The sequence below is a fragment of the Streptomyces phaeochromogenes genome, from assembly GCF_001418655.1.
GTDB lineage: Bacteria > Actinomycetota > Actinomycetes > Streptomycetales > Streptomycetaceae > Streptomyces > Streptomyces phaeochromogenes.
Genome location: NZ_LIQZ01000003.1, coordinates 55,035 through 112,705, shown reverse-complemented (window position 1 = coordinate 112,705; position 57,671 = coordinate 55,035). Strand labels below are relative to the sequence as shown.

43 protein-coding genes and 1 pseudogene (2 of these 44 cut by a window edge) are annotated in these 57,671 nt (G+C 70.5%); 31 read left to right on the top strand and 13 right to left on the bottom strand.

What is annotated here, in order from left to right; genetic code table 11:
* Window positions 1–6,415, bottom strand: partial view of a hybrid non-ribosomal peptide synthetase/type I polyketide synthase gene (locus tag AOK17_RS00525; RefSeq protein WP_055610215.1) — the 5' portion only. Its footprint begins 5,759 nt before the window's first position; only the first 6,415 of its 12,174 coding nucleotides appear in the window; it begins with the start codon at window positions 6,413–6,415; the stop codon falls past the left edge of the window.
* Window positions 6,416–6,745: 330 nt separating this feature from the next.
* Here AOK17_RS00525 and AOK17_RS00520 point away from each other — a divergent pair, with 330 nt between their 5' ends.
* From AOK17_RS00520 to AOK17_RS00510, 3 genes are all read left to right on the top strand, one after another.
* Window positions 6,746–7,063, top strand: coding sequence for a hypothetical protein (locus AOK17_RS00520; protein WP_055610214.1), 318 nt, complete (start codon window positions 6,746–6,748; stop codon window positions 7,061–7,063).
* A gap of 521 nt (window positions 7,064–7,584) precedes the next feature.
* A complete protein-coding gene (locus AOK17_RS00515; RefSeq protein ID WP_425424582.1) occupies window positions 7,585–9,786 on the top strand; it encodes a M4 family metallopeptidase in 2,202 nt (733 codons plus the stop codon).
* A 187-nt stretch (window positions 9,787–9,973) separates the two neighbouring features.
* On the top strand, window positions 9,974–11,647 hold the full coding sequence (locus AOK17_RS00510; RefSeq protein ID WP_055610212.1) for a tetratricopeptide repeat protein: 1,674 nt from the start codon (window positions 9,974–9,976) through the stop codon (window positions 11,645–11,647).
* 52 nt (window positions 11,648–11,699) lie between these two features.
* Here the strand turns inward: AOK17_RS00510 and AOK17_RS00505 are convergent, their stop codons facing one another.
* Window positions 11,700–14,825: a discoidin domain-containing protein gene (locus AOK17_RS00505; RefSeq protein WP_055610211.1), complete on the bottom strand. Its 3,126-nt coding sequence runs from the start codon at window positions 14,823–14,825 to the stop codon at window positions 11,700–11,702.
* Between the two features lie 426 nt (window positions 14,826–15,251).
* Here AOK17_RS00505 and AOK17_RS00500 point away from each other — a divergent pair.
* Window positions 15,252–15,782, top strand: a pseudogene (locus tag AOK17_RS00500) (zinc-binding dehydrogenase); the annotation flags it as partial.
* Window positions 15,783–15,830: 48 nt separating this feature from the next.
* Here AOK17_RS00500 and icmF read toward each other — a convergent pair.
* Window positions 15,831–19,061, bottom strand: coding sequence for a fused isobutyryl-CoA mutase/GTPase IcmF (gene icmF, locus AOK17_RS00495; RefSeq protein ID WP_055610210.1), 3,231 nt, complete (start codon window positions 19,059–19,061; stop codon window positions 15,831–15,833).
* 334 nt (window positions 19,062–19,395) lie between these two features.
* Here icmF and AOK17_RS00490 point away from each other — a divergent pair, with 334 nt between their 5' ends.
* The 7 genes from AOK17_RS00490 to AOK17_RS00460 all read left to right on the top strand — a co-directional run bounded on the left by AOK17_RS00490 (window position 19,396) and on the right by AOK17_RS00460 (window position 25,095).
* On the top strand, window positions 19,396–20,235 hold the full coding sequence (locus AOK17_RS00490; protein ID WP_055610209.1) for a methyltransferase domain-containing protein: 840 nt from the start codon (window positions 19,396–19,398) through the stop codon (window positions 20,233–20,235).
* A gap of 113 nt (window positions 20,236–20,348) precedes the next feature.
* A complete protein-coding gene (gene rraA, locus AOK17_RS00485) occupies window positions 20,349–20,816 on the top strand; it encodes a ribonuclease E activity regulator RraA (RefSeq protein ID WP_055610208.1) in 468 nt (155 codons plus the stop codon).
* 48 nt (window positions 20,817–20,864) lie between these two features.
* On the top strand, window positions 20,865–21,623 hold the full coding sequence (locus AOK17_RS00480; RefSeq protein WP_055610207.1) for an IclR family transcriptional regulator: 759 nt from the start codon (window positions 20,865–20,867) through the stop codon (window positions 21,621–21,623).
* A gap of 265 nt (window positions 21,624–21,888) precedes the next feature.
* Window positions 21,889–23,013: a PP2C family protein-serine/threonine phosphatase gene (locus tag AOK17_RS00475; protein ID WP_055610248.1), complete on the top strand. Its 1,125-nt coding sequence runs from the start codon at window positions 21,889–21,891 to the stop codon at window positions 23,011–23,013.
* Between the two features lie 155 nt (window positions 23,014–23,168).
* Window positions 23,169–23,957 (top strand): SGNH/GDSL hydrolase family protein, encoded by a 789-nt coding sequence (locus AOK17_RS00470; protein WP_055610206.1) that lies wholly within the window; start codon window positions 23,169–23,171, stop codon window positions 23,955–23,957.
* 64 nt (window positions 23,958–24,021) lie between these two features.
* Window positions 24,022–24,612, top strand: a complete 591-nt coding sequence (locus AOK17_RS00465) for a PadR family transcriptional regulator (RefSeq protein WP_055610205.1) — start codon at window positions 24,022–24,024, stop codon at window positions 24,610–24,612.
* A gap of 99 nt (window positions 24,613–24,711) precedes the next feature.
* A complete protein-coding gene (locus AOK17_RS00460) occupies window positions 24,712–25,095 on the top strand; it encodes a VOC family protein (protein ID WP_055610204.1) in 384 nt (127 codons plus the stop codon).
* A gap of 27 nt (window positions 25,096–25,122) precedes the next feature.
* Here AOK17_RS00460 and AOK17_RS00455 read toward each other — a convergent pair whose 3' ends face one another.
* Window positions 25,123–29,202: a discoidin domain-containing protein gene (locus AOK17_RS00455; protein WP_055610203.1), complete on the bottom strand. Its 4,080-nt coding sequence runs from the start codon at window positions 29,200–29,202 to the stop codon at window positions 25,123–25,125.
* A 382-nt stretch (window positions 29,203–29,584) separates the two neighbouring features.
* Between AOK17_RS00455 and AOK17_RS00450 the strand changes: the two genes are divergently transcribed.
* From AOK17_RS00450 to AOK17_RS00390, 13 genes are all read left to right on the top strand, one after another.
* Entirely contained in the window at window positions 29,585–31,756 is a 2,172-nt protein-coding gene (locus tag AOK17_RS00450) for a DUF8189 domain-containing protein (protein WP_055610202.1), read from the top strand.
* Window positions 31,757–31,869: 113 nt separating this feature from the next.
* Window positions 31,870–33,159, top strand: coding sequence for an ABC transporter substrate-binding protein (locus AOK17_RS00445; protein ID WP_055610201.1), 1,290 nt, complete (start codon window positions 31,870–31,872; stop codon window positions 33,157–33,159).
* A gap of 1 nt (window position 33,160) precedes the next feature.
* Complete coding sequence (locus AOK17_RS00440) at window positions 33,161–34,096, top strand: carbohydrate ABC transporter permease (protein WP_055610200.1); 936 nt, start codon at window positions 33,161–33,163, stop codon at window positions 34,094–34,096.
* Window positions 34,096–34,944: a carbohydrate ABC transporter permease gene (locus AOK17_RS00435; RefSeq protein WP_055610199.1), complete on the top strand. Its 849-nt coding sequence runs from the start codon at window positions 34,096–34,098 to the stop codon at window positions 34,942–34,944. Before AOK17_RS00440 ends, AOK17_RS00435 begins: the two co-directional genes overlap by 1 nt.
* Window positions 34,941–37,004, top strand: a complete 2,064-nt coding sequence (locus AOK17_RS00430) for an alpha-galactosidase (protein WP_055610198.1) — start codon at window positions 34,941–34,943, stop codon at window positions 37,002–37,004. The genes AOK17_RS00435 and AOK17_RS00430 overlap by 4 nt, the downstream gene beginning before the upstream one ends.
* Before the next feature lie 71 nt (window positions 37,005–37,075).
* A complete protein-coding gene (locus tag AOK17_RS00425; RefSeq protein ID WP_055610197.1) occupies window positions 37,076–37,849 on the top strand; it encodes an SDR family NAD(P)-dependent oxidoreductase in 774 nt (257 codons plus the stop codon).
* 34 nt (window positions 37,850–37,883) lie between these two features.
* Window positions 37,884–38,663 carry a FadR/GntR family transcriptional regulator gene (locus AOK17_RS00420; RefSeq protein WP_055610196.1) on the top strand — a complete coding sequence of 260 codons (780 nt, stop codon included), beginning with the start codon at window positions 37,884–37,886 and terminating at the stop codon, window positions 38,661–38,663.
* Window positions 38,660–39,805: a galactonate dehydratase gene (gene dgoD, locus AOK17_RS00415; RefSeq protein WP_055610195.1), complete on the top strand. Its 1,146-nt coding sequence runs from the start codon at window positions 38,660–38,662 to the stop codon at window positions 39,803–39,805. The genes AOK17_RS00420 and dgoD overlap by 4 nt, the downstream gene beginning before the upstream one ends.
* Window positions 39,802–40,620, top strand: a complete 819-nt coding sequence (locus AOK17_RS00410; protein WP_206190631.1) for a hypothetical protein — start codon at window positions 39,802–39,804, stop codon at window positions 40,618–40,620. The genes dgoD and AOK17_RS00410 overlap by 4 nt, the downstream gene beginning before the upstream one ends.
* A gap of 64 nt (window positions 40,621–40,684) precedes the next feature.
* Window positions 40,685–41,317 (top strand): bifunctional 4-hydroxy-2-oxoglutarate aldolase/2-dehydro-3-deoxy-phosphogluconate aldolase, encoded by a 633-nt coding sequence (locus AOK17_RS00405; protein ID WP_055610193.1) that lies wholly within the window; start codon window positions 40,685–40,687, stop codon window positions 41,315–41,317.
* Window positions 41,318–41,445: 128 nt separating this feature from the next.
* The gene (locus AOK17_RS00400) at window positions 41,446–42,297 is read left to right on the top strand and encodes an SMP-30/gluconolactonase/LRE family protein (protein ID WP_055610247.1); all 852 of its coding nucleotides are present in this window, start codon (window positions 41,446–41,448) and stop codon (window positions 42,295–42,297) included.
* Window positions 42,294–43,283 (top strand): sugar kinase, encoded by a 990-nt coding sequence (locus AOK17_RS00395; RefSeq protein ID WP_055610192.1) that lies wholly within the window; start codon window positions 42,294–42,296, stop codon window positions 43,281–43,283. The genes AOK17_RS00400 and AOK17_RS00395 overlap by 4 nt, the downstream gene beginning before the upstream one ends.
* A 93-nt stretch (window positions 43,284–43,376) precedes the next feature.
* Window positions 43,377–43,886: an SRPBCC family protein gene (locus tag AOK17_RS00390; protein ID WP_055610191.1), complete on the top strand. Its 510-nt coding sequence runs from the start codon at window positions 43,377–43,379 to the stop codon at window positions 43,884–43,886.
* A 20-nt stretch (window positions 43,887–43,906) separates the two neighbouring features.
* Here the strand turns inward: AOK17_RS00390 and AOK17_RS00385 are convergent, their stop codons facing one another.
* Window positions 43,907–44,254, bottom strand: a complete 348-nt coding sequence (locus AOK17_RS00385) for a VOC family protein (protein WP_055610190.1) — start codon at window positions 44,252–44,254, stop codon at window positions 43,907–43,909.
* A gap of 141 nt (window positions 44,255–44,395) precedes the next feature.
* Here AOK17_RS00385 and AOK17_RS00380 point away from each other — a divergent pair, with 141 nt between their 5' ends.
* Window positions 44,396–44,869: a carboxymuconolactone decarboxylase family protein gene (locus AOK17_RS00380; protein ID WP_055610189.1), complete on the top strand. Its 474-nt coding sequence runs from the start codon at window positions 44,396–44,398 to the stop codon at window positions 44,867–44,869.
* A gap of 66 nt (window positions 44,870–44,935) precedes the next feature.
* Here the strand turns inward: AOK17_RS00380 and AOK17_RS00375 are convergent, their stop codons facing one another.
* The 4 genes from AOK17_RS00375 to AOK17_RS00360 form a co-directional block, all read right to left on the bottom strand.
* Complete coding sequence (locus AOK17_RS00375; protein WP_055610188.1) at window positions 44,936–45,316, bottom strand: hypothetical protein; 381 nt, start codon at window positions 45,314–45,316, stop codon at window positions 44,936–44,938.
* A 63-nt stretch (window positions 45,317–45,379) separates the two neighbouring features.
* Complete coding sequence (locus AOK17_RS00370) at window positions 45,380–46,399, bottom strand: NAD-dependent epimerase/dehydratase family protein (protein WP_055610187.1); 1,020 nt, start codon at window positions 46,397–46,399, stop codon at window positions 45,380–45,382.
* Between the two features lie 177 nt (window positions 46,400–46,576).
* Window positions 46,577–48,802: an MMPL family transporter gene (locus AOK17_RS00365; protein WP_055610186.1), complete on the bottom strand. Its 2,226-nt coding sequence runs from the start codon at window positions 48,800–48,802 to the stop codon at window positions 46,577–46,579.
* Between the two features lie 51 nt (window positions 48,803–48,853).
* Complete coding sequence (locus tag AOK17_RS00360) at window positions 48,854–49,429, bottom strand: class I SAM-dependent methyltransferase (protein WP_055610185.1); 576 nt, start codon at window positions 49,427–49,429, stop codon at window positions 48,854–48,856.
* 180 nt (window positions 49,430–49,609) lie between these two features.
* Here AOK17_RS00360 and AOK17_RS00355 point away from each other — a divergent pair, with 180 nt between their 5' ends.
* Both AOK17_RS00355 and AOK17_RS00350 read left to right on the top strand, forming a co-directional pair.
* Window positions 49,610–50,785, top strand: a complete 1,176-nt coding sequence (locus AOK17_RS00355) for a sensor histidine kinase (RefSeq protein ID WP_055610184.1) — start codon at window positions 49,610–49,612, stop codon at window positions 50,783–50,785.
* The gene (locus tag AOK17_RS00350) at window positions 50,782–51,468 is read left to right on the top strand and encodes a response regulator (protein WP_055610183.1); all 687 of its coding nucleotides are present in this window, start codon (window positions 50,782–50,784) and stop codon (window positions 51,466–51,468) included. The genes AOK17_RS00355 and AOK17_RS00350 overlap by 4 nt, the downstream gene beginning before the upstream one ends.
* A gap of 38 nt (window positions 51,469–51,506) precedes the next feature.
* On the opposite strand, the gene AOK17_RS00345 is transcribed toward AOK17_RS00350, so the two are convergent.
* A complete protein-coding gene (locus tag AOK17_RS00345; RefSeq protein ID WP_055610182.1) occupies window positions 51,507–52,112 on the bottom strand; it encodes a TetR/AcrR family transcriptional regulator in 606 nt (201 codons plus the stop codon).
* Window positions 52,113–52,247: 135 nt separating this feature from the next.
* Here AOK17_RS00345 and AOK17_RS00340 point away from each other — a divergent pair, with 135 nt between their 5' ends.
* Both AOK17_RS00340 and AOK17_RS00335 read left to right on the top strand, forming a co-directional pair.
* Window positions 52,248–52,706, top strand: a complete 459-nt coding sequence (locus AOK17_RS00340; RefSeq protein WP_055610181.1) for a cupin domain-containing protein — start codon at window positions 52,248–52,250, stop codon at window positions 52,704–52,706.
* Window positions 52,707–52,752: 46 nt separating this feature from the next.
* Complete coding sequence (locus AOK17_RS00335) at window positions 52,753–53,562, top strand: alpha/beta fold hydrolase (protein ID WP_055610180.1); 810 nt, start codon at window positions 52,753–52,755, stop codon at window positions 53,560–53,562.
* 57 nt (window positions 53,563–53,619) lie between these two features.
* On the opposite strand, the gene AOK17_RS00330 is transcribed toward AOK17_RS00335, so the two are convergent.
* The gene (locus tag AOK17_RS00330; RefSeq protein WP_055610179.1) at window positions 53,620–54,099 is read right to left on the bottom strand and encodes a MarR family winged helix-turn-helix transcriptional regulator; all 480 of its coding nucleotides are present in this window, start codon (window positions 54,097–54,099) and stop codon (window positions 53,620–53,622) included.
* Window positions 54,100–54,173: 74 nt separating this feature from the next.
* On the opposite strand from AOK17_RS00330, the gene AOK17_RS00325 reads away from it, so the two are divergent.
* On the top strand, window positions 54,174–55,064 hold the full coding sequence (locus tag AOK17_RS00325; RefSeq protein WP_055610178.1) for an alpha/beta fold hydrolase: 891 nt from the start codon (window positions 54,174–54,176) through the stop codon (window positions 55,062–55,064).
* Between the two features lie 43 nt (window positions 55,065–55,107).
* The gene (locus AOK17_RS00320) at window positions 55,108–56,013 is read left to right on the top strand and encodes an NAD-dependent epimerase/dehydratase family protein (protein ID WP_055610177.1); all 906 of its coding nucleotides are present in this window, start codon (window positions 55,108–55,110) and stop codon (window positions 56,011–56,013) included.
* A 98-nt stretch (window positions 56,014–56,111) separates the two neighbouring features.
* Here AOK17_RS00320 and AOK17_RS00315 read toward each other — a convergent pair whose 3' ends face one another.
* Both AOK17_RS00315 and AOK17_RS00310 read right to left on the bottom strand, forming a co-directional pair.
* Window positions 56,112–57,071, bottom strand: a complete 960-nt coding sequence (locus AOK17_RS00315; RefSeq protein ID WP_206190630.1) for a DUF4184 family protein — start codon at window positions 57,069–57,071, stop codon at window positions 56,112–56,114.
* A 125-nt stretch (window positions 57,072–57,196) separates the two neighbouring features.
* Window positions 57,197–57,671, bottom strand: partial view of a hypothetical protein gene (locus AOK17_RS00310; protein ID WP_055610176.1) — the 3' portion only. The gene runs 404 nt beyond the window's last position; the window shows 475 of its 879 coding nt (coding positions 405–879); its start codon lies beyond the right edge, outside the window; the stop codon is at window positions 57,197–57,199.

Genomic DNA, 57,671 nt, shown 5'->3' with positions numbered 1-57,671 from the left:
GTTCCGCCGCGGTCTGCGCGTCGAGGTGGGCGGCCAGCTCGCGCACGGTCCGGTACTCGAAGAAGAGCGTGGTGGGCCATGGCCGTCCAGTCCTGCGCTCCAGCCGCTTGACGAGGTCGACGGCGCCCAGCGAGTCCAGCCCGACCGACAGGAACGGGGCGTCGTCGTCGACGGCCGACACCGGTACGCCCAGCGACTGCGCGAGCAGCTCCCGGAGCACGGGGGCGGAGCCGGAGACGGGGACGGACGTCGGCCCGTCCGCGGCGGAGGGCCGACGTGCCGCCAGCGAAGCGGCTCGCTGCGGCGGTATTGCCGCAGGCCGCCCCGGCGAGTCGGCAAGGACCGGCCCCCGCACGGACGTCAGATCGGCGAGTACCAGTTGTGCCTCGTCCATGTCGCACGCCGAACGCAGCGCGGCCAGCGCGGGCGCGGTCGCCAGCGGGATGCTTCCGGCGCGCGCAACGGGGCCGGCGCGCAGCGAGGAGGCGAACGACGAGGCGAGTCCCGTCTCGGCGAACGGCCCGAGGTTCACAGACAGCCACGGTCGTCCGGCCCGCCGCTCGGCGGCGGCGAAGGAGTCGAGGAAGGCGTTCGCCGCCGCGTAGACCCCGAGCGCACCGGCGAGTCCGGGCAGCACCGAGGACACGGAGGAGAACGCGACACACACCCCGGGACGCTGACCGTGCCGGTGCAGTGCTTCCGCCAGCAGCCTCGTGCCGAGCGTCTTCGCCCGAAGCGCATCCACCGCTTCCTGTACGTCCGTTGAGCGCAGGCTTCCGGGGCTCACTACTCCGGCCGCGTGGAAGACGCCGTCCAGCGGGGGCAGTTCGGCGACGAGTTTGTCGACATCGTCCTGGGCCGCGAGATCGGCCTGGTGGTAGCGGGCGTCGGCGCCGAGCGCCGCGAGTTCCTCCATCAGGCCCTCGGGCGGCTGCGGGGAGCGGCCCGTGAGGATGACCACCGGCCGGCCCCGGCCGGCGAGGTCCCGGGCCAGAGCGGAACCGATGCCCCCGCAGCCGCCCGTGATCAGGAAGGTGCCGTCGGCGGGCAGCCGCTCCCGGCCGAGGGGCGTCTCGGCCGGTTGCGGGACGACGGTCCGTACCAGCCGCCGCCCGTCCCGCCAGGCGACCACCCCGGCCGCCTGCGGTGCCGCAGCCTCGGTGAGGACGGCCCGGAGCCGTTCCCCGGTGTCGTCGAGGGACGCGAGGTCGACCCAGTTCGCCACTGCTCCGGGAAACTCCTCGGGCACGGCGAGAGCGAGCGCGCCCAGCACGGCCTGCGCCGGGTCCGGTCGCTCGGAGCCGTGTCCGGTGACGTGCACGTTCTCGGTCACGACGAGCAGACGGCGAGCCCCGGTCCGGTCGAACAGCGCAAGCGCCTCCCGGAACGCAGTCACCCACCCGCGCTGCATCCGCTCGAACTCGGCGACCGTGCCGTGCTCGGCCGGCCCGGCGAGCAGGATCACCGTCTGCGCCGAAGCGACTCCGGCGTCCGTGGTCGCCGCCACGCCCCGCCCCGCTAGCTGTGACGCGAGCTCGCGCACCGCCGTCGCGTCCACGCCCGTCACGAGTACGGGTCCGGCGGGAGCGCCGTCGGCCAGGGGCGCCGCCTGCCACGTGACGCGGTGCAGGAGTCCGTGCGCCGAAGCAGCGGGCCAGTACCGGCGCCGCTGATAGGGGTAGGGCGGCAGTGGCACCCGCCGACGGCCCGCGTCGAGCGCCGTACGGTCCAGCGTCACGCCCCGCGCCCATAGGCGGCCCACCGTCGCCAGCAACTCCCGCGCCCCGCCCGGGGTACCGTCCGTGGCGCCGCTGGAACGATCAGGCTTCCCGGGCGCGGACACGGCGAGCACAGGACTGCCGTCCGTGCCGTCGGCCCGGTGATGGGCCGCCGCCGCGCGGATCGGGCCCGCGAGGTTCTCGTCAGGCCCGAGTTCGACGAACGTGTCGTAGCCCTCGTCGAGCAGCCGTGCCACGACCCGGCCGAACAGCACCGGCCGCAGGGCGTGTTCGCGCAGATGGTCCGGGTCCATGCGCGGCTGCCACTCGGCGGTGAGCGTGCTCATCACGGGCAGGTCGTCGGCAGCCGTGGCGTCGAGACCGCGTGCCGCGTCGGCCAGGGCCTGCGCGACCGGCTCCATCAACGGTGAGTGAAAGGCGTGCGACACCCGCAGCGGGCGCACCGCCGCTCCCAGCCCGGCGAGCTTCTCCGCCGCCCGCTCGACCGCGTCGGGGCTGCCGGAGATCACCAGCCGGCCGGGACCGTTGTACGCGGCCACCGCGAGCTCGCCCGGTGCTGCGGCCACCAGGGCCGCCACGTCCTGTTCGTCGGCTCCCCGTACGGCCAGCATCGCGCCCGGTGCGGTCAACGTGCCCATGAGCCGCCCGCGTTCCGCCGCGAACCCCACCGCGTCGGCAAGCGACAGAGCCCCGCCGACACAGGCGGCCGTCAGCTCGCCGACGCTGTGTCCGACGAGCGCGTCGGGCCGTACGCCCCAGGCCATCAACTGCCGGGCGAGGGCCACCCCGTGGGCGACCAGCAGCGGCTGCGCCACCTCGGTGGCGGCCTGCGCTCGCGCATCGACCTCGGCGTCCACGCACCAGGACGTCAACTGCCGTCCGTGCAGGGCGCCGGCGCGGGCCGACGCCTCGTCGAGCGTGTCGCGGTACACCGGTGCCGTCGCGTACAACGCACGGCCCTGGCCCGGCCGCAGCGCGCCCTGGCCGGGGAAGACGAAGACGGTCCGCGGCCGGTTCGCCACCGTCCCGGTGACGACTCCCGGCGCTCGGCCGTCACCCGCTGCCGTCGCCTCGGCGAGCCGTTCCCGGAGGTCTCCGTCGGCCACGACGGCGAGGCGGTGCGGTCCCTCGTCGCGTGCAGTGGCCGCCGTCAGACAGACATCGCCCTCGTCGAGTTCCGGGTGGTCGCGCAGATGGTCCGCGAGACGGGACGTCAAGGCGGCCAGACCGTCCGCACCGCGCGCGGAGAGGGTCAGCAGGTGGGGACCGCCTGCCGCCGCGCGCGGTGCGGGGGCGGAATCCGGGGTCGGCGGTGCCTGCTCCAGGACCGCGTGCGCGTTCGTGCCGCCGAAGCCGAAGGCGTTGACGCCCGCCCTGCGCGGACCGTGCGACTCCCAGTCGGTCAGTTCGGTGACCAGGGCGAACCCGGACCGTTCTACCGCGGGGGAGGGCGACGTGTGGTGCAGAGAGGCCGGCAGCCGACCCTGCCCGAGAGCCAGCACCACCTTGACCAGCGAGGGCAGGGCGGCCGAGTTGAGCAGGTGCCCGACGTTCGTCTTCACCGAACCGAGCAGCCGCGGACGCCCGTCCTGAAGGGCAGGGAAAGCCTGTGCCAGGGACCGCAGTTCGATGGGGTCGCCGACGGCCGTACCCGTCCCGTGGGCCTCGACGTACGTCACCGACCGGGGATCGACGCCGCAGACCTCGTACGCCCGGCCGATCACCTCGTGCTGTCGCAGCGGATTGGGTGCCATCAGGCTCAGGGAGGTGCCGTCGTTGTTGACGGCGGTGCCGCGTACGACGGCCAGGATCTCGTCGTTGACGCGGCGCGCTTCCTCAAGTGGCCGCAGGACGAGGGCAGCTCCGCCCTCACCGGGTACGAACCCGTCGGCCGCGGTGCTGAAGGCGCGGCTGCGGCCGGTCGGTGACAGCGCCTGGGCCGACTCCAGTGCCTGGTAGCCGTCGGGCGTGAGGTGGAGGTTGACGCCGCCGACCACGGCGATGTCGCACTCGCCGTCCGCGAGGCTGCGCCGGGCCAGGTGCAGCGCCACCAGAGCCGAGGAGCACGCGGTGTCCACGGCGAGCGCCGGCCCGTCGAGGTCGAGGCAGTGCGCGACACGGGCGGCGACCAGGTTGGGCAGGTTCCCGGTCAGGGCCGTGGCCGCCGGTGGCGTACCGGCCGGGGCCGCCTCGGCGAGGATCTGCCGGTAGCCGCTGTCTCCGACGGCGGCGAACACGCCAACGCGCAGGCCGCGGCGGCGGGTTCCGGCGTAGCCCGCCCGTTCCAGTGCCTCGTGGGCGAGTTCGAGGAAGATCCGTGCCTGCGGGTCGAGTGTGCGGGCCTCCTCTTCGCCGATGCCGAAGTGCCCGGCGTCGAAGGCGGCCGGTTCGTCGAGGAAGGCCCCCCAGCGTCCGCCGGAGTCGGGCGACATCTGCTCGCCCGCCTGCACCGAGGGCGTGCCGTCCCAGCGTCCCGGCGGCACTGTGGTGACGGCGTCCCGCCCGGTGGCCAGCAGGTCCCAGAACTCCTCCGGCGTGTTCGCGCCGGGGAACCGGCAGGCCATCGCGACGATCGCCGTCCCGGGTGTGCCGGCTCGGGCGGGCACCGACACCTGCCCATCGGCGGCGTACGACCGCCGGTCCGCCGTGTCGTCAACTGCGGCCAGCAGATGGTCGGTCAGTGCGCTGACGGTGTCGTTGCGCATCACGGACGGGGCGAGCGTGGCATCGAGGGCGTGCTCCAGCTCGGCGAGCACTTCCATCGCCTTGAGTGAGGTGCCGCCCAGATCGGTGAACCGGTCCCGGTCCGTGAAGGACGCCTCCGGTCGTGCGAGTACGCGCGCCCATACGTCGCGCACCAGCTGCCGCACGTCGGCGCGCGAACGCGGTGGCGTCGAGCGCCGTACGTCGTCAGGTTGCCGTGGCCCGCGTGCCTCCGCGCCTGACGGGGCCGGAGCCGAGGTCGAGGCGGCGGACGGGACCACAGCCGAGTGGGAGGCCGGGACGCGAGGCGAGGGAGCCATCGGCATGGGCAGCGGGCCGGACGAGGCCGCGGGCCGGTACGAGCCCGCCTCGAAGCGGGCCCGCATCCGCTGCCGCTGCAGCTTGCCGCTCGTGGTGCGGGGGAAGGCGGACGGTGGGAGAGCGAGGACGTGCACGTCGTCGTGGCCCAGTGCCCTACGAACCCGCCGCGCGACCTGGTCCAGTACCTCCGTCGCGGTGCGCGGCGGCCGGCTCCAGGACACGAAGACCACCACGCGCTCGCTTCCGGTCACCGGGTCGGTCGAGCCGACCACGGCCGTGATGCCGGCAGGCAGCCCGGGTGTCGCGGCGGCCACTTCCTCCATGTCCGGGGCGTGGAAGGTACGGCCGTTGAGGAAGAGGACATCCTTGTGGCGGCCACTGACACACAGTCGGCCGTCCCGCAGGAAGCCGAGGTCCCCGGTGCGCAGCCAGCCGTCCGCGAAGGTCTGTGCGGTCGGCTCGGGAAGGCGGTGGTAGCCGCGCGCGATCTGCGGGCCGCCGACCTCGATGTGACCCACGCGCCGGTCACCCAGCGGACGGCCGAGGTCGTCGGTGATCCGCACTGCGCAGCCGGGCACCGGTACGCCGACGTCCATCACTTCCACGGCGTCGCCGCCGGGCGCCTGCTCCACTGCCCTGCCCCGACTGAGAGCGGCCCGGTCCAGTGCCACGGGTGCCGCCACTTCGCCGAGGGGCGGGAAGGTGACGGCCAGCGTCGACTCGGCGAGACCGTAGACGGGCGTGGCCGCCCGGGGGTCCAGTCCGGTCGGCCGCATCTTGGCCGCGAAGTCCCGCCACACCGTCGCCGAGATCGGTTCGGCGCCTACCAGCATCAGCCGTACCGCGCTCAGGTCCACAGCGGCGAGTACCTCGTCGGGGACGCGGCGGACGGTCAGGGCGAGCGCGAAATTGGCGGCCGACAACACCGTGCCCCGGTGCGCGGCGGCCACGTCGAACCACAGGCGCGGTGACTTCGCGAACGACAGAGGACCGATCTTCACCTGCTTGGCCCGCACGGCCAGCGGTGCCAGATGGGTGCCGATGAGACCCATGTCGTGGAAGTAGGGCATCCAACTGACCACGACGTCCTGCTCGTTGAGCCCGGAAGCGGCGGCCATCTGCCCCAGATTCGCCAGGACGGCCGCGTGCGTCAGCTCAACCCCCTTGGGTGATCCGGTGCTTCCGGAGGAGAACTGCAGGAAGGCCAGATCGTCCGGGCGCGGCATGACGGGCGACACCGGTTCGGCGCACTCGCGCAGCGTCTCCAGACGCAACACCCGTACGCCGTCGGGCAGTTCGGCGGCCACCCCCGCACAGGCCGCGTCCACCACGACGGGCGGACGGCCGAGGTGCTCCCACACCGGGGCGACCCGCCGCGCGTCGGGCGCGAGCGGCACCGGCACCAGACCGGCGGCGAGCGCGCCCCAGAACATCGGCTGGAAGTCCTCACTGCGGTCCGCGAGCAGCGGCACGCAGGTGCCGGGCTCGACGCCCGCACCGCGATAGCCACCCGCGACGCGCAGGGACTCGTCGAGCAACTCCCGGAACGTGACCGCCAGTTCGCTGCCGTCCCCACGGACATGTACGACGACCTGATCAGGGGCCTGGCGGGCTGCGTCCAGCAGTACGTCAAACAGCGATGCAGTCTTCATGGGTCCGTTCGTTCGTGCGTGGGTGAAGTGAACCGATACAGCGGTGGGCCGGGCAGGTGGCGAGGCGAAGGCCCTTGACCTCGTACTTTCGTTCATTGGGGAGCCTGCCGGAGCCTGTGTCTCGTTTCATGAGTACGCATACTCAAACGGGGTTCCGTATCGAACCACTGTCCGGGCGCATGATGTGTTCGCATTCCCGGCCGAAGGCGGGGAACGTGGAGTGCATGGGAGTCGGGAGCACCACACACGAGTCGGGCGCACGCGCCATGCCGTCTGCCCGTCCCGCTCGTGATGCCCCCGACGGACCGGGCATCCTCGTAAGGAGTTCCAGTGACCACGTACGTCATCACCGTTCCCGGCACGTTCGTCAGCAGCGTCTCCGACGCCGCGCGCTCCGACATCGAGGACAGGCTCCGGCCTCGTGATCCGCAGAACACGGACCTGGGTGAGAGCGAGGAACTGAGCCTGCTGACCGTCGAGGAGGGCGGCATGTTCTCGGCCAGGATCGAGGTCGAGGCGGCGGACCGCTCCAGCGCCGAGAGCGAGGCGGTAGGGCTGGTGTCGAAGGCTCTGCGCGCCAGCGGATTCTCCGAGGACGACGCCCCGCTGGGGCAGGCGGTCGTGACAGGAATCGACAGCGAGTTCTGAGAGGACACGGCCTCGCGGCCGGGCACGTACCCGCGCCGAAGTCCGTGCTCGTGCCGAAGGCCGAGCCGGTGATCGCCCTGCCCCGAGCGGATCAGCCTTCACGCAGCGGCTGAAACTGTTCGTCGGCGCTGATGAACTCACAGCAAGCAATGGTCAATTCAAGCCGTTGTCTTGTCACTTCCATGACAACCCTGTGCGAGTGGTGTCACTCTGCTGTGGAACATTCACTGTTCGTTCACATCGCCACACCTGTCACACCTCCCACGTCCCCCACTCGTACATCCCCGCACTCTCACGTCGCACGCGTCATCGCGTCCTCGGATGCCTGCGCGTGTCGGCTCGTGCGGTGCTCCTTCCCGCTCCACCCCCCATTCCGGACCGGCCGCACCCAGTCGGTCCGCTCGCCGTCGGCCCTCACCAGGGGCCGGCTGTCGCAGGAGGAGAAGACCTTGTCCGGGTATCACCGTTCCACCCACCGGCGCAGACGCGCCGCGGCCCTGGCCCTCACGACCGCGAGCTCGATGCTCGTCCTCGGAGTCCAGGCCGGACCCGCATCCGCCGCACCCGCGGATCCCGGTTCCTCGAAGATCACCGCCACGCCGCGTGCCGGTGCCGCACAGACCGAGTTGTCACCCGCCAAGCGCACCGCGCTCCTCAAGAGCGCGACCGCCAACGCCGGCGACACGGCCGATCAACTCGGCCTCGGCGCCCGGGAGAAGCTCGTCGTCAAGGACGTCATCAAGGACGCCGACGGCACGACCCACACCCGGTACGAGCGCACCTACGCGGGACTCCCGGTCCTCGGCGGTGACCTGGTGCTGCACCTGAAGAACGGCCGGACCACCACGTCCAAGGCCACCCGCGCCACCATCGCGGTGCCCACCACCACGCCGAAGATCACCGCGGCCCGCGCCGCCACCAAGGCGCTCGCGATCGGCAAGGCGGCCGACGTGGAGCGGTCCGAGGTCGAAGGCAAGCCTCGGCTCGTCGTCTGGGCCGCCGCCGGGTCCAAGCCGGTCCTGGCCTGGGAATCCGTCGTCGAGGGGTTCCAGGAGGACGGCACGCCCAGCGAACTGCACGTCGTCACCGACGCGGCCTCCGGCAAGGTCGCCTCCAAGTACGAGAGCGTGCACACCGGCACGGGCACGGGCCAGTACAACGGCTCGGTCGCGGTCGGCACCACGGCGTCCGGTTCGTCGTACCAGATGGTCGACGGCGATCGCGCGGGCCAGCGCACGTACGACCTGAACCAGGGAACCTCCGGCACCGGCACACTCTTCACAGATGACAACGATGTCTGGGGCGACGGTACCCCGGGCAACCGGCAGACCGCCGGTGTCGACGTCGCCTTCGGGGCGGCGGCGACCTGGGACTACTACAAGAACGTTTACGGCCGCAACGGCATCCGCAACGACGGTGTCGCCGCCTACAGCCGCGCCCACTACGGCAACAACTACGTCAACGCCTTCTGGCAGGACTCCTGCTTCTGCATGACGTACGGCGACGGGTCGGGCAACGCCAAGCCGCTGACCTCGCTGGACGTGGCGGCCCACGAGATGACCCACGGCGTCACCAGCGCCACCGCCAACCTGACGTACTCGGGGGAGTCGGGCGGCCTGAACGAGGCGACCTCCGACATCTTCGCCGCGGCGGTGGAGTTCAACGCCGGTCTGGACGCCGACGTCCCCGACTACCTGGTCGGCGAGAAGATCGACATCAACGGCAACGGCACCCCGCTGCGGTACATGGACAAGCCCTCCAAGGACGGCCAGTCCCGCGACAACTGGGACGCCTCGCTGGGCGGCATCGACGTCCACTACTCCTCAGGTCCCGCGAACCACTTCTTCTACCTGCTGTCCGAGGGCAGCGGAGCGAAGACCGTCAACGGGGTCAACTACGACAGCCCCACCGCCGACGGCGTCCCGGTCGCGGGCATCGGCATCGAGAACGCGGCCCGGATCTGGTACCGCGCGCTGACGACGTACATGACGTCGTCGACCAACTACGCGGCCGCCAGGGTCGCGACCCTTCAGGCCGCGACTGACCTCTTCGGCGCCTACAGCGACACCTACCTCGCCGTCGCCGCCGCCTGGGCGGGCATCAACGTCGGTGACCGCATAGCGCTGGGCGTCAACGTCTCCCCGATCGACGACCAGACCTCCGGCGTCGGCCAGGAGGTGTCCCTGCAGATCGACGCGTACACGACCAACGCGGACGCGACGCTGACCTACGAGGTCACCGGCCTGCCCGACGGCCTGACCGCGAGCGACAGCGGGCTGATCTCCGGGGTCCCGACCACGACCGGCACCAGCGACGTCACCGTGAAGGTGACCGACAGCACGGGTGCGACCGTGTCGGACACCTTCGAGTGGCGGGTGGCGTACGTCTACGGCAACTCGACCCGGGTCGACATCCCCGACGTCGGTGCCGCGGTCGAGTCGCCCATCACCATCACGGGCCGCCCGGGCAACGCCTCGGCGACCACGGAGGTGTACGTCAACATCGTGCACACCTACCGGGGTGACCTGACGGTCGATCTGGTCGGACCCAACGGGACCGTGTACTCGCTGCTGAACCGCAGCGGCGGCTCGGCCGACAACGTGAACCAGACCTTCGTCGTGGACGCCTCGGCGCAGCCCGTCGACGGCACCTGGAAGCTGCGGGTCCGTGACGTGGCGTCGATCGACGTCGGTTACATCCAGCAGTGGAGGATCACTCCCTGACGCACCGCCCGCACTCACGCCCGCCCGGACCGAGCCATGGTCCGGGCGGGCGTTCGCGTCGTACCTTCCAGCCGTACGTGCCGGTCGCCCGCTGTCGCTGTGGCGTGTCAGGTATCGCCTCTAGCCTCGGTGGTAGAGATGTCCCTCCCGGCTTCGGCTACGGAGGCAGTACAGGAGAGGCGGACCGATGGACTACTACGATCTCGGCACCCACAACCGGCCCGTGACGACAACGTCCCCCGAGGCCCAGAAGTGGTTCGACCGCGGCCTGGTCTGGTCGTACGCCTTCCACCACGAGGAAGCCGTCTCCTGCTTCGAGGCCGCCGTGGCGGCGGATCCCGACTGCGCCATGGCCCACTGGGGCATCGCCTACGCCCTGGGCCCCAACTACAACAAGCCCTGGGAGTTCTTCGACGGCGAGGACCTGGCCCGTACCGTCGACCGTACCCACGCCGCCGTGGAACTCGCGCAGGAGAAGGCAGCCGGAGCCACCCCCGTCGAACAGGCGCTGATCGGAGCGCTGCGGGCCCGCTATCCGCAGGCGGAGGCGGTCGAGGACTGCTCGGTGTGGAACGAGCCCTACGCCGACAGCATGCGCGCCGTGTACGAACTCGCCCCCGACGACCTCGACATCGCCACGCTCTACGCCGACGCGCTGATGAACCTCACCCCGTGGCAGCTGTGGGACCTGCGCACCGGTGAGCCGGCCGAGGGCGCGCGCACGCTCGCCGCGAAGGCGGTCCTGGAACGGGCGATCGCCACCGAGGCAGGGGCGCGCCACCCGGGCATCCTGCACATGTACATCCACCTCATGGAGATGTCCTCGGTCCCCGAGACCGCGCTGCCCGTCGCGGACCGGCTCCGCGGCCTTGTTCCCGACGCCGGCCACCTGCAGCACATGCCCACACACCTGGACGTGCTCTGCGGCGACTACCGGCGCGTGGTGTCCGACAACAGCACGGCGATCGTCGCCGACGAGAAGTACCGAGCGCGGGCCGGCGCGATGAACTTCTACACGCTGTACCGGTCGCACAACTACCACTTCAAGATCTACGGTGCGATGTTCCTCGGCCAGTCCAAGACGGCCCTGGAGACCGCGGCCCAGCTCGAAGCCTCCATCCCGGAGGACCTGTTGAGGGTGCAGAGTCCGCCCATGGCGGACTGGCTTGAGGCCTTCCTCGCCATGCGGGTCCACGCGCTGATCCGGTTCGGCCGCTGGTCCGACATCGTGGAACTGCCGCTGCCCGCCGACCTGAAGCTGTACTGCGCGACGACCGCGATGCTGCACTACGCGCGCGGGGTCGCGTTCTCGGCCACCGGCCGGGTGACCGAGGCCGAGGCCGAACGCGAACTGTTCCGTGAGGCGGTCACCCGGGTTCCCGAGACGCGGATGCTGTTCAACAACACCTGCGCCGACATCCTCGCGATCGCGTCGGCGATGCTCGACGGCGAACTGGAGTACCGCAAGGGCAACCACGAAGCCGCCTTCGCCGCCCTGGAACGGTCCATCGAACTGGACGACAACCTCCCCTACGACGAACCGTGGGGCTGGATGCAGCCCACCCGCCACGCGTACGGCGCCCTCCTCCTCGAACAGGGCCGCGTCGAGGAGGCCGAAGCCGTCTACCGGGCCGACCTGGGCCTGGACGACACACTCCCGCGCGCCCTCCAGCACCCCGGCAACGTCTGGGCCCTGCACGGCTTCCACGAATGCCTCGTCCGGCTGGGCAAGGCGAGGGAGGCGCAGATCGTGGCCCAACAACTGAAGATCGCGACGGCGTTGGCGGACGTAGTGGTTGAGGCGTCGTGCTTCTGCCGCCTTGAAGCGGTCAACGGCGGTGCCGACGGCGGGTGTTGCTGAAGGTGGGCGAGGCAACGTCCTCGCCCACCCCCCCCGGAGGTGTTCGGTGCGGTCACTCCTGCGCGACAGTGAGGGCGACGAGTGAGGCAGGGCGCGCGGTTGATGTGATGACCCGCAGTGCCACGTAGCGGGCGGTGCGGTCGGTGCGCAGGACGCCGCGCGCCGACAGTCGCGCCGCGCCACTGTACGTACGCCCGTCCAGGCTGAACTCGACCTGGGATGCGGGGGTATGGCCGCCTCGCCACTGGGTCCGGATCTCGGTGATGTGCTGTTCGGAGCCCAGGTCGACGACCATGCGACCGTCGGGACCGGGCTTCCATGCGGTGCCCGCGTCGCCGTCGACCGCGGCCTTGGGGTCCGTCATGCCAGGTGGCAACGGCGCGGTCGGGAAGGTGGTGCGGCCGAGTGCCAGGTCGGCCAGGGGGTACGCAGTGGCGCGCGGCACGGTGACGGTGGTCGTCCGGCCTGCCCGGACCGTGGCATTGACGCTCTTGCCCTGAGCCGAGACGGTCACGTGGCAGGAGGGGCCGGTGAGTCGTACGGTGCGGCCGTCGCGTACCTCGGCGCGGAGCCCGACAGGAACGCGACCGCCGGAGAGGACGATGCGCGCAGGCGCCAGGACGGCAGTGGCAGCGGCCAGCTCGGCGTGGAAGGCCGTGCCCGATTCGGTGACAGTCTGAAAGCCTTGGTAGAGGCGGATTCCCGCGGCAGGCGAACCCGGGATCGTCACGGTGGTGGTCACGGCGTCCGAGGAGAGGTTGAACAGGCTCAGGTGGTGGTCGGTGAGGGCCGCCTTCACCTGAGCGGACTGCGTCGAGGGGGTCTTGCGGGCGGCGGCGGTACGCAGTTCCTCGGGTGTTGCGCCGGGGAGTGCCTCGATGAGCACGCTCTCGGCCGGTCCGTCGGAGAGGACGACCGTGTCTCCGTACACCGAGATCGGGTTGGCGCCGCCTCGTACGAGGAGCCCCGCGCGGCCGTCGATGTCCAGCCATCCGCCGCGGCTGGTGAGGTCCGGTCGCGGCCAGGCGCCCAGGTCGGTCCACTGCTGCCCGTCGACCGATCCCTGTATCCGGTACGCACGGCCCGCCGCGGCCTCCCAGCGAAGCGTCACCCGGTCCACGTCCCGGGACGCGCCCAGGTCGACCGCTATCCAGCTGTCCGCCCGTGGACGGTCCGCGCGCGACACCGCCCAGCGGCTTGTGGCGACGCCGTCGACGGCGAGCCTGGGCTCCTTGCCCGGGTCGAAGGAGGAGGCGGAGGCTGTCGCCCCGGCCTCGCGCGCCTGGTCGCCGCCCGAGGCTCCGTCACGTATCTCGAAGGCGTACAGCGAATAGCCGTACGACGGGTCGGGGCGCACCCCGAGCATGCGCAGATGACGGAACTGGGCACGCGGAAAGGTGAGTTCGTCGACGCGTGGGCCGGCGGTCGTGCCACCGCTCCCGGCCACGACCGTTGTGCTTCCCTCGGCCGCCCGATAGGTGCGCTTCCCGTCCAGCCCCGGCATGCCAGGCATGGTCAGGTTGCGCACCTCCAAGTGGCCCTCGCCGTACGCCGTTCCGGAGGTCGCGTACACGACGGCGCCGGACGGCAGCGTGGTGAACCCCGCGTACCCCCGGTCCAGGGTGAGCAGGCTCGCGCTGCCGTCGAACCCGTCCCGCGTCCGCGAGTACGTGACGACCGAACGTCCGGTGACCTTGGCGCCGGTGCTGGGCAGGAACATCGGTGTCGGACCGCTGAGTGCGAACAGCCAGTCGTCGTGGGCCGGTTGCCAGGCGAACTTCACGAAGCCGGACTTGCTGACGACACCGGACCAGGCGCCCGGTGACTGATGGGAGACGAGGCCGGGCCCCCGGCCGTAGTCGGTGACGCCACTGGCCTGCTCGAAGAGCTCGCGCTGCGACAGCGGACGCACAGGTGCTTGCCCCGATCGGGCCCGCCACTCGTGCAGCAGGTAGCTGATGGCCAGTTCGGCCCGGGCCTCCGGCTCGTACTTGGACTCGCCCGAGAACTTCGCGAGGCGGTACTGCGGCGGGTACTCCTGATACGCCTCCAGGCGCTCGGCCAGGGCCACTTCACAGCGGGCCGCCGCACGGTCGCCGACGACCTGGGCCAGGAAGGCGAGCGGAATGACGTCCCGCCCGTAGAGGTGCTCGCGATCGGCGACCATCGGCATCAGGGGCTCGCCGGCGTCGCTCATCACGCCGAGCAGGGTGCGCCACAACGGCCCGGCGTTCGGCTGTGCCGTGAACACCTCGGGCAGAGCCCGGCCCGCGGCGAGGAAGTGGGCGCTGTTGCGTCCCGAAGTGCGCCAGAGTTCTTCCTGATAGTGCGGGCCGAACGAACCGTGGTTCTCGACGATGAACGTGTCATAGAGGTTCTGCGCGGTGTTCGCGCTGACGGCGACCCCGTCCACGCGGGCCGGGTTGGCGAGGTCCGCGGCCGGCAGCCCCGCCTCGTTGCGGCTCCAGTGGCCGAAGGCGGCGCGCCACGCCTCGTACCGCGGATCGTCGCTCGCCCAGGCCAGACCGGGAGCCAGTGCCTGGGTGTAGACCCCCATCTCCTCCAACTTGGTGTCGCCTTCGAATCCGCCGCTCAGGCCGTGCGGGGTCCAGCCGCCGGAGTCGGGATCGTCGCCCGTCCCCAACTGCGCGGTGAACTGGGCCTGTTCGCGGGCGATGGTGTCGACGTTCCGGCGTGTCGCCTCATCGAGGTCGTCCCACAACAGGCGGGCCGCGAGCACGAAGTACGACTGGAACGTGGTGTCCCAGAACAGCCGCCGCCCCCACTTTGTGCCGCCGGTCAGCCGGTTGGACGCAGCGAAGTGCTTCACGGTGGCGACGGTCCTGGCACGCAGGGTGTCCTTGTCGACCCCGGCACGCTCGGCGTCGTACGGGCCCCGGGTCAGCAGTACGGCGTTGCCGAGTACGACGGCGAAGCCGAAGTCCTTGTCGGTGTAGTGGCCCTGGGCCGGGTCCCATTGCTGTTCCGACCACCGGGTGTGGGAGAGCAGCACGCGGTAGTACGTGTCGGAGACAGGGTCCCCTCCGGGGGCCACCGCGGTTGTCGCGGCGGAGGCCCGGCCCGAACCCAGGGCGAGCGGGAGGCCGGTCACGATGCCGGAAGCGCCGAGGAGTTGCAGGGATTGACGGCGTGTGAACCCCACGGCGCGCTGCGACATGGACGCAACCTTTCGACAACGTTGTCAGAGTGTGCGGTCATTCTGCGGTCGCCCCCTCCGCGCGTCAAGGCTCTCGGCGCCCCTGGTGATGCCCGGAGGGTCATGCGTGACGATCGGTGCACGCGCACCTCTGGCCCAATCAAGCATTTCCTGCAGCACCGTTGACCGACGGATCGAACGCCACTTAGGTTTCCTGGAGGCGAAAGCGCTTGCTGGGACCCGTCGTTCACGCCAGGCGACCCATTGGGTCGCGCTCCCGCTCCATGTCGGCTGCCCGCCTGATGGAGAGTCCCTGGGCGGCAACGCGTATGGCGCGATCTTCGCTCCTGTATCTCTGTGTGATGGCAACGTTGTCATGACGCTCCGGCCGCTGAACTCCGCACCGCTGAACCCATCGAACCCAGCGACTCCATGAAGAAGTCCATCCTCAAGGCCCGCCCCGGAGCCCGCGTACTCGTCGTCGCCCGCGGCAGCATCGGCCTGTACGTGTGCGACATGGCCCGCGCACTCGGCGCCTCCTCCGTGCTGTACGTCGACCCGGACCCCGAACACCGCACCCTCGCCCGCAGCTACGGCGCCACCACGGCCGAGGCCATCGAGCCCATGCCGCACGCCTTCGACCTCGCCGTCGAGGCCACCGGCCGCGTCGACCAGCTCGCCCTGGCCGTCAAGTCCCTCGCACCCGAAGGCATCTGCGAGTCGGCAGGCAACCACTTCCGCCCCGGCGAACTGCCCCTGCTTGACATGTACCTCACCGGCGTCACCCTGCGCGTAGCCCGCGACAACGTACGCAACCACATCGCCGACGCCCTGGAACTCGCCGCTTCGGGAAAGGTCGCCCCCGAACGCGTCGTCTCACACGTCATCGACTGGGAACAACTGCCCGACGTGCTACCCGGAAAGCACCTCAAGCCCGTCTTCGTACGCGACACCACCCCGCCCTCCACCACAGGCTGACACTCGACCCGGCCGCGTAACGGGGGACTTGACGCGACCGGTGCCGGATCAGACGTTGCGGCGGTACTGGCCCCCCACCTCGAAGAACGCGTCGGTGATCTGCTGGAGGGAGCAGACTCGGGCGGTCTCCATGAGGACGGCGAAGACGTTGTCGCCGCTGACGGCCGCGTCCTTGAGGGCGGTCAGGGCCGCGTGGGCCGGGTCGCGGTGGCGGGACTGGTAGTCGCGTACGCGCTCCAGCTGGGACTGCTTCTCGTCCTCCGTGGCGCGGGCCAGCTCGATGACGACGGGTTCGGCGGTGTCCGCGTGCGGGTTGCGGAAGGTGTTGACACCGATGAGGGGCAGGGTGCCGTCGTGCTTGCGCTGCTCGTAGAGCATCGATTCGTCCTGGATGCGGCCGCGCTGGTAGCCGGTCTCCATGGCGCCGAGCACGCCGCCCCGCTCGCTGATCCGCTCGAACTCCTGGAGGACGGACTCCTCGACCAGATCGGTGAGTTCGTCGATGATGAACGAGCCCTGGAGGGGGTTCTCGTTCATCGCCAGGCCCCATTCCCTGTTGATGATCAACTGGATGGCCAGGGCCCGTCGGACGGAGTCCTCGGTGGGGGTGGTCACGGCCTCGTCGTACGCGTTGGTGTGCAGGCTGTTGCAGTTGTCGTAGATGGCGATGAGCGCCTGCAGAGTGGTGCGGATGTCGTTGAAGTCCATCTCCTGGGCGTGCAGGGAGCGTCCTGAGGTCTGGACGTGGTACTTCAGCTTCTGGCTGCGCTCGTTGGCCCCGTACTTCTCCTTCATCGCGACGGCCCAGATCCGGCGGGCGACGCGGCCCAGGACCGAGTACTCCGGGTCCATGCCGTTGGAGAAGAAGAACGACAGGTTGGGGGCGAAGTCGTCGATGTGCATGCCCCGCGCGAGGTAGGCCTCCACATAGGTGAAGCCGTTGGCGAGGGTGAAGGCGAGCTGGCTGATGGGGTTCGCCCCGGCTTCGGCGATGTGGTAGCCGGAGATGGACACCGAGTAGAAGTTGCGGACCTTGTTGGCGATGAACCACTCCTGGATGTCCGCCATCATCCGCAGGCTGAACTCGGTGGAGAACAGACAGGTGTTCTGCCCCTGGTCCTCCTTGAGGATGTCGGCCTGCACCGTGCCGCGCACGTTCGCCAGAGCGTGCGCACGTAGTACGTCCGTCTCCTCGGGGGAGGGGTCGCGGCCCTCGGCGGTTCGGAACCTGTCGATCTGCTGGTCGATGGCGGTGTTGAGGAAGAACGCGAGCACGGTGGGGGCCGGGCCGTTGATCGTCATCGACACCGAGGTCGTCGGCGCGATCAGGTCGAAGCCGTCGTACAGCGTCTTCATGTCGTCCAGGGTCGCCACCGACACGCCGGAGGTGCCGACCTTGCCGTAGATGTCGGGACGTTCGTCCGGGTCGCGGCCGTAGAGGGTGACCGAGTCGAAGGCGGTGGACAGCCGGGTGGCCGGCTGGCCCTCGGACAGCAGCTTGAAGCGTCGGTTGGTGCGGAACGGATCTCCCTCGCCGGCGAACATCCGCGCCGGGTCCTCACCGTCGCGCTTGAAGGGGAACACCCCGGCGGCGAACGGGAAGTGGCCCGGCAGGTTCTCCCGGCGCCAGAACCGCACCAGCTCCCCGTGGTCGGTGAACCGGGGCAGCGAGACACGCGGGATCTTGTTGCCCGAAAGCGACTCGCGCGTCAGCTGGGTGCGGATCTCCTTGTCCCGCGCCTTCACGACCAGCTCGTCGCCGGAGTACGAGGCCACGACGGCGGGCCAGTTCGCGATCTGCTCCCTGACGTCCTGCGGGAGCTGCTTGCGGGCGCCGTCGAGCAGCGACTGGACGTTTCCCGCCTCGGAGCCGGCCGCGACCAGCTCGCCCTCGACCGCCTCCAGGCGCTGCACCCGCCGGGTGGCCTCGGCCAGCACCTCGGTGGCGGCGTGATACCCGCGGACCGAGTCGGTGATCTCGGCGAGGTAGCGCACCCGGTCGGCCGGAACCACCTGCCGGATGCCGGAGGAGTGGCGCACGTCGACCGGCGCCAGCGTGCCCTCGGACAACGGCAGCCCGTGCTCGGCCAGCGCCGCCTTCACGTACTGGTAGAGCGCGGTGACACCGTCGTCGTTGAACGTGGCCGCCGAGGTGCCGATGACCGGCATGTCCTCGGGCCGCTTCCCGAACGCCTCGCGGTTACGCACCAGTTGGCGGCCCACGTCGCGCAGCGCGTCCTTGGCACCGCGCCGCTCGAACTTGTTGATCGCCACGACGTCGGCGAAGTCGAGCATGTCGATCTTCTCCAGCTGCGAGGCGGCGCCGAACTCCGGCGTCATCACGTACATCGAGGTGTCGACGAACGGCACGATCGCCGCGTCACCCTGGCCGATGCCCGGTGTCTCCACGATCACCAGGTCGAAGCCGGCGGCCTTGACCACGTCGATCACCTCGGACAGGTGCGCGGGCAGCTCGTGGCTGCCGCGGGTGGCAAGGCTCCGGAAGAAGATCCGGTTCCCGTCGAGGGAGTTCATCCGGATCCGGTCACCGAGCAGCGCACCGCCGCCACGGCGCCGCGTCGGGTCGACCGCGATCACCGCGATCCGCAGCTTGTCCTGCTGGTCGAGACGGAACCGGCGCACCAGCTCGTCGGTGAGCGACGACTTGCCCGAGCCGCCGGTGCCGGTGATGCCGACCACCGGCGTGCTGCGTACGGCCCCGGCGGCACGCAGCTGCTCCAGGAGATCCGGGGGCAGCTTGCCGAGTTCCGCACCGGTGATGGCGCGGGCGATCGCGAACCGGTCGCCCGCGAGTACGGCGGCCGTGTCGGCAGGCTTGCCGTCCCAGAGGTCGAAGTCGCAGTCCTTCACCACCGTGTTGACCATCCCGGCGAGGCCCATGCGCTGGCCGTCCTCCGGGGAGAAGATGGTCACCCCGCTGTTGCGGAGCCGGGTGATCTCCTCGGGCACGATGACGCCGCCCCCGCCGCCCACCACACGGACGTGCTCGGCTCCCTGCCGGCGCAGCGAGTCGACCAGGTATTCGAAGTACTCCACGTGCCCGCCCTGGTAGGACGAGACCGCCACGCCGTGTGCGTCCTCCTCAAGGGCCGCGTCCACGACCTCCTGCACCGACCGGTTGTGCCCGAGATGGATCACCTCGGCCCCTTGGGACTGGAAGATCCGCCGCATGATGTTGATCGAGGCGTCATGCCCGTCGAACAGCGCCGAAGCGGTGACCAGACGGATGGGGTGCACGGGGCGGTGCAGGTCGCTCATGGGGGCCTTCCCAGACAGGTCAGGGGAACGCTGACTAACTAGATAGTAGGACGTCCTAGTAAATTACAGGAGGCGACAGTGGTGTGAGCAGAAGCACAGGGAGCGCGCGAGTCGGCTCGGCGTCTTGAGGCTCCCCTGTCGGGTGCCGCGCAGGCTACAGGCTCGCCGACCGCCGACCGCCGACCGCCGACCGCCGACCGCCGACCGCCGACCGCCGACCGCCGACCGCCGACCGCCGACCGCCGACCGGCGGACGGCACGGGGAGGACCCCGACCGATCCGGCCGGCCCGAGGAGTGGGCCACGACTGCCCTGTTCAGGGCTAGCTTTCACCCATGAGCCGCCGCAACGTGCCACACGCCTTCACCGCGGTCGACAGCCAAGCCCGGCCGGCCGAACTCGTCGAGGTCCTGAAGCGGCTGACCGCCGAGCCGTTCTACGAGTCCTACAAACGACGGCTGCGAAGTCTTCTGCGAGCCGGTCCCGGCGGCCGATTCCTCGACGTGGGCGCCGGAGCGGGAGACGGCGCGCTGGCTCTGAGTACGGAATCGGGAGCACAGGTCGTGGGAGCGGACAGTTCCCTGACGATGGCCACCGTGATGAAGGGCGCGGGCCTCGGACACGTCGTCGTGGCGGACGGGCACCGTCTCCCGTTCCGGGACTCGTGCTTCGACGGCGCCTGTGCGGATCGAGTGCTGCAGCACGTGGAGGACCCGGCGCGGGTGGTCGACGAGATGTCCCGGGTGGTCCGTCCCGGCGGCCGGGTCGTGCTGGCCGACCCCGACTACGCCACCCAGGTCCTCGACATCGAGGACCAGCAACTCGCCGCCCAGGTGCTGCGCTTCCGCGCCGAGGTCAACCTGCGAAACGGCACGCTGGCGCATCGACATGCGGGCATGCTCGCCGCCCGCGCCCTGGAAGACGTTGCGGTGGAGGCCCACACCCTCGTCGTCCGCGACCCGACAGCCGTCGACAACGTGATGGGACTCCGGAGCTGGGCCCACACCGCTGCCGCTCGCGGACATCTCGACACCGCTGACGCCGACCGGTTCGTCGTCCAGTTCGATCAGGCGGTCCGCACGGGACACTTCACCTACGCCGTCACCTTCTTCGTGACCTCAGGGACAGTGCCGGTCGCGGGGGTGCCTGCTCATCGCGAGGGTGTTGACCGCTGACGGAATGCCCTGCCCGCAGGCACCCTCACCACGCCCCCTTAGGCTTTGGCCGGCGGATCGCCGAGCGCCGACGAGCCGCCCCAGGGCACCTGAGTCTCAACGAGGGGAATCCGATGAAGCCCACAGCCGACCTCTACGACGAGCACGGGGACGACCTCCAGTCGTGCACCACCCAGTTCCGGCTCTTCGGTGCCCGGACGTCGTTCGAGGGCGTCGTCACGACCGTGCGGTGCCACGAGGACAACGTGATCCTCAAGGCCACCCTCGGTGAGCCCGGTGCGGGCCGGGTGCTCGTCGTCGACGGCGGTGGCTCGCTGGCCGCCGCTCTGATGGGGGATCTCATCGCCGACCTGGGCGCGTCCAGCGGCTGGGAGGGTGTCGTCATCAATGGCGCCGTCCGTGATGTCGAGGCACTGTCCAAGATCAACCTTGGCGTGAAGGCCCTGGGATCCAACCCCCGTAAGAGCCGCAAGGAGGGTGTCGGGGACAGGGACGTCGAGGTCTCGTTCGGCGGAGTGGCGTTTACGCCCGGCTGCCACCTCTACAGCGACATCGACGGGATCCTCGTCACTCGCGCATAGGGCTCTGCTCGCCTTGCTCCCGTCGCCCGTCCGGCGCACGCTGGTGTCATGGGCGAGCACGACGGCCCCACCCTCATCACGTCCGTCCAGCGGGCCTTCCGCCTCCTGGAAGCCGTCAGCGCGCACCAGAACGGGGCGCCGGCGAAGCAGCTGGCACGCGAGACGGGCCTGCCCCTGGCCACCGCCTATCACCTGTTGCGGACGCTGGTCCATGACGGATACCTGCGGAAGCTGGACGACGGCGGCTTCGTCCTCGGCGACAAGCTGCAGATGATGCAGAGCACGGGCCGTGGGCAGGCACTGCTCAGCCGTGTCCGCCCCACGCTCGCCGCGCTGCGCGACGAGCTCACGACCGCCGCGTACCTCACCTTCTACGAGGAGGGCGAGATCCGGGTCGCCGAGATCGTCGACGGCCCCCGGGCGCCCCGCGTCGACCTCTGGGTGGGATTCGAGGACGCGGGCCACGCCACCGCGCTGGGCAAGGCCGTGCTGCGGGAACTGGACGACGAGGACCGCAAGGACTACCTCTCCAGGCACCACCTCGCCGACCTCACACCGCGGACGATCACCAGCAGGCCGGAACTTCTCCGGCGCCTGGACACCTCACCCGTAGCCCCGGCCGTCACGGACCTGGAGGAGTACGCCCTGGGCACGGTCTGCGTCGCCGTGCCCGTCTACAGCGGGGACACGCTCGGCTCGCTCGGTGTCTCGATGCCGGTGGACCGGCTCTCCCGGCTGCAGGACATCCGGGAGCGGCTGATCCCGACAGCGAACCGCGTGACCAGGAGCCTGTCGCTCACTATCTGAAAATCCGCTCCTTGTGACGGCAGGGGCCGACACCGTTTCCTGGATGAAACCGGCATTTCAGGAATGTGCGCCGTGCACAGGTGAGGACAGCGGACGAAGTATGAGTCAGGCCCGTGATCATGGCGGCACCCACTGGTCCATACGGACACTCAAACACTGGCATATACGGACACTCGATCACTGGTCCATACGGAAACTCGGGAACCGCGTGACCGATCCCGGAGCTTCGGGACGCGGCCGGGCCACCGGGCGGCCGGCCGTCGGGATGCCCGTACTGCACGCACTGCCCGTGCTGATCGTCTCCGTCGTCGTGCTCGCCGATTTCGTCGGCGGAGCGGGCATGGTGTGGCTGCCCCTGCTCGCGGCCGGGCCCGCGCTGGCCGCCACCACGAATGGGCCGCGCGGTGTCGTGTGCGTGGGTGTCCTCGCCGCTGTGCTCGGGGCGGCGCTCGGATCCCGGGACGGCGTTCCGGGCCGTGAACTGGCGGCCGTACTGTCCGCCCTGGCCGCCGTCACCGTGGCGAGTGGCCTGGCAAGCGTGCTGCGCGGGCGTCGTGACCGGGTGCTCGCCGCCGTCCGCTCGGTCGCGGAGACCGCCCAGCACGCGCTGCTCAAGCCCGTACCGGCGACCGTCGGCCCGTTCCAGGTGGCCGTCCGCTACAGCGCCGCGGCTGCCGAGGCCCGTATCGGCGGGGATCTCTACGCGCTGATACCCACCCCGTACGGAGTGCGGCTGATCGTCGGCGATGTGCGCGGCAAGGGACTGCCCGCCGTGGGGACGGCCGCGCTGGTGCTCGGTGTCTTCCGCGAGGCCGCCTACGACGAGCCGGATCTCCTCACCGTCATAGACAGGATCGAGCGGAGCCTGGCGCGCAACCTCGGTTGCGACGACTTCGTCACCGCCGTGGTCGCCGGCTACTCACAGGCCGGGCAACTGGAGGTGGTGAACTGCGGGCACGCGCCTCCGCTGCTGATACGCGCCTCCGGAGGCGTCGAGCTGGTGGAGCCCACGCATCCGGCCCCGCCCCTCGGCCTGCGCGCCCTCATGAAACACACCCCCGCCCTGGAGGTCGTGCCGTTCACCGACGGGGATCAGCTGCTGCTCTACACCGACGGGGTCACCGAGGCCCGGGACCGCGGACGTGAGTTCTACCAGCTCGCCGAAGGGCTGGCACGCCACGTGTCCGACGAGCCGGCCCGCACCCTCACCGCACTGCATGACGAACTGCTGGCCCATGTCGGCGGTCGGCTCCACGACGACGCGGCACTGCTCCTGATCCGCAAACCGACGCTCCGGGAAGTGGCGGTTCCCGAACCGACAGATCGCGGAGCGAGCGGAGCAACTGATTCCGAAGCGGCCGTTGCTCACCAGACGGCGCGTTCGGTGTGACGCAGAGGGCCACCGGTGCCGAAATTCGGCGGAGTCTTGCCCCGTACCGGCATGTGCACTTCCTGGGATAGTCAACTATCTTAATAGCCGACTAGTTAGTCATCCGCTCCCGCTCTGCAGGCAGCGGGGGCCGAGCTCGGAGAAGGCGGGCGATCATGGCGAACGGTGGCTACGCGCGGTACGTCGCCCTGGGTGACAGCCAGACCGAGGGACTCGGTGACGACGACGGCACCGGGAACCCGAGAGGGTGGGCGGACCGGCTCGCCGAGCAGATCGCGCGGACCGACCCCGACCTCCTGTACGCCAACCTCGCCGTCCGTGGGCGCCTCGCGGGTGAGGTGCGCTCGCAGCAGCTGGAGCCCGCGCTGGCGCTGCGCCCGGATCTGGCGACGGTCGTCGCCGGTGTCAACGACGTGCTGCGTCCCCGTTTCGACGCCGACGAGGTGGCCGAGCACCTGGAGGCGATGTTCGCCGCGCTCACCGGGAGCGGTGCCCGCGTCGCGACGCTGACCTTCCCCGACTTCGCGCGGATCGTCCCGGCCGCCAGACCCATCGCCCACCGGGTCACCGCACTGAACAGCCGCATTCGCGAGGCGGCCCGACGCCACGGTGTCGTGGTGGCCGACGCGGAGCCCCACCCGGTGGTCACCGACCTCCGGCTGTGGAGTCCCGACCGCCTGCACGCGAGCCCGCGCGGACATGCCCTGATCGCCGCTGCCGTCGCCGAGGCACTCGCCGTACCGGGAAGCGACGACAGCTGGATCCGGCCCCTGTCCGACGACGCACCCAGGCATTCGAGGCTGCGCGCCGTCGGGACCGAGCTGCGCTGGGCGGGCTCCTTCCTCGGCCCCTGGCTCGCCCGTCGCCTGCGCGGGCGCTCGTCAGGCGACGGCCGGGAAGCCAAGCGACCCACCCTGCTTCCGGTGGCCCAGATCATCGAATGACCCCTCGTGAGGGCCCGTTCACCGTCGTCGCATTGAGTAATCAACAGGCTGTTAGGTTGGATTCATGGCTCTTCGCAACGCGGTGATGGCGGCGCTTCTGGAGGGTGAGGCGTCGGGGTACGACCTCGCCAAGGGGTTCGAGGCGTCGGTCGCCAACTTCTGGATGGCCACACCGCAGCAGATCTACCGCGAGCTCGAACGTATGGAGGGCGAGGGCCTCGTCGCCGCCCGCGTCGTACAGCAGGAGCGCCGTCCGAACAAGCGGCTGTTCTCGCTCACCGAGGAGGGCCTTGCCGCCGTACGGGCCTACACCGCCGAACCGCCCGCCAAACCGACCGCGATCCGGGACGAGTTGCTGGTCAAGGTCCAGTGCGTGGACGTCGGCGACGCGGAAGCCGTACGAACCGCCATCGCCCAGCGCATGGAGCTGGCCGCGACCAAGATCGCGCGCTACGAGCGGGTACGGGAATGGCTGCTGGCCGGACGTACCGAGGACGAGTACTTCACCACGGCCGATCGCATCGGGCCCTATCTCACCTGTCTGCGGGGGCTGTCCCTCGAACGGGACAACCTGACCTGGGGTGAGGTGGCCCTCAAGCGGCTCGCGCAACGCGCGGAGGCGCTCGCCTCCCCGGCACGTGAGGCACGTGACTGACCGCGTACGCCCCGCCGCGATGTGGCGGTTGCTCATGTGGCGGTTGCTCATGCCGCGGCCGACGACCGACTCTCGGGCCGTCTATGTACACTCCCCGGCATGGCATGCCGCATCAGTGAACTGGTCCTCGACTGTGCCGATCCCGAGCGGCTCGCCGCATTCTGGTGCGAGGTCCTCGGCTACGTGGAACTCGACCGGGAGGACGACGGAAGCATCGAGATCGGGCCGCCCGATGTCGGCTTCGGCGGTCTGCAGCCCACCCTCGTCCTGAGCCCGAGCAGCGACCCGCGGAGGGGGAAGCTCCCACTGCACATCGACGTCAACGCCACGGACCGCGACCAGGACGCCGAGTTGGAGCGGTTGCTCGCCCTCGGCGCCAGGCCCGCCGACGTCGGCCAGACCGGCACCGAGAACTGGCACACCCTGGCCGACCCGGAAGGCAACGAGTTCTGCCTCCTGCACACCCGGCTCAAGCCCCTCTGACCTGGCCGGGGTGCGTCGGACAGGAACCTACGGGCGCGCTGTCGCGGAGCGGCTGTTGTACGCCTCCACCTTCAGGAGCGGCCGGTGCGAGGGCAGAGCGCGGGCGGGCCAGGACAAGGTGACGGTCTGTGACTCGCCGGGCAGCAGCCACAGGTAGTTGTCGCTGTAGAGCGTCGGCAGCACGCGATGGCCGGTCTTGTCGTTGAGCAGGGACAGCCGGACCATGGCGGCGACGGACCGACCGTGGTTGCGGATGGTGGCGGTCAGTTCGTGACGGGCCCCGGATCGGGACAGGCGCGTCACCGTTCCGGACACCCTGGTCTGCGGCGCCTTGGTCAACGCACGCATGGCTGCCGCGGTGCGATGGCGCCAGTAGGTGTTGTTCGACAGGACGCGGCCGTCGCTGCTCTCCAGAGTCAGGCGCAGCAGGTGCAGGTCGGGCAGATCGTCGGTCCAGGCGCTGGTGAACGCCTTCGCGGTGGAGGCCGGTGCCACGTCCAGCCGTGCGCTCCTGGTCTTGCCGAGCTGCCGGCCCGACAGATCGAACAACCGCGCCGAGACGGTGGCGTTCTTGAGGTCCTTGCGCGTGTGGTTGACGGCCAGGACCTGTCCCTTCGGGTCGGCCTGGACGTGCAGCGGCTCGCAGGCAGTGCGGGCCCCGTAGTACGTACCGTTGACGTCGAAGTCGTAGTCGTAGGTCTGCCAGACCGTGCTGTGCCACGCGGGGTGGGACATCCACAGCATCAGTCCGCTGGCGTTGTCCCACAGGTTCGCGTTCCACGCCTCGAACATGGCGCGCGTGTTCTCGTAGTTGACGAACTGGGCCTTGCGGGCGAAGTCGTCCAGGTCCTCGGTCTCCCCGAGGCGGGCCTCGACGGCTGCCTTGTACGTGTGCGGTGCCTGATTCCCGCGCTCGCTCCAGTCGTGGTAGTACCAGGCGCCGCGGATCGGCCACTCGGGCTCCTCGCCCGTCATGTTCCGGATGCTGGCCGCGGTGGAGACGACCGGCATACCGATCTCGGTGTGGAAGCCGAAGTCCTTGCTGCCGTACGTGGACGGATCGAAGTACTTCTCCGGCTCGACCCAGCCGTAGGGACCGCCGCCGGTGATGATGCCGCCGGCCGAGTTGTTCTGGTAGAGGATGCCGGGGGCCTGCTGTTCGACGGCCTGGCGCATGGCCTTGTCGATGGCGGCGGGCGGGTTGCCCTCGTTTGCTCCGCACCAGATCACCACGCTGGGGTGGATGCGGTACCGCAGGACGGTGTCCCGCGCGATCGAGTTGAAGGCGTCGTGGTCCGGCGGGTCCATGGCCCACGCGTTGGGGAAGTCGTTCCAGACCAGGATCCCGTGCTCGTCGCAGGCGGCGAAGAACTCCTCCCGGTCGCAGGTGCCGACCCAGTTGCGGATCATGGTGAAGTTCATGTCGCGGTGCATCCGTACGGCCGCGTCCATCCGCTCCGGCGGCATCCGGCGCAGCAGTTCGTCCCAGCCCCAGTTGCCGCCGCGGGCAAGAACCCGCACGCCGTTCACGCTGATCTTGAGCGGGTCGGGGGTGTTGGACACGGACTTCACGTCGGTCCACGTGTCCCCGTCGTCGGACACCTGGATCACATAGGTCTTCGGGTAGGCCGGCTCCCACACGATCGCCACCCGGTCGAACCTCTTCGCGGCGCCCAGGTCGACCTGGATCCACTGCTGGTCCTCGTACTGGGACGACCAGCGGGTTCCCGTATCGCCATCGGTGGCGTGCGCGGCCGGGTGGTCGGACTCCTCGGTCGAGGCGGTCGCCTTCTGGCGCAGGGCGAGGTCGGTTCCGGGTTTGGTGCTGTCGATGACGCCGAGGGACCAAAGGGAGTTGCCCCAGCTGGTGTTGCGTACCCCGCAGGCGATACGGACGTAGCGGGCGGTGCGTGCAGCGAAGTCCTCGACCTGGAGGCTGGCGTTGCCGTTGTTGAAGGGCAGCGGCACCGCGCTGTTGTCCACCGACGCCACATCGGTCCAGTCGGCGTCGTTCGAGGAGACCTGGACCAGGTAGGTCTTCGCGTACGCCTGCTCCCAGGTCAGGTCGACCCGGTCGAACGACTGCGAGGACCCGAGGTCGACCCGGATCCACTGGTCGTCCTCGTAGGACGAGGACCAGCGGGTCGCGGGATCGCCGTCCGTCGCATTGGCCGGACCGCGGTCGTCCCCGTCCTTGCTCGACGCGTCGGCGGATGCGTGCAGGGCGAGGTCGACGGAAGGGCGTGCGCTGTCGGACACGGCCAGCGTCCACAGTGAGTTGCCCCAACCGGAGGCCCTGGTCAGGCACTTGATGCGTACGTAACGGGCCTGCTGCCGGTCGAAGGGGACGGACTGGGTGTAGGCGTCCTCGGAGGCGGTGAACGGCAGTGGCACCTCGTACTCGTAGCCGAACTGGCGGATGCCGAACCGGGTGGTGCGGCGGTCGCTCTCGGCGCCGTCGAGCGACGCGACCAGGGTGAGGTCATGCAGGGCGGGGTCACCGAGCCCGTTGGGCCACCACAGTTTCGGGTCGCGCAGCCGGAGTTGCCCGAAGGCGTCGGGGGTGAACGTGACGTCGAGGTTCTCGCCCGCGGGCACGGTGACGACCTTGGACACCCGTACGCCGTTGAAGGCCGCGGAGACCGTCACCTTGTGGTCGGCGGTGTCGGCGTTGCGGACCGGGACGACGACGGTCAGCTCGGCGACCGACACGTCGGGCAGCTTCGGCAGCAGGGTGTCGACACGAGGATCGCCGATCACGACATGGCCGGTGGATCTCAGCCGGACGTGGTTCCAGATACCGGCGGCCCGGTCACGTACCGCGGGCATCCAGTCCCAGCCCGAAGAGGCCAGGTAGGTGGGCGAGTTGAGGTTCATCTGGTTGGCGCCCGCGTCCACCCAGGCCTCGCCGGCGGGGCCCTTGTCGCCGGGGCTGCCGGGCACCGGCATCGGCGTGATCTTCACCGCGAGCGCGTTCGCCTCGCCCGTCGAGAGCAGCTTGGTCACGTCGTGGGACGAGCGGGCGAAGGGAAACGTCAGGTCGCCCACCTGCTTGCCGTTGAGCCAGATGTCGGCCTTGTGGTTGATGCCGTCGAACTCCAGCCAGATCCGCCGCCCGGCTCCGGTGCGCAGACCGCGCGGCAGCTCGAAGTCCCGCTTGTACCACCACGCGTGCCGCGACAGGGCCTCGGGAACATGCAGGTTGTTCAGTCCGGCGACGGGGTCGGGCAGCTTGCCCTGGTCCACCAGCGAGGCCAGGACCGTGCCGGGAACGGTGGCAGGCAGCCAACCGCTGGTGTCGACAGTCGTCTTCGACAGCTCCTTGCCGTCGGCGTCGGCCCAGTCGTCGAGGGTCAGCCGCCAGCCGGACTCCACCGGCACCGTGCCGTCGTCGGCCACAACGAGCTTGGGCGCGGGCCCGGAGTGCTTGCCCCAGTCCGTCCAGCCGGTGGCCGACGGCCGGTGCCCCTTGGGGCTGCCGTAGACCTCGAAGCCGTTCAGGCCGAGGGGATTGGGGTTGGAGCGCTTGCGCGAGGTCATCCGCACCCAGCGAGCGGTGGCGGGGCGCGGCAGCTGGATGTTCACCACTCCGCCGGTGCCGGCCGTCGTGCGGTAGACGCTGGTCCAGGACTCGCGGTCGGTGGATGTCTCGACCACGTACTCGACCGAGTAGCTCGACTGGATCTCTTTGCCCGTGGTGCCGCTGGCCGGATTTCCGGTGGTCGGGGGAGTGAACACCGGGTCGCTCGCGTCGCCTTCGAACGTGAGGCGGATCCACGTGACGTCACAGGCGGCCTGCAGATCGATCGAGATCCACTGCGGGTCGCCCGCCGCGGCCCGCCAGCCGCTGCCCCGAACTCCCGGTGAGGCGAGCCGGTCGACCACGAACGAGCCCGGAGTGGGCGCGTAGGCCGTCGAAGAGACCGTGACGGGGCGGTAGAGCGCCAGCTCACGAGGCGAGGAGGGCGCGGCCGACGCGTCGATGCCCGCCGCGGCGGCGGTCGACGCGGGCAACAGGGAACCAAGTCCGAACCCCGCCAGCAGGGTGGAACCCGTGGTGACGAGGGAGCGTCGCGACAGGCGTGGCGAGCTCGACTGATCTGTCATGAGCGTGATGTCCCATCAAAAGACAGCGGTGCGGGCCGGGTAGGACACGGCACGTGATGCCAACGGATGACAACGTTGCCAAAGGCTGTGACGCGGGAGGGTTTCTGTCAACCCCTGATGCGGAGTTCGACTCTTGAAGCCTCCTCGACCGGCCGCGTAGCACCCCGCCTCGGGCAGCCCTCTCGGATGCCTGAGCAGGGCGAAGTGGCTGCCCGGGCGCCGGTGCGGGGGAGGCGCCACCGGACCTCTTTCTATTAAATTAGGAATTAATATTGACAGGGTTTCGGCCGCACGCCACAGTCTTCGCCGTGACGTCGGTGGCCCCCTGTCGCAGCGCGGCCCGCGTCACGTCCTCGTGCTTCCCAACCCTCGGGAGAGGCAAGTGACTTCACACCCGCAGGTCCGCACACCCGCGGCGTCCAGACTGACGCGCCGTGCCACCGCGGTCGCGATCGCAACCGTGCTGGCGGTGACCGCCGCCCCGGTGGCCACGGCGCAGACCGGCACCGATCGGGGCGCCGCCGACCAGGGCGCGCCCGAGTACTACGACAGTGGTCTCGCGCCCACGCCCTACATGGGCTGGAACACCTACTACGGGCTCGGCGCACCCACCGAACAGGCGGTGCGCTCCGTCGCGGACAAGCTGGTCAGCAGCGGTCTGCGCGACAGTGGCTACGACATCGTGTGGCTGGACGGAGGCTGGCAGGCCGACAACCCACGTGACGCCAAGGGGCGGTTGGCCGCCCATCCGGACCGCTTTCCCTCCGGTATCCCGGCGTTGGTCTCCTACCTGCACAAACGCGGCCTGAAGGCGGGCATCTACACCGACGCCGGCGCCTACGACGGCGGCAAGACCTGCGGCCTCGGCAGCAGGGGCCACTACGAGGAGGACGCCCGGCAGTTCGCCGGCTGGAAGATCGACGCGGTCAAGGTCGACTTCCTGTGCGGCATCGGCGCCAAGCTCGACCCGGGCCCGGCGTTCAAGGAGTTCAGCGACGCGGTGGCCAAGTCCGGCCGCAAGATGCTGCTCAACCTGTGCAACCCGCTCACCGACGACTGGGGCCTGCCGCACACGCCCGAGCAGGACGCGCACAACTCGTACGTCTACGCCCCGACGATCGCCGACTCCTGGCGCACCGGCACGGACATCGCCTGGGGCACCCCGAGCCCCGGACAGTGGCCCAACGTGCTGCGCAACATGGACGCGAACGCCTGGCACCCCGAGGCGCAGGGACCGGGCCACTACAACGACCCGGACTACCTCATCCCCATGCGGCGCATGGGCGACGGATCCCTGGAGCTGACGCAGGAGGAGTCCACCACGCAGTTCGTGATGTGGGCCGAGATGGGTTCGCCGCTGGTCATCGGATCCGATCCGCGCACCCTGTCGGACTCGATGATCGAGACGCTGCGCAACCCGGAGATCATCGCCGTCGACCAGGACCCCCTCGCCATCCAGGGCGTACGGGTGGCCAGTGACTCCGTGGGCGACGTCTACAGCAAGGTCCTCGCGGGTGACGGCAGGCGCGCGGTCGTGCTGCTCAACCGCTCCGACAAGGCGGTCGAGCGCACGGTCAAGTTCTCCGACGTCGGGCTCGGCGGCGGGGTGAAGGTGCGTGACCTGCGGGCCAGGGCGGACCGGGGTTCCCACGCCGAGTCGTACACGGTCGAGGTCCCCGCGCACGGCACCGCGTTCCTGAAGCTGACCGGCGCCGACGCCCTGCCCGGCACCAGCCTGCGCCAGAAGGCCACGGCGAGCCCGGCAGTGGTGCGCGACGGCGACACGCTCACGACGTTCCTGCGCGGACCGAACGGCTCCCTCGTCCAGCACACGGCCACCGCCGACGGCAACGGCAGGGCCCGGCCGCGGGACCTCGGCGGCCCGACAAAGGGCAGGATCCTCGGCCAGCCCGCCGCGTACGCCTCGGCCGGCGGCCGGATCGACGTCTTCGTTCGCGGCACCGACTCCCGGGTGTACCGGCGGGTCCTCGCCGACGGCCGCTGGGGCACCTGGCAGAACCTGGGCGGCCGGGTGAGCGACGCGCCGTCGGTGGCGTTCACCGACCCCGGCCACTGGACGCTGTTCGCCACCGGCTCCGACGGACAGGTCGTGCAGCGCGGCCCGTCGTCCGGCTGGTCCTCGCTCGGCATGCCCGGTGATCGGCCCGTGTACGGGCGGCCGTCCGCCGCCGTCGACTCCCAGGGGCGGGTCCACGTGGCCGTGCGCTCCGCGGCGGACGACGTGTGGACGCGGTCCAGGGAGGCGTCGGCGTCGGGGGAGTGGTCGCCGTGGACATCGCTCGGCGGGACCGTCAGCGGCAGCCCGACGCTCGTCACCGTGGGAGACGCCGTGGTGCTGTACGCGCGGGCCTCCGACTACACGCTCTGGCAGCAGCGGTACGAGAACGGCGGCTGGCAGGGCTGGACCAAGCGGCAGGAGTTCCCCAGCGCGGCCTTCGAGGGCGCGCTCGGAGCGGTGGCAGGGCCGGACGGCACGGTCGACGCGGTGTTCCGCGGAGTCGACGGCTACGTGCACCGGACCCAGTTCAAATAAATTAGTAATTATTCTTGACGTGGCGTGAGTGCCACGCGAATCTGTATCCGCGCGAGCGGGGCCCGGCCGTCAGGAGGGCCGCCCCGCTCGCGCGGATCCACAGGGAGCCATCCATGACGAACCATCAGACCGGCCGACGCCGGTTCCTCGCAGGACTCGGTGCCGCCGGGACGGCGGCGCTGCTCAGCGGCTGTGTCACCTCCACCTCCTCCGGCAAGAGCTCCTCCAAGGGCGCGGTGACCCTCCAGTCCAACGTGTCCGCACCGCAGGCCAAGGCCGCGATGCAGGACCTCGTCGCCGCGTACGGCAAGAAGGGGTCGGCGCGCGCCAGCCTCAACACGGTCGCCGCGGAGACCTTCCGCACCCAGCTGCCGACCTACCTGACCTCCGCCAACCCGCCGGACGTGTACACCTGGTACCCCGGCTCGGTGGCGGACGCCTACGCGAAGAAGGACCTGCTGCTGGACCTCGGTGAGGTCTGGAGCTCCTCGCCCGACCTCAAGAGCTACTCCAAGGCACTGAACTCCCTGTGCACCGCGACCTCGGGCAAGAAGGTCTTCGTCCCCGCCACCTACTACTGGTGGGGCATGTTCTACCGGAAGTCCAACTTCGCGAAGTGGGGCGTGAGCGAGCCCAAGAGCTGGGACGACTTCCTCGACCTGTGCGACAAGCTCAAGAGCAAGGGCGTCGACCCGATAGGCCTCGGCGCGGGCGGCAACACCGCCTGGGTGGCCTCGGCCTGGTTCGACTACCTCGACATCCGGATCAACGGCGCCGAGTACCACCGCGAACTCCTCGCCGGGAAGCACCGGTTCGACGACCCCGAGGTGCGCAAGGTCTTCGACCGCTGGCAGGAGGTGCTGCCGTACTTCGACCCGAACGGCGACGCCGTCCCCTTCCAGGACGCCACGACCGCCCTGCTCAACGGCCGCACCGGCATGATGCTCATCGGCACCTTCTTCGCCGACGCCGCCCCCAAGGACGCGCTCGACGACATCGACTTCTTCCGCTTCCCCGTCATCGACCCGAAGATCCCGCTCGCCGAAGAGGCCCCGGTCGACGGCTACTTCGCCAGCGCCCGCACCGGCCGCCGCGACCAGGTCGTCGACCTGATGAGCTACCTGGCCACCGCCGAGTCCCAGGAGATCTACATCAAGGGCTCGTCGGGCACCGTCCTGCCGTGCAACCCGAAGGCGAAGGACGCCGGCACCGCCCTGGTGAAGAAGGGCCGCGCGCACGTCGAGGAGGCCGCCGAGATCACCCAGTTCTTCAACCGGGACTCCAGCGACGCCCTCCAGCCCACCGCGGACACCGCACTGACCAGGTTCCTGGCCAAGCCGAAGGAGATCGGCAGCATTCTCACCGGCTGGCAGCGCGACGCCGAGAAGATCTGGAACGCCTGACATGGCAGTCCTGACCGCGCCCGAACGGAAGTCCCCGGCCCCGCCGTCGCCCCGCGGCAGGCGGACCGGGGGCCCCCGCCGTACACCCCCGCTGGTGCTCGCGTTCGTCCTCGTCCCGCTCCTCGCCGAAGCGGTATGGGTGTTCTGGCCCGCCCTGCAGGGCTTCTACCTCGCCCTCACCCGCTGGGACGGAGTCTCCCCACCGCAGTTCGTCGGCCTGGACAACTTCCGGGAGATGGCCCACGACGAGGTCTTCCGCAGCGCGGCCGGCCACACCGTCCTGTGGCTCGTGCTCTTCGGCGGCCTGTCCGCCCTGCTGGGCCTCGCCGCCGCGCTGCTGCTCCAGCAGGAGCGGCGCGGCGTCGGCTTCTACCGCGCGGCCCTGTTCCTGCCCGTCGTCTTCTCCCTGGTCGCCACCGCCCTCGTCTGGCAGGCGATCTACCAGCCCGACGGCGTCCTGAACCAACTCCTGGAATCGGTCGGCCTCGGCAACCTGCGCCACGCCTGGCTCGCCGACCAGGACACCGCCCTGTACGCGGTCATCGTGCCCGCGCTCTGGCGGCAGATCGGCTACGTCATGGTCCTCTACCTCGCCGGCCTCAAGGGCATCGACCCGGCCCTGTACGAGGCCGCCAAGGTCGACGGCGCGAGCGCCTGGCAACGCCTTCGCCACGTCACCCTGCCCCAACTGCGCAGCGTCAACGCGGTCGTCCTGTCCGTCATCGTCATCGACTCGCTGCGCTCCTTCGACGTCGTGTGGTCGCTGACCCGCGGCGGCCCTTACCACTCGTCCGAGCTGCTGAGCACCTACATGTACTCAACCGCCTTCCAGTCCCTGCGACTCGGCTACGGCTCCGCACTCGCCGTCGTCATCTTCGTCCTGGCCTTCGGCGTCATCTGCTCCTATCTCGTCCGCGCGTTCCGGGAGGCCGACTGATGTCCGCCACGTCCACGGCCCTGCGCCGCAAGCGGGCCGCGACCGCCGGATTCCACCTGGGCGCCGGGGCGTTGGCCCTCCTGTGGCTGCTGCCCATCGCCCTGGTCCTCGTGACCAGCCTGCGCTCCTTCGACGACATCGCCGCGAACGGCCTGGGCAGCTGGCCGCAGTCCTTCACCCTCGACAACTTCGGCCAGGCCTGGAACGACGGTGGCCAGCAGCGCGCCCTCATCAACAGCCTGCTGGTCACCGTGCCCTGCGTCCTGGTGACGCTCGCGCTCGCCGCCATGGCCGCCTTCTCGCTCAGCCGTTACGAAATGCCCTTCCGGCGCTCCCTGTTGCTGCTCATGCTCGGTGGCAACCTGCTTCCGCCGCAGATCCTGCTCATCCCGGTCTCCAAGCTCAGCGAGCAGATGGGCGTCTTCGACACGCTGCCCGCGCTGATCGGCGTACAGATCGGCTTCGGCGTCGGCTTCTACGTCTTCGTCCTGCACGGCTTCATGCGCGGGATACCCGCGGAGATCCAGCAGGCGGCGGTCGTCGACGGCGCAGGGCCCTGGCAGATCTTCTGGCGGATCATCCTCCCGCTCACCCGCCCCGCCCTGGCCGCCCTCAGCGCCCTGTCCTTCACCTGGATCTTCAACGACCTGCTCTGGGCGATCACCGTGCTGCGCAGCGACACCAAGATGCCGATCACCGCGGCTCTCATAGGACTTCAGGGACAGTACGTATCGATGTGGAACGTGATCGCCGCCGGCTCGGTCATCGCCGCCGCGCCCACCGTGATCGTGTTCCTGCGGTTCCAGCGGCACTTCGTGGCCGGCCTCAACCTGGGAGCGGTGAAGTGACGTCGTACCCGCGCTGGACGCTGCGCACCGAGCACAGCAGCTACACCGTCCGCCTGTCCCCGGACGGACCCTGGGCCGAACTCGACGCCTGGGGCCCGCTCGGCGTCGAAGACGGCCCCTCCGCCCTCGACTGGTCCCGTCGCACCCACTTCGTCACCCCCGCCGACGCGGCGCCCGCCGAGTATCTGCCGTACGGGCTAAGGCCGTTCACCGGATCCGAGCTGATCGCGGCACGACCGGGGCAGGACCGTGGCGTGTGGTGGGACTTCGACGGCGCGGAGGAGGGCGAAGGCAGCCTGCGGCTCACCTTCACCGACGACGTCCTGGGACTGCGTACGGTCCTCTGCTACGAGACGGTTCCGGGCACGGACGTGATCCTCCGCTGGACCGAACTGACCTCCACGGAGGAACTGCGCCTGGAGCGACTCGACTCGGCCGCCGTGAACATCCCCGTCACGGGTACCGCACGGCTGACCTACCTCACCGGCCAGTGGTCCCAGGAGTTCCAGCGCACCCAACTCGACCTGACACGAGGCACGTTCACCATGGGCAGCCTCCAGGGCGCACCCGGACACGGGTACGCGCCCTGGCTCGCCGTACAGGACGGAGTGGCCGAGGCGGCTTATGGAATCGCCCTCGAATGGCCCGGCAACTGGCACATGACGGCCGAGGCAGAGCCTGGCGGCAGTGTGCGCGTCCGCGCCGGGCGGGTCCCGCACGAGGGAGTCGTCCACCTGACCCCCGGCGAGACCCTCTCCACCCCCCGCCTCGCCTGCGCCTTCAGCCCCGACGGCCTCGACGGGCTCTCCCGCGTCTGGCACCGCTACGAACGCCACCTGACCGGCGAGCGACTGCACCGCCCCCGCAAGGTGCTCTACAACTCCTGGGAGGCCACCGGCTTCGACGTCGACGCGGCCGGCCAACTGGAACTGGCCAAGCTGGCCGCCGACATCGGCGCCGAGCTGTTCGTCGTCGACGACGGATGGTTCACCGGCCGTGGCGACGACACCGGGGGACTGGGCGACTGGTACCCGGACCCGGCGGCGTTCCCGCAGGGTTTCGGCCCGTTCGTCGAGGACATCCGGGCGCTCGGGCTGGACTTCGGCCTGTGGGTCGAGCCCGAGGCCGTCAGCCCGGCCAGCCGCCTGTACGCCGAACACCCCGAATGGGTCTACCGGATCGAGGGCCGCCCCGCCCGCCTGGTCCGCAACCAGCTGCTGCTCGACCTGGGCCGCACGGACGTCCAGGACTTCGTGATCGGCACGCTCGACCGGCTGCTCGGCGCCTACGACATCAGCTACGTCAAGTGGGACATGAACCGGCCGCCCACCGAGCGCGGGCGCCCCGGTGACGGACCTGTCGACCTGGACGCGGAGCATGTCGCCGGGTACCTGCGCGTCCTGGACCACCTGCGCGCCACCCACCCCGACGTCACCGTCGAGGGCTGCGCGGGCGGCGGCGCCCGCATCGAGCACGCGACCCTCGCCCGCACCGACGTCGTCTGGCCCAGCGACAACACAGCACCCCTGGACCGGCTCTCGATCCAACACGGGTTCCTGCACGCCCACGCCCCGCACGTCATGAGCTCCTGGGTCACCGACGCCCCCGGCATCTTCGACCCGCGCCCCCGCAGTCTCGCCTTCCGCTTCGTCAACGCCATCTGTGGGGTCCTCGGGATCGGCGCCGACCTGCGAGCCTGGACACCGGAGGAGCGGGCCGAGGCCGCCGGGTGGATCGCCCGGTACAAGAAGGTGAGGGACGTCGTCCATCGGGGAGATGCCCGCCTTCTCGGCACACCGCACGACAGCACCTGCGGCGTGCAGTACGACCTCGGCGACCGTACGGTCGTCGCCGCCCTCGGCACCGGTCGCCTGGACGGGGCCCCGCTCGTGCCCGGGCGGCCCGACCGGCTGCGGCTGCGGGGCATGGATCCGACGGCGCACTACCGGGACACCGCGACGGGGACGACGTACAGCGGATCCCATCTGCTCCACTACGGACTGCCGTTCCGGTGGAGCGCCGGCCATGACGCCGGACTGGTGGTGCTGATACGGCAGTGAGCCCGGTCCGGCATATGTTCTTAAGGCGGTCGATCAACCGTCCCACGCCCGCGAAGGAGTCGAACCCCACGATGGACCAGCCTCTACGACGGCACGGCGCCCGCTTCGACGGCCGCACGGCCGTGGTCACCGGAGCGGCCTCCGGCATCGGAGCCGCCACGGCCGCACGCCTCGCCGAGGAGGGAGCCGCCGTCGTGCTCGTCGACCTGGCCGAGGAGCGGGGCGAGGCCGTGGCGGAGCGGATCGGCAAGGACGGCGGGCGGGCCCGGTTCGTGACCGCCGACGTCGCCGTCGAGGAGGACTGGGCCCGGGTGGTCGCCGCGGCGCACAGCTACGGGCCCGTGGACGTCCTCGTCAGCAACGCCTTCACCGTCGACGTCACCCCCGCCCACGAGATGTCCCTTCCCTCGTGGCAGCGGCAGCTCGACGTCAACCTCACCGGCAGCTTCCTCGGCTTCCGGGCGGCGCTGCCCGATCTGCGGGACCGGCGGGGCGCGGTCGTGCTGACCTCGTCCGTCCACGCCCACAAGGGCATCCCAGGCCATCCCGCCTACGCCGCCTCAAAGGGAGCCCTGCTCTCCCTGTGCGCCCAACTCGCCGTCGAATACGGTCCCGAAGTGCGCGTCAACGCCGTTGTGCCGGGTCCGATCCTGACCGCCGCCTGGGACAGGCTTCCGCCCGAGGACCGGGAACGCAGCGTCGCCGAGACCGCGGTGCGCCGCTTCGGCTCCCCCGAGGAGGTCGCCGCGGCCATCGCGTTCCTCAGCGCCGAAGAAGCCTCCTACATCACCGGGACGAGTCTTGTCGTGGACGGCGGCTGGAGCGTCGTCAAGGCCTCCGCATGACCACGCTCCCTCACCAGCAGAAAGGCTGTACGACATGACGCCCTATGCCCGTCGCGGAGTGCACGGCCAGACCGTGGAACTCCTCGCCCGCCGCATCCTGGGCGGTGAGATCCCCGAGGGGGCCACGCTGGACCTGGTGGCGCTGCAGAGCGAGCTGGACGTGAGCCTGACCGCGCTGCGCGAGTCGCTCAAGGTGCTCGCCGCCAAGGGAATGGTCGACGCCCGCCAGCGGCGCGGCACCTTCGTGCGTACCCGCGCCGAGTGGAACCTGCTCGACGCCGACGTGCTGCGCTGGCAGTTCGAGGGCGGCCGTACCAACGCGTCCGACCGGGCGCTGCTGCACAATCTCGCCGAAGTACGCGCCATCATCGAACCCGCCGCCGTGCGTCTGGCCGCCGAGCGCCGCACCGACGAGGACCTGGCCGCCCTGGACGCCGCCATCGAGGCGATGGGGGAGCGGGACAACGGCGCCGCCCACGCAGTCGAGGCCGACCTCGCCTTCCACCGTGCCCTGCTCAACGCCACCCACAACGAACTCCTCGAACGCATGGAGATGGTCATCGAGTCCGGCCTGGCCCACCGCGACCGCATCGTGCACAGCTCCCCGCACAGCGAGGACCCGGTCCCGGCCCACCGCGCCGTCCTGGACGCCGTACGCGACCGGGACGCGGGGGCCGCAGAGGCCGCGATGCGTGCCCTGCTCGACCAGGCCGGCCGCGACCTGGACCGCGTCGGCGACTCCGATTCGGACTCCGACTCCGACTCGGTTTCCGGTTCCGGTTCCGATTCCGTGGAAGGCTCCCGCTCCCAGTGAAGATCACCCGCATCGAGACCTTCCTGGTCCCGCCCCGCTGGCTGTTCTGCCGCGTCGAGACCGACGAGGGCGTGGTCGGCTGGGGAGAACCGGTCGTCGAAGGGCGCGCCGAAGTCGTCCGGGCCGCCATCGACGTCCTGGCCGAATACCTCATCGGCCAGGACCCGCTGCGCATCCAGGACCACTGGCAGGTGCTCACCAAGGGCGGCTTCTACCGGGGCGGCCCGGTCCTCTCCAGCGCCGTCGCCGGCCTCGACCAGGCCCTGTGGGACATCGCCGGGAAGGCGTACGGCGCGCCCGTGCACGCCCTGCTCGGCGGCCCGGTGCGCGACCGCGTCCGGGTCTACGCCTGGGTGGGCGGCGACGAACCCGCCGAACTGACCGAGCAGATAACCGCCCAGGTCGAAGCGGGCTTCACCGCAGTGAAGATGAACGCCGCCGGAGCCACCTCACCGGTCCCCACCGCCGCCGAGACCGCCGCGGTCGTAGGCCGAGTTGCCGCCGCCCGCGAGGCACTCGGCCCGGACCGCGACGTCGCCGTCGACTTCCACGGCCGCTTCACCGCCGCGGGCGCCCGCCGCGTCCTCGCCGAACTCGCCCCGCTGCACCCGCTGTTCGTCGAGGAACCCGTCGTACCCGAGCAGGGCCATCTGCTGGCCGGCCTGGTCTCCGCCAGTCCCGTACCGCTCGCCACCGGTGAACGCCTCTACGGGCGCGCCGAGTTCCTGCCCGTACTCACCGCGGGCATCGCGGTCGCCCAGCCCGACCTGTCCCACGCCGGCGGCATCTCGGAGGTGCACCGCATCGCCTCACTCGCCGAGACCTACGGGGCCCAGCTCGCCCCGCACTGCCCGCTCGGCCCCATCGCGCTCGCGGCCAGTCTCCAAGTAGCCTTCGCCACCCCGAACTTCCTGATCCAGGAGCAGAGCCGCGGCATCCACTACAACAAGGACGCCGACCTGCTGTCCTACGTGGTCGACCCGGAGCCGTTCCGGTTCGTCGACGGTCACGCCCCGCGCGGCGACGCCCCCGGCCTCGGTATCACTGTCGACGAGGACGCCGTACGCGCCGCCGACCGCACCGGCCATGCCTGGCGCAACCCTGTGTGGCGGCACGCCGACGGTTCCTTCGCGGAGTGGTGACCGCACCGATGGACATCGTCACCGACCTTGCCCACGGCGGCCGTTGGACCTCACTGCGCACCGCGGGGCGCGAATGGCTCTGGCGGCGCGAGGCACCCGAGCGGCAGAACGTGTCACCGGGTGACACCTTCGTGGACGCGGGCGGACTGGAGGAGTGCATCCCCACGGTCCGCGGCACCCCCGACCACGGTGACGCCTGGTCACGGCCCTGGACACGCGACGGTGACAGCGACGTCCTCCACTGCGAGCGCTTCACCCTGACCCGCACGATCCGTGGCACCGCGGAGGGAGCCGAGGCGGACTACGTGCTGAAGGCCGACGCGGGCTTCCGTTTCGTGTGGGCCGCGCACGCCCTGCTCGACCTCTCCGACCGCGCGACGCTGCACATCCGCGACGGAGCGAACACCCGCCTCTTCCCCGAGGCGGCACCGCTGCTGGAGGGGACATGGCCGCAAGGCGCCGCCTGGGTCGAAGGGAACTGGCCCGCACCCTGCGGACTGCGCCTCGACCAGCTCGGTCCGGACGACGGCACCGCCGTCGGAGCCGTCGTGGACGCCGCCCGCTGCTGCGTCCACGACCAGGCCGACCGGCTGTCGCTGGCCCTCGAAGCCGACGGACAGCCCGTGTCCATCGCCCTGTGGCGCAACCTGGGCGGCTTCCCCGCCGCGCACCCCTACCGCAGCACGGGCGTCGAACCGATGCTCGGCCGCGTCTTCGACCTCGCAGAGGCGGGCCCCGGCGACGCTGCGTGGGTACCCCAGTCGGGCGAGGTGCGGTGGCGGCTGACACTGACCGCGAACTGCCGCTGTACCTGAACCGACCTGCCTGAACCGACGCGTGTGAACCAGTCTGAATCTGCGTGAAAAGGAGAGCTCGTCCATGGATCTGCGAGCGGCCCTGGCCGCCCACCGCCTGGTCGCGATCATCCGCGGCACCGACCCCGACGCCTCGGTACGCACCGTGCTGGCCCTCGCCGAGGAAGGCGTCGAGCTGATCGAGGTCTCCCTGACCGGCGCGGACGCCCTGTCCGTCATCGAGCAGGCGCGCAAGGAGCTCGGCCCCGACCGGCCCCTCGGCGCCGGCACGGTCCTGACCGCCGACGACGCCCGCGCCGCCCAGCGGGCCGGCGCGAACTTCGCCGTCACGCCCGCACTCGGTGAGGGCGTCGTCGCGGCACACGAACTCGGCCTGCCCGTCCTGGCCGGCGTGATGACCCCCACCGAAATCGTGGCCGCACGCCCCCTCGGTGCCGCCGCGCTGAAGATCTTCCCGGCCGCGGAGGCCGGCGGCCCCGCCTACCTCAAGGCACTGCGGGGCCCGTTCCCGGACGAGTTGTTCGTTCCGGTGGGCGGTGTCGACGAGGCTGCCGCCCGGGCGTACCTGGCGGCCGGGGCGACCGCGGTCGGAGTCGGCTCGCCGCTGATCGGAGACGCCGCCGACGGCGGCAGCCTGACCGCGCTGCGCGAACGAGCCCGCGCCTTCTTGACCGTCGTACGGAAAGACACGCCGTGACCGGATCCGCAGCGCACACCGAAGGCCCAGCCGGGGGCGCGACGGCCGGAGCCGGGCTCGGGGTCGGGGTCGGGGTCGGAGCCGGACTCAAGGTAGGAGGAGGCGCCGAAGCTCTCCGCCCCGACCGTCTGGAGCTCGGCGAGGGCATCCGCTGGACTGACCGCGGCATCGTGCTCGTGGACATCCTCGCCGGCCGCCTGCTCACCGCCGTCGGCCATCCCGCCGACCCCCTGCGGCAACTGGCCCAACTGCCCGTTCCCCTGGGCGCGGTGGCCCCCGTGGCCGATGCTCCCGGCACCTGGATCGCCGCCGCGGGCACCGGGATCTGCCTGCTCGAACCCGACGGGTCGACGCGGTGGCTGGCACAGCCCGACGCGGATGCCGCACGGCCCATGCGCATGAACGACGCGACCACCGACCCCTTCGGCCGCTTCTGGGCGGGCAGCATGTCCTACGGCGCCGACGAGGGAGCCGGTTCCCTCTTCCTGGTGGACCACGACGGCACGGTGACCCGCGTCCTCGACGACATCACGGTGCCGAACGGGCCGGCCTTCACGGCCGACGGCGCCACCATGTACCTGGCCGACAGCGCCCGAGGAGTCATCAGGCGCTACCCGGTCGACCCGGCCACCGCCGAACTCGGGCCCCCGGAGGTGTTCGTCACCGTCGACGACGGCAGCCCCGACGGCATGGTGGTGGACGTCGAAGGCGCCCTCTGGGTGGCGGTGTGGGGCACGGGATCCGTACGCCGGTATCTGCCGGACGGCCGCCTCGACCGCACGCTGGGTCTGCCCGCACGACAGCCCGCCGGTGTGTGCCTGCAGGAGGACCTCCTCCACATCACGACCGCCCGTGTGGGACTCGCAGAGCCGGGCCCCTACGACGGCGCGGTGTTCACCGCCCGAGTCGACGTACCGGGCCGATTGGCGACTGCATACCGCTATGACGGATCGGTTCCGCTCCCGGGGGAGAGGTCATGAAGGACGGCTGGAGGCCTGCCGAAGGTCCGGTGGTCTGCATCGGGGAGACCATGGCCGCCCTGGCTCCCGGCCCCTCCGAATCGCTGGAGACCGCCGAGGACCTGCGTGTGTCGGTGGCCGGGGCCGAGTCGAACGTGGCGATGTACCTGGCGGACATCGGCATCCCCGTCTCCTGGCTGTCGGCGCTGGGCGACGACGCGTTGGGACGGCGTGTGCGTGCCGCGGTCGGCGCGGCGGGCGTCGACGTCGGCGGCGTACGATCCGATCCGGAACGGCCCACAGGCCTGCTCGTGAAGGAGCCGACCGGCACCCGTACCCGCGTCCACTACTACCGCGGCAACTCGGCGGCCTCGGCCCTGGGACCCGACGTACTGGACAACGAGAGACTGCGGTCGGCCTCCCTCGTCCACCTGACGGGCGTGACCCCGGCACTGTCCCCGTCCTGCCGGAGCCTGGTCGTGGCGGCGCTCGCCACCCCGCGCGCCGAGCGCCCGTACGCCATCAGCTTCGACGTCAATCACCGCCCGGCCCTGTGGCCGCCCAGGACCGCTGCCGCCGTGCTGCGCGACCTGGCCGACCGCGCCGACATCACCTTCGTCGGCCTCGACGAGGCGCAGGAACTCTGGGGCGCCGACCTCGAACCGGCCGACGTACGGAAACTGTTGCCGCATCCGCGTCTCCTCGTCGTCAAGGACGGCGGCCATGCGGCCACCGCCTTCGGCGACGAGGGCGCGTGGACCGTGCCCGCCCTGCGCACGGAGGTGGTGGAGCCCGTCGGCGCGGGAGACGCTTTCGCCGCCGGATTCCTGACCGGCCTGCTGCGCGGCGGGGGGATGGAACGCGTGCTGCGGCTCGGACACATCACGGCCGCGTCGGCACTCAAGGTGACGGGTGACCATGGCCCGCTGCCGGACGCCGCCCGGATCAAACGGCTCCTCGACCTCCCGGCACACGAGTGGGAGACAGAGGCCGACGGCCGCCCCTGAAAGTCCAGTTCATAGGCGTCACCCTCCGTTGTGGAAGCCTGTGCCATGATGGTTACCGGCGAGTAATTAGTGTGCCGGGAAAAGGAGTCCATCGTGGCCCGTACGTTCACCGTGTCCCGCAGCGTCCTCATAGAGGTGCCACCGGCTGTCGCGTACGACGCGATCAGCCGCCCTGCCCTGATGGGGCGCTGGAGCCCGGAGAACCTCGGTGCGACGGTGTCGGCGCCCGATGAATCGGCTTCACTCGGGGTGACTTTCGAAGGGCGCAACAAGCGTGGCGCCTTCCGCTGGGTGACCCGATGCACGGTGACGGCGGCAGAGCCGGGCAGCCGTTTCGCCTTCCGGGTGCACGCCATCGGGCTCAACCGCCCCCGCCTGAGAGCCCCGATCGCCACCTGGGAGTACCGCTTCGAGCAGGACGGCGATGGCACGCGGGTGACCGAGACCTGGACCGACGACCGACGCTCCTGGCCGACCTTCGTGACCAACGTGTTCGACCGCGTGGCCACCGGAGGCCACACGTTCGCGGACTTCCAGGTGCGCAACATCGACAGGACCCTGAGCAACTTGAAGCGGGAGCTCGAAACGGCCACTCAGTCCTGACGCTGGGGCACTGGATGGTGTCATTGGTGGCTCAGCACATTGACCACCTTGCCGTTGGGGTCACGGACGAAGAACCGGCGTACTCCCCACTCCTCGTCCTGCAACGGGTGCACGATCTCCGCGCCGCTCTCCCGCATCGCCGCATGGACCGCATCCACGTCGTCCACCTCGACACTCATGTCGGGCACGACGGGCGCGCTCTTGTCCTGGCTCATGAAGGTGACCTGCGCCGTGGGGTTGGAAGGGGAGGCGAGCGTCATGACCCAGCCCAGGTTCATGACCTCCTCGAAGCCCAGGAGGCCGTAGAAGTCGCGGCTCTCCTCCATGGCGTCCGATCGGATGTCGGGCATGACTCGGCGGATGGACATGGGCGACTCCTGCTGACGGGCGAGAGTGGACGTGCTCCCGATTCTCCCCTACTGAGACGCGCGTCACATTCGGCGATGTCACATCTCGCCGGGCCGGCCCGTCGTAGAGGTGTATCCGCCAGCAACGGCAAGGAGTGCATCATGGAAGCCCGTTTGAACCTTTTCGAGATCCCGCTCGCAGTCAAGTCCCTGAAGCACATCGTCACGGCGGGCAAGGTGTTGGGGGAGTCGACAGTGCCGGCCGCGACCCAGGAGCTGGTCAGGCTCCGGGCCAGCCAGATCAACGGCTGCGGCTTCTGCACCGACATGCACACCAAGGACGCGGCCCACGCGGGGGAGACCTCGGTGCGCCTCAACCTGGTCGCGGCCTGGCGTGAGGCCACGGTGTTCACCGACGCCGAGCGCGCGGCCCTGGAACTGACGGAACAGGGCACCCGCATCGCCGACGCGGCCGGTGGGGTCACGGACGAGGCCTGGGCGAACGCCGCCAAGTACTACGACGAGGAGCAGCTCGCCTCTCTGGTGTCGATCATCGCCATCATCAACGCCTTCAACCGCCTGAACGTCATGGTCCAGCAGCCCGCAGGGGACTACCAGCCCGGGCAGTTCGGGTAACGAGGGTGGCCGACTGGGGCCCGTGTCTCCTTCTCACGGGCCCCAAGGGCCAAGGCGGTTGAGGACCTATCCGGCGACCGGAGGTCGAAGGTCCGGCGCGGGCGACGACGTCCGGTCTCCGGAGGCAAGAGCTGTGTCTCCTCGGGTCGGGTCGGTGGTGCCGGGTTGCCAGGCCAGCCAGCCCCGGGTCAGTACGCAGGCCAGAGCGACGACCACGACAAGGGCGAAGTCGACCATGCCGGCCAACCGGGCCTCGGGGATGTCACCGACTATCACGGCGAACACGACGAGGGCTGTCTTGCCTGCGAGCGCCAGTTCCCAGATGCCCGCCGCTTGGCGAGGCCTGGCCGCGAGCAGGGCGAAGAGTCCGATGAAGAAGGCGTAGGTGATGGTCCGCCAGGCTTCGACCTCGACCGGCTCACCGACCTGACGATGGGCGCGGTGCAACAGAACGCCGGCTCTTGACCCGCCGATGCCGGGCCTGATGCCGGGCCCGGGCCTGAGCCGGCCCTAGACGACCCTCCAGTCGATGAGGCTCCTCGCGCAGGCGACAACGGTCTCGGCCGCCGGCCGGGGCTGCCAGCCCAGGACGCGCTTCGCCTTCTCCGTGCTGTGGCGGTTGCGGCGCCCGAGCGAGACGGTGATCGCCCGAAGCGGCCGGTCGAGCAGTGACGCGAAACGCACTACGAAGTCGGGCAGTTGACGCGTGGGCACCTTGGCCCCGGCCGGACCGAGCCCGGTCCGAAGCGCCTGAGCCACCTCCCGCATCCAGGTGAACTCTCCCGTGGCCAGGAACCGTTGTCCCGCGGCTTCCGGTGAGGTCATCGCACGGATGTGGATGTCCGCGAGGTCGCGGACGTCGACGATCTCCAGCCCGATCCGTGGCGTGCCCGGCATCTTCCCCGCCACCATGCGCTGGATGATCCGGACCGATCCGAGGTTGCGGGTGGTGAGGATCGGGCCGAACACGGCGCCGGGCAGAATCGTCGTCAGCGCGGTCGTGCCCTCGTGGTCGGCGACGAAGTCCCAGGCCGCCTTCTCGGCAACCGTCTTGGACCTGCGGTAGGGGATCAACGTCGGATCGTCCGGGTCGGTCCACAACGTCTCGTCGGTCACGCCCTCCTCCGTGTAGGAGGACGGGCTGGCGGCGTTCGCCGCGGACGTCATCACGACCCGCTTCACACCGGCCGCCGTCGCCGCCCGCAGCACGCGCAGAGCACCGTCCCGGGCCGGGACGATGAGCGCCTCGGCGTCGCGCGTGTTCTCGTCCCCCAGCGGGGAGGCCACGTGCAGCACATGGTCGACACCCGCCACCGCGGCATCCCACCCCTCATCGGAGGTGAGGTCGGCGACGGCGAAGCTCAGCCGGTCGCCCGGAGCCGTCACGGTCGACACCGCGTCGCGGACCGCCTTCTCCTTGGCGGGGCTGCGCACCGTCGTGCGGACCTCGTAGCCGCGCTCGAGCAGCCCGACGATGACCCAGCCGGCGACGTACCCCGTGCCGCCAGTGACCAGCACCTTCTCCGTCACTGCTCCTCCTCCGTCGGTCGGCCGAGGCGGCCGAACGTGGTTCCCGCCGCGGTCGGCGACATGGTGACCTGCCTGGCTCTTTGCACTGTCATGATTTCGGTCCTTTCCTGCTGGTGCTGACCGGTCGGCCACCAGACGTGTGATGGCCGACCGGGTGTCTCATTGCCGCGGGGCGGGTCAGACGCGTACAGGCGCTGGGCCGGACGGGGCCTTGGCGTGGTGCTCCGGGTGGCCCTCGACGTGCAACTGCGGCAATTTGCGGTCGAGTCGGCGCGGGATCCACCAGTTGAACCGGCCGAGCATGTGCATCGCCGCCGGGACCAGCAGGAGCCGTACAACGGTCGCGTCGAGGAGGATGGCGGCGGCCATGCCGACACCGATGAGCTTCAGGACCACGTCCGGGCTCGGCACGAACGCCACGAACACCGCGATCATGATCGCGGCGGCTGCCGTGATGACCCGGCCGGTACCGGCGAGACCCTCCGTCACCGCCCGGGCGTTGTCGCCGGTGCGGATCCACGATTCGCGCACCCGGCTGAGGAGGAAGACCTCGTAGTCCATGGACAGCCCGAACAGCACCGCGAACATGAGGACGGTGACGAACGGCGGCAACGGTGTGGGGGTGTCGATGCCGATCAACTGCCCTGCCCAGCCGCCCTGCAGGACCAGGGCGACCACCCCGTACGAGGCCGCGACGGACAGCAGGTTCATCGCGGCGGCCTTGACCGCGACGGCGATGCTGCGGAACGCGACGAGCAGCAACAGCATCGACAGCAGGACGACCCCGGCGATCAGGTAGGGGATGCGGCCCGCCAGATCGGTGGTGCTGTCGATCGACGTCGCCGCGGTCCCGCCGACCAGGACCGTCGCGTCCGTCCCGTCGACGGCCGCCGGGACGGTGGTGTCCCGCAGACGGTGCACCAGATCCTGCGTGGCCTGGTCCTGCGGGCCCGTGGTCGGCGTGACGGTCAGGACGGCGGTGTCACCGGCCTGGTTGAGCAGCGGGGGAGCGACCGACGCGACGCCGGGTGTGTCGGTGGCTGCGGCACTCAACCGGGTCAGGACCGAGTCGTCGCCGTCGGGAAGCTGGACGGCCAGCCGGACGGGCCCGTTGGCGCCGATCCCGAACCCGTCGGAGATGAGGTCGTACGACTGCCGGGTCGTCGTCTCGGCCTGGTTGTTGCCCGCGTCCGGAAAGCCGAACTGAACGTTCAGGAACGGTACGGCCAGCGCGAGCATCGCGGCCAGGCCGACCGCCCCCGCCACATACCGGTGTCGCTGGACGAGCCCACTCCACCGCAGCCAGGCCCGGCTGGGCTTGATGTGTCCGTCGGCGCTCACCACTGCCGCGCGGCGGCGACCGGGCAACCGCAACCGGTCTACGTGACGACCCAGATAGCCGAGCAACGCCGGGAACAGCGTCACACTCGCGGCCAGCACCACCAGAACCCCGACGATCGCCACCAGCGCCGCGCCACGCATGTACGACAGACCCATGGCGAACAGGCCGAGCAGGCTGACGACGACCGTGACACCGGCGACCACGACCGAGCGCCCCGCCGTGTCGAGCGTGGCCACCGTGGCGGCCTCCGGATCGAGCCCGGCCGCCCGCCACTCACGGAACCGGGTCACCATCAACAGGACGTAGTCGATGCCGATGCCTATGCCCAGCATGGCCGCGAGCGACGTCGACCACTCGGGCGCGTCGACGAACGCGATCACCACACCGGTCAACGCGCTGCTGACCACCAGCCCCGCCACCGCGACGAGCAGCGGCAGCCCGGCCGCGACCACGCTGCCGAAGGTCAGCAGCAGGATCAGGGCGGCGACCGCCAGCCCGATCGCCTCCGACCCGACCGAGCCGCCTTCTGCCAGGAAGATCGCCTGCCCGCCCAGGGCCACCCGCATCCCGGCCGTACTGCTCTCCTCCGCGACGTCGATCAGCCGGGTGCTGTCCTCGACCGGCATGTCCGTCGCGTTCACCACGTCCAGGCGCAGGTTCGCCAGCAGGGTGCGCCCGTCGTCGGACACCGCGCCCGGAGTCGCGTACGGATCGTTGGCTCCCGCCACGTGCGGCACCGCCGTCAGCTCGTCCAGCAGCTCGGTCACCTCGCGCCGGACACCCTCGTCCCGCACACCGGCGTCCGCCCGCACCACGACGGTGACGACGGCGTTGGACTGGCTCGGGAACCGCTGTTCCAGCACCTGCTGGGCCTTCTTCGAGTCCGATCCGGGTGCCGAGTAGTCCGCGGTGAACTCACCGGCGAACGCCGCCGACAGGGCCACGGCCGCCACCAGCCCGGCCAGCCACAACAGCAACACCCGGCCACGACGCCGGTACGCGAACCGGCCCAGCCGGCCCAACGGACCCACCACCGGGCTCCGGTCGTCGATGTCTGCCATCACAATCCCTCTCCTTGACGTGCCATCAGGACTTCTCATGACCAACGGGGATCACCAGGCCGGACGACGGCAGTGGTAGACCAGCGCCGGCGGCAGGTTGCCCCACACCGTCCGGCCCACCACGACCTCGTCGAAGCGCGCCTCCAACGACCGCAGCAGTCGCCGTGCCGGACTCGCCCAGCGGGCATGCACGTACGCGAACGTCGTGAAGGCTCCGGACTCGGACAGCCCGTCCACCACCGCCGCGAGAACGTCACGGCGCTCGTTCTCACCGAACGCCACCCACGGCAGGCCGCTGACGATCACATCGGCCCGCTCGATGCCACGCTCGCCGAGCACTCCGGCGAGGCTCCCGGCGTCGGCCAGCGCAACGTCCACTCCTGGATGCCGGGCCGCCAGCCGCGCGGCGAACCGCTCGTTGATCTCCACGGCGATGTGACGGCCCCGGCCGCCGAGACGGCGCTGAATGGCGCCGGTGAACGCGCCCGTACCCGGGCCCAGCTCCACCACCACCGGATCGCCGTTCCCCGGCACCGGCGCCGTGACCACCCGAGCGAGCGCGCCGCTGCTCGGCGCGACCGCCCCCACGGTCAGCGGACTGCGCAGGAACTCCCCGAAAAACGTCACGTCACGTGCCCTTCGTGAACGGCCGCCGCGAGACACGCGGCGACGGTGGTCAGGGCATCGACGCTATGGAGATGCACGCCCGCCGGCTTCGTGCCAGGGGCCGCATCCGCGGCCAGAAGGAGGAGACGGGGCGACCCGTCGGAGGAGGGGGCCGTCGGCGTCCCGCCGTAGTCTGGCCAGGTGGAGAGATTCCGTGCTCGATGGTCCTGGCTCGACGCCGCGATCGTGGCCGTCGCGGGCGGGCTCGGGGCGGTGAGCATCGTCCTCGGTGCGCCGTCCGGCGGCGGGGCCACGGAGTGGGTCCTGGTCGGGGCGGCGGCCGTGGCGCTCGGCCTCGTACGCCATGTGCCCCTGATCGTCTTCGCGGTCGAGGTGGTCCTGACCCTTGCCGGCGACGTCGCTCTTCCCGCGGGCAGCCATGTCGCTCCGCTGGCCGGAGTGGTGGCGCTGGGAGCGGTGGCGTACCGGCACCGCTGGCTCGCGATCGCTGCCGCGTACCTCGTCGGGTACGCGACGATCCTCGTGGCGTTCGGCAGTGACGACGGTGGGTTGCTGACGGGCGTCGACGGGCTGGTGCGGATCGTCACGCTGGCCTTGTCGGTGGCGGCGCCGGTCGCCTTCGGGCGTTACCTCGCCGGTGTCCGCCTGGCCGCGGCCGTCGCCGAGGAGCGGGTCCGCGACGCCGAGCAGCGGCGGGACGCCGAGATGCAGGCCATCCGGCTGGCCGAGCGGGCCCGGATCGCGGGGGATCTGCACGACCTGGTGGCACACCACGTGTCCGCGATCGCGCTGCAAGCAGGCACGGCTCAGTACGCGGCTACTCACGCGCCCGATCCCGAACAGCGCCTGAGGGTGGCCGTCGACTCGTTGGGTGCGATCCACACGAGCGCGGGCCAGGCCCTCGTCGATCTGCGCAGCCTGCTGCGTGTGCTGCGAAACCCCTCCGAGCAGGAGTCCCTCGTCGACCCCGAGCAGATGATCGCCGACGCGGTCCAGCGCAGCCGTACCGCCGGACTGCACGTGGTCGCCCACCTCGACGACGGCACGGTCGAGGCACCGCTCACGCTCCGGGTGACGGCCGCCCGCGTTGTGCAGGAGGCACTCACCAACGCGCTCAAGCACGCCGGCCCCGGCGCCGAGGTCGAAACCACTGTGGACGTCGACGACACCCAACTGTCGGTGGAAGTGGCCAACTCCGGCCCGGTCGGCCCGCACCCCACTCTGCCCGCGTCGGGGCACGGCCTGGCCGGCATGCGCGAACGCGTCGAGATCCTCGGCGGCACCCTCGCCGTTGGCCCCACCCACACCGGCGGCTGGCGACTGCGCGTCACGCTGCCCCTGGGAGCCCGCTCATGATCCGCGTACTCGTCGTAGACGACCAGACCCTCGTACGGGCCGGGGTCACCCTCTTGCTGCGTACGGCCGGGGAGGACGTGGTCGGCGAGGCCACGGACGGGCTCGAAGCCGTACGCATGGCTGAGCGGCTGCGCCCGGACGTCATCCTCATGGACCTGCGCATGCCACGGGTCGACGGAATCGAGGCCACCCGCCGCATCCTCAAGACCCTCCCGGCGACGCGCGTCGTGATGCTCACGACCTTCGACGACGACGCCGAGGTCTACGGTGCCCTGCGCGCCGGGGCGGTTGGCTATCTGCTGAAGGACGGCGAGCCCGACGCGATGCTCTCCGCCGTGCGGCGAGCCGCGCAGGGCGAGTCGCTTCTCGCCCCCGCGGTCATGGCGCGTGTCGTCCGGCGTGCCGTCCAGTCACACCACCAGGACGTCACCTGCGACGCGGCCGACCCGGCGATTCTGGCAACCCTCACACCCCGCGAACGGGACGTACTCGCCCTCGTCGGCGTCGGACAGTCCAACGCGGAGATCGCCGAGACCCTCCACCTCGGTGTGACCACGGTCAAGACCCACGTCGCCTCCGTCACGGACAAACTGCGACTGCGCAACCGCGTCCAGGCGGCGGTCGTGGCCCACCGACTGGGCCTGGTCGACGACGACTTCCGTCTTGCCGAGGGCCTCGAATAGGGATCCGCGGCACTCCGGGTGGTCGGCCGTAGCGCGCGTTACGCGATCGAGCGCACGGCCGCCTCGGTGAGCGTGGTCGCGGTCCGTACGGCACTGGCGATGGCCTCGTCGGGGGCGAGGCCGCACAGATCGGTGAGGGTGAAGAACGCCTCGGCGCTCACGACGACCGCGAGGTCCCGCTTGAGCTGGGCGAAGGCGTCCGGGTCCGTCGCGCCGAGGGTGCCCTCCAGGGGGAGGAGCGCATGGTCGATGAGTCCGAAGCGGATCCCGGGGCGCGTGGTCACCGTCTCGGGCCGGGTGATGGTGGCGGCGATCATCGCGCGGACCGAGCCCTGGCGGGTGTGGATGCCACGCAGCAGGAACTCGCAGGCGAAAGCCACGCGTTCGACGGGGTCGTAGGAGTCCGCGACCGGTGCGAGCGCCTCGGCGGGTGGCGGCCAGACACCGGCGAGGGCCTCGCTGATGAGCGAGGGGAGGTCGGGGAAGTACCGGTAGGCGGTGGCCTCGGAGACCAGGGCCGCCCGAGCGATCGCGGGCATGGTCACCTCGGCGCCGGTGCCGATGAGTTCCCGGGCCGCCGCCACGATCGCCATCCGTGTGCGCTGCTTCTGGTTGGTGCGGCCGGTACCCGCCTGCGCCGTCATCGTGGGGCTCCTCCTGTTGACTCACGCGCATTTTAGCAGTCGACACTCGTTATGAGAGTTCACTTGCATAACGAGACCCGACATCTCTAATCTCGTGAGAGTCAACTCTCACGAAGTGTTTGCGCAGGAGGAACCATGAGCACTGTTTCCGTGGTCGGCCCGGACGACGGCGAGACGATCCAGCTGGGTCCCACACGGATGCGCATCCTTGAGGACGGCACCACCACCGGGCACCGCCTCGGAATCGGAGAGATCACCCTCGCCCCGCACACCCAGGGCCCGCCGCAGCATCGCCACGCACAGCACGACGAGGGCTTCTACGTCGTCTCCGGCACCGTGCACTTCACCATCGGGGAAACGACCCACGTCGCTCCGGCCGGCACGCTCGCCATGATCCCGCCCGGCGCCCCGCACACCTTCGCGAACCTTGGTGACACGCCCGCGGTGATGATGGACACCTTCACGCCCGACCTGTACGTCCAGTACTTCCGCGACCTGCGGAACATGATCGCGGGCGGCGGGGAACTGACCCCGGAGTCGACGGTCGAGGTCATGAGCCGCTACGCCACGGTCCCCGCGACCGACTTCGCGTGACGGCGCTTCATCTTCCTTCTGGCACGGCCCACTTGAGGAGTACCGAATGACCCGCAGCACCCACACCCTCACGTTCGACCAAGGCACGCTCGATGTCACCGTCGACCTCCAGGGACAGCAGGGGCGCCCCTTCCTGCTCCTGCACGGAGGCGGCGGCCCGCAGACCGTCACCCCGTTCGCCGGACTCCTGGCCGAGCAGCGGCCGGCCAGGGTGTTCACGCCGGTCCACCCCGGCTTCGACGGTACCGGCCGCCCCGACTGGCTGGCCGACGTCACGACCCTGGCCCAGGCCTACGCACGACTGCTCGACGCACTCGACCTGCGCGACGTCGCAGTCGTCGGCAACTCGATCGGCGGCTGGATCGCCGCCGAACTGGCGGCCCTGGGCAGCGACCGGATCGGCAGCGTGACTCTCGTCAACGCCGTAGGCATCCAGGTCCCCGGCCACCCGATAGCCGACACCTTCTCCCTGACGCCCGTCGAACTGTCCCGCCTCTCCTTCCACGACCCCTCGAAGTTCCGCTTCGATCCCAGCGCGCTGACCGAGGCGCAGCGCGCGGTGATGGCCGCCAACCGGGCCACTCTGCAGGTCTATTCGGGGCCGCACGCCATGGCCGACCCCACCCTGACCGACCGCCTGGCCAAGGTCACCCACCCCACCCTCGTCGCATGGGGTGCGAGCGACCAGGTCGTGGACGCCGACTACGGGCGTGCGTACGCACAGGCCATCCCCGACGCGGAGTTCCGTCTGCTGGAGGGCACCGGCCACATGCCCCAGTCCGAAACGCCCGAGCAACTCCTGCCGGTGCTTTGGGACTTCGCCGACGCCCACGCCACTGACCGGCCGCAGCACTGACTGGCTGACTGGCAAGGACGTCCATGGCCCCTCGGTCAGCCAGGGGTGGCGGGGGAGTCAGGGCGCTGTTCGGCCGGGCTGGGACAGCGAGTCGGCCAGGTTCGCGAAGGTGCTGGCGAGAGCGGGGACGAGTTCGTCGGGGATCTGGTCCAGGAAACGGCGACGGGCGCTGGCCAGATGGGCGGGCTGCGCCGCCTGCATGGCGTGGAGTCCTGACTCGGTGAGTATGGCGTCGTTGCCCCGCCCGTCCTCGCCGTGGCGCTCCTTGCGGACCAGCCCGTGCTTGCTCAGCCCGTCGACGACGCGGGTGATGCGCGAGGGAGTGAGTCCGGCGGCGTCCGCCAGGGCCGACATGCGCATCCGCCTGTCGGGGGCGGAGCTGAGGAGCAACAGGGCGGCGAACTCGGTCATGGTGACGCCGGTGCGGGACATGTCGTCCTCCAGCGCGCGGGGCAGCGCGTGGACGAGGCGTCCCAGGCTCTGCCAGAGCTGAAGCTCGTCCGGGGACAAGGGCGCGGGGTCGGTGTCGGCAGGCATGCGCCCAGTCTATTTGACGAAGCAAGCAATCAGGAGTCATTGTTGCTGAAGCAAGCAACTTTGGAGGCTCTCGGATGCTACCCACATCAGCCATACCCTCGGCGCGGGTCGCGGTGCCGGACGGGTTCAGTCATGGATACGCCGAGGTCAACGGCGTTCAGCTGCACTACGTGAGCGGTGGGTCCGGACCCGCCGTCGTGCTGCTGCACGGCTGGCCGTTCAGCTGGATCGAGTGGCGCGCGCTGATGCCGCTGCTCGCCGAGCGGGGCTTCACCGTCATCGCGCCGGATCTTCGCGGCTCGGGCGACTCCTCGATCCCGGCCGGGCACTGGACCAAGCGCGAGGAGGCCGAGGACCTCCACCAGCTCCTCCAGCACCTGGGGCACGACGAGGCGCACGTGGTCGGCACGGATGTCGGCACGATGACCGCTCACGCCTGGGCGCAGGCGTATCCGCAGGACGTGACCCGGCTCGTGCTCAGCGAGGCGTTCCTGCCCGGCTACGGCCTCGAAGATCACATGAACCATGCCACCGGAGGCTCGTGGCACTTCGGCTTCCACGCCCAGAGCGAGCTGGCCGCGATGCTCACCGACGGCAAGGAGGAGCAGTACCTGGGCGGGTTCTGGTCGATGATGACCCGCGGCGGCATCACGGATGCCGACCGCGCCGACCTCCTGCGCGTCCACACGGGGCCCGACGCGATGCGCGGTGGTTTCGAGCACTACGCCACGCTCGTCGAGGACGGCCGAGCGGCCCGCGGGTACGGTCCGGTCGGGATGCCGGTCCTCGTCCTGAACGGCGAACACGGCCTGCCTCAAGGGGTTCTGCTGGACGGCGCCCGCGATGCCGCGACCGATGTGCGCGCGGACATCGTCCCCGGCGCCGCGCACACCTTCGCCGCCGACAACCCGCAATGGACCGCCGAGCGCCTGGCCCGCTTCTTCACCACCACCCCGGCCGTCTGACGCCGAAAACGGCACCACCCCACACCGAACGGAGCACGTTGTCATGAAGGTCCTCGTCATCGGCGCCACCGGCTACGCCGGCCGCCGCGTTTCCACCGCCCTGTCCCGCGCGGGACACACCGTCCTCGGCCTGGCCCGCGACGCCGACGGTCCGGCCGCCCGGGAGCTCGCCGTCAACGAAGTCACCCCTGTGCAGGGCGACTTCTCCGAACCCGAGACGTGGCGCGCCCACTTGGAGGGCACGGACGCGGTGGTGCACCTGCTCATGGACATGAGCGACCCCGTCGGCGGCGACCAGCGGCTGTTCGCCGAACTGGCCGCGGCGCAGGAGCGCGACGGGCGCCGCCGCCACCTGGTCTTCACGACCGGCATCTCCTCCTACGGCCGCACCGGACTCGCGCTCATGGACGAGAACACCCCCGGCAACCCCGAAAGCCCCATCGGGTTCCGCCTCGCCCTGGAAAAGGAACTGGCTGCCAGTGGCCTCGCGCACACCGTGGTCCGTCCCGGGTTCATGTACGGCGGCCAGGCCACCACCTCCATGACCGGCCAGTGGTTCGCCGCCGCAGAGGAGGGCAAGCCCGTCTTCTACGGAGACACAACCAAGCGCTGGAGCTGGGTCCACGTCGACGACCTCGCCGACGCCTATGTACGTATCCTCGACAACCCCACAGCCGTCGACGGCGAGACCTTCGTCATCGCCGACGACCAGCGTCTGCGCGCCCTGGACATACAGCAGACCGCCGTCCGTGCCGCCGGCTTCACCGGCGAGATCACCCTGGAGTCCGCCGAAGCGGGCGGCATGTTGCAGCTGGCCGCCGACCAGGACGAACTCGTGACCAGCGTCAAAGCCCACCGCCTGCTCGGCTGGCGCCCACGCCACGCCTCCTTCACCGACGCGCCCGAGCAGCACTACCGCGCCTGGAAGGCCGCCCAGCCGACCGGCTGAGACTCCGCCGGAACACGTCCTGCGGGTCGGCAGACAGCGCCCGCACCCGCTCGACGGCCGCGGTCGGGCAGCGGGTCATCCGGAGGGTGGCGAGCGGGTCATCCGCAGGGCGGCGGTGTTGAGGACCGGACCGAGAGCGCGGAGCTGGTCCTCCTCGTCGGGCGGCGGCGGGTGACATCTCCGATCTGCCAGGCAGCGGCGTACAGCAGCACAGCGCCCGCGAAGGCGGCGCCCGCTCTCGTGGCAACCCCTGTCAGCACACCTTCGGCGAGGGTGCCCCAGGGAGCCCGGACCGTCCTGGAGGGGTACGTGGTCTCGCTCGCGCCGTCGCCCAAGTCGATGGTGGTCGGGCGGCTGTAGTCCACTTCAGTCACATGACGGTAGGCGTCGAAGTCGTCGCGGGCATGTACGGCGCCGCCCAAAACGGGGGACAGGACCAGCAGACCCACCACGCTCCACCGCATGACGGGACCCAGGCGGGCCACGGTGCCGCCCTCGCTGCGCAGTCGGTCGCGACGCCGCCAAAGATGCCGACCGGCGAGCGCCAGGCCGAAGACGGTACTCACGTACTGCAACAGCCGAGCGACCGTCAGACCGCCCAGGGCCGAGGCTCGCAGCGCCTCCACGTGGGTGACCAGGAAGCCGTCGCCGTGTGTGAAGGAGTCCCACGCCAGGTGGGAGGCGATGCCGATCAGGGCGGAGACCAGCAGCCACATCACGTGCCCGGCCCTGGCGCGCAGGCCGGGCATCCGCTCGGCTTCCGGAAGGCCGAGGCCCGACGGCAACAGGGCGGTGACCGGTGCGCGCAGCATCCGGTACACGGCGACCAGGCCGACGGCAAGGGGCAGGCCGACCAGCAGGCCCGCATCGAAGGAGTGGGTCTCCGTGGCGTTGAGGAGCGGCCCGTACCAGTCCTGGGGGCTGGTCTCCGATACGCCGAGGCGCGCGAGGAAGTACGGGACGTCGGGTGCCACGGCGCCCGCGACCAGAGCAGCCGGAACGAACGGCTGACGCATCAGTGGCAGCACGGCGGCGGGATGGGACAGGGTGAACGGCAATTGGATGGTCTTCTCTGGCCCGAAGGAACTCACGAATAGAACACCGGGGAGAGTATTCACTTCAACGGACTATCGCAAGCATGGGCGAATCGCCGATGGTCGACGGCCGGAGAGACGGGGCTGTATCAGCGCCGGCGGCGAACCGCCTGGAAGCACGCCGTGAACGCCGCCGCGACCGGGAGCAGGAGGAACAGTCCCAATACAGGCCGGAGTTCGAGCCAGGCGTCCGTGTACGCGTGGGCGACCAGAGGAGAAGAGGCCATCGCCATGGCCCCGAGCTCGCGCAGACCGGAGGAGCGGGCGCGCACGGCGAGGAAGGCCCCCGTGAGGGCGAGCACCAGCATCGGCCAGGCGCCGTAGTCCGTGGTCACGCCGAAGGCCCCGGTGTCCACGACCACGACGGGAAACCACGCCGCGGCGGCCATCACTCCGGCTGCCGCGGACAGTTGCCTGTCACCACGTCGATCAGGAGGGCAGCCGAGCACCACGGCGGCGGTCAGCAGGGCCGCGGTGACCGGAGCGACCGCCCCCTCGCCGGGCGAAGGCGTGGCGGCGACCCACTGCACGGCCGTCCCCAGCAACCCGCACACGGCCACCCCC

What these genes read in the sequence shown, in the direction of transcription:
- AOK17_RS00515 (WP_425424582.1), top strand. Translation starts at nt 7,585, where the DNA reads ATGCTCGTCCTCGGAGTCCAGGCCGGACCCGCATCCGCCGCACCCGCG.
- AOK17_RS00510 (WP_055610212.1), top strand. Translation starts at nt 9,974, where the DNA reads ATGGACTACTACGATCTCGGCACCCACAACCGGCCCGTGACGACAACG.
- AOK17_RS00505 (WP_055610211.1), bottom strand. Translation starts at nt 14,825, where the DNA reads ATGTCGCAGCGCGCCGTGGGGTTCACACGCCGTCAATCCCTGCAACTC.
- icmF (WP_055610210.1), bottom strand. Translation starts at nt 19,061, where the DNA reads ATGAGCGACCTGCACCGCCCCGTGCACCCCATCCGTCTGGTCACCGCT.
- AOK17_RS00490 (WP_055610209.1), top strand. Translation starts at nt 19,396, where the DNA reads ATGAGCCGCCGCAACGTGCCACACGCCTTCACCGCGGTCGACAGCCAA.
- rraA (WP_055610208.1), top strand. Translation starts at nt 20,349, where the DNA reads ATGAAGCCCACAGCCGACCTCTACGACGAGCACGGGGACGACCTCCAG.
- AOK17_RS00480 (WP_055610207.1), top strand. Translation starts at nt 20,865, where the DNA reads ATGGGCGAGCACGACGGCCCCACCCTCATCACGTCCGTCCAGCGGGCC.
- AOK17_RS00475 (WP_055610248.1), top strand. Translation starts at nt 21,889, where the DNA reads ATGCCCGTACTGCACGCACTGCCCGTGCTGATCGTCTCCGTCGTCGTG.
- AOK17_RS00470 (WP_055610206.1), top strand. Translation starts at nt 23,169, where the DNA reads ATGGCGAACGGTGGCTACGCGCGGTACGTCGCCCTGGGTGACAGCCAG.
- AOK17_RS00465 (WP_055610205.1), top strand. Translation starts at nt 24,022, where the DNA reads ATGGCTCTTCGCAACGCGGTGATGGCGGCGCTTCTGGAGGGTGAGGCG.
- AOK17_RS00460 (WP_055610204.1), top strand. Translation starts at nt 24,712, where the DNA reads ATGGCATGCCGCATCAGTGAACTGGTCCTCGACTGTGCCGATCCCGAG.
- AOK17_RS00455 (WP_055610203.1), bottom strand. Translation starts at nt 29,202, where the DNA reads ATGACAGATCAGTCGAGCTCGCCACGCCTGTCGCGACGCTCCCTCGTC.
- AOK17_RS00445 (WP_055610201.1), top strand. Translation starts at nt 31,870, where the DNA reads ATGACGAACCATCAGACCGGCCGACGCCGGTTCCTCGCAGGACTCGGT.
- AOK17_RS00440 (WP_055610200.1), top strand. Translation starts at nt 33,161, where the DNA reads ATGGCAGTCCTGACCGCGCCCGAACGGAAGTCCCCGGCCCCGCCGTCG.
- AOK17_RS00435 (WP_055610199.1), top strand. Translation starts at nt 34,096, where the DNA reads ATGTCCGCCACGTCCACGGCCCTGCGCCGCAAGCGGGCCGCGACCGCC.
- AOK17_RS00425 (WP_055610197.1), top strand. Translation starts at nt 37,076, where the DNA reads ATGGACCAGCCTCTACGACGGCACGGCGCCCGCTTCGACGGCCGCACG.
- AOK17_RS00420 (WP_055610196.1), top strand. Translation starts at nt 37,884, where the DNA reads ATGACGCCCTATGCCCGTCGCGGAGTGCACGGCCAGACCGTGGAACTC.
- AOK17_RS00405 (WP_055610193.1), top strand. Translation starts at nt 40,685, where the DNA reads ATGGATCTGCGAGCGGCCCTGGCCGCCCACCGCCTGGTCGCGATCATC.
- AOK17_RS00395 (WP_055610192.1), top strand. Translation starts at nt 42,294, where the DNA reads ATGAAGGACGGCTGGAGGCCTGCCGAAGGTCCGGTGGTCTGCATCGGG.
- AOK17_RS00385 (WP_055610190.1), bottom strand. Translation starts at nt 44,254, where the DNA reads ATGTCCATCCGCCGAGTCATGCCCGACATCCGATCGGACGCCATGGAG.
- AOK17_RS00380 (WP_055610189.1), top strand. Translation starts at nt 44,396, where the DNA reads ATGGAAGCCCGTTTGAACCTTTTCGAGATCCCGCTCGCAGTCAAGTCC.
- AOK17_RS00365 (WP_055610186.1), bottom strand. Translation starts at nt 48,802, where the DNA reads ATGGCAGACATCGACGACCGGAGCCCGGTGGTGGGTCCGTTGGGCCGG.
- AOK17_RS00350 (WP_055610183.1), top strand. Translation starts at nt 50,782, where the DNA reads ATGATCCGCGTACTCGTCGTAGACGACCAGACCCTCGTACGGGCCGGG.
- AOK17_RS00345 (WP_055610182.1), bottom strand. Translation starts at nt 52,112, where the DNA reads ATGACGGCGCAGGCGGGTACCGGCCGCACCAACCAGAAGCAGCGCACA.
- AOK17_RS00340 (WP_055610181.1), top strand. Translation starts at nt 52,248, where the DNA reads ATGAGCACTGTTTCCGTGGTCGGCCCGGACGACGGCGAGACGATCCAG.
- AOK17_RS00335 (WP_055610180.1), top strand. Translation starts at nt 52,753, where the DNA reads ATGACCCGCAGCACCCACACCCTCACGTTCGACCAAGGCACGCTCGAT.
- AOK17_RS00330 (WP_055610179.1), bottom strand. Translation starts at nt 54,099, where the DNA reads ATGCCTGCCGACACCGACCCCGCGCCCTTGTCCCCGGACGAGCTTCAG.
- AOK17_RS00325 (WP_055610178.1), top strand. Translation starts at nt 54,174, where the DNA reads ATGCTACCCACATCAGCCATACCCTCGGCGCGGGTCGCGGTGCCGGAC.
- AOK17_RS00320 (WP_055610177.1), top strand. Translation starts at nt 55,108, where the DNA reads ATGAAGGTCCTCGTCATCGGCGCCACCGGCTACGCCGGCCGCCGCGTT.